36 protein-coding genes (2 of these 36 only partly in view) are annotated in these 57,671 nt (G+C 42.8%); 16 read left to right on the forward strand and 20 right to left on the reverse strand.

Going from position 1 to position 57,671, the window contains the following annotated elements:
• Nucleotides 1–589, forward strand: the 3' portion of a protein-coding gene (locus BUE31_RS11140; RefSeq protein ID WP_073403435.1) for an alpha/beta hydrolase fold domain-containing protein. The gene continues 317 nt to the left of window position 1, outside the view; 589 of the gene's 906 nt are visible here — the last part of the coding sequence; the start codon falls outside the window, past its left edge; the stop codon is at nucleotides 587–589.
• A 124-nt stretch (nucleotides 590–713) separates the two neighbouring features.
• Here BUE31_RS11140 and BUE31_RS31605 read toward each other — a convergent pair whose 3' ends face one another.
• The 3 genes from BUE31_RS31605 to BUE31_RS11155 all read right to left on the reverse strand — a co-directional run bounded on the left by BUE31_RS31605 (nucleotide 714) and on the right by BUE31_RS11155 (nucleotide 4,494).
• Complete coding sequence (locus BUE31_RS31605; protein ID WP_073403437.1) at nucleotides 714–2,651, reverse strand: sigma-54 dependent transcriptional regulator; 1,938 nt, start codon at nucleotides 2,649–2,651, stop codon at nucleotides 714–716.
• Nucleotides 2,652–2,714: 63 nt separating this feature from the next.
• Entirely contained in the window at nucleotides 2,715–3,134 is a 420-nt protein-coding gene (locus BUE31_RS11150) for an ester cyclase (RefSeq protein WP_073403439.1), read from the reverse strand.
• Nucleotides 3,135–3,495: 361 nt separating this feature from the next.
• A complete protein-coding gene (locus BUE31_RS11155) occupies nucleotides 3,496–4,494 on the reverse strand; it encodes a zinc-binding dehydrogenase (RefSeq protein ID WP_073403441.1) in 999 nt (332 codons plus the stop codon).
• A 75-nt stretch (nucleotides 4,495–4,569) separates the two neighbouring features.
• Here BUE31_RS11155 and BUE31_RS11160 point away from each other — a divergent pair, with 75 nt between their 5' ends.
• From BUE31_RS11160 to BUE31_RS11175, 4 genes are all read left to right on the forward strand, one after another.
• The gene (locus tag BUE31_RS11160; RefSeq protein ID WP_073403443.1) at nucleotides 4,570–4,923 is read left to right on the forward strand and encodes a winged helix-turn-helix transcriptional regulator; all 354 of its coding nucleotides are present in this window, start codon (nucleotides 4,570–4,572) and stop codon (nucleotides 4,921–4,923) included.
• Between the two features lie 429 nt (nucleotides 4,924–5,352).
• Nucleotides 5,353–6,075, forward strand: coding sequence for a pirin family protein (locus BUE31_RS11165; RefSeq protein ID WP_073403445.1), 723 nt, complete (start codon nucleotides 5,353–5,355; stop codon nucleotides 6,073–6,075).
• A 132-nt stretch (nucleotides 6,076–6,207) separates the two neighbouring features.
• The gene (locus BUE31_RS11170) at nucleotides 6,208–6,714 is read left to right on the forward strand and encodes an SRPBCC family protein (protein WP_073403447.1); all 507 of its coding nucleotides are present in this window, start codon (nucleotides 6,208–6,210) and stop codon (nucleotides 6,712–6,714) included.
• A 27-nt stretch (nucleotides 6,715–6,741) separates the two neighbouring features.
• Nucleotides 6,742–7,479, forward strand: a complete 738-nt coding sequence (locus BUE31_RS11175) for an SDR family oxidoreductase (RefSeq protein WP_073403449.1) — start codon at nucleotides 6,742–6,744, stop codon at nucleotides 7,477–7,479.
• Between the two features lie 113 nt (nucleotides 7,480–7,592).
• Here BUE31_RS11175 and BUE31_RS11180 read toward each other — a convergent pair whose 3' ends face one another.
• The 15 genes from BUE31_RS11180 to BUE31_RS11250 form a co-directional block, all read right to left on the reverse strand.
• Complete coding sequence (locus BUE31_RS11180) at nucleotides 7,593–9,518, reverse strand: glycoside hydrolase family 127 protein (RefSeq protein WP_083619700.1); 1,926 nt, start codon at nucleotides 9,516–9,518, stop codon at nucleotides 7,593–7,595.
• 130 nt (nucleotides 9,519–9,648) lie between these two features.
• The gene (locus BUE31_RS11185; protein WP_073403451.1) at nucleotides 9,649–9,858 is read right to left on the reverse strand and encodes a hypothetical protein; all 210 of its coding nucleotides are present in this window, start codon (nucleotides 9,856–9,858) and stop codon (nucleotides 9,649–9,651) included.
• Nucleotides 9,859–9,935: 77 nt separating this feature from the next.
• Nucleotides 9,936–11,888 (reverse strand): sialate O-acetylesterase, encoded by a 1,953-nt coding sequence (locus BUE31_RS11190; protein ID WP_073403453.1) that lies wholly within the window; start codon nucleotides 11,886–11,888, stop codon nucleotides 9,936–9,938.
• Nucleotides 11,885–13,153 carry a glycoside hydrolase family 27 protein gene (locus tag BUE31_RS11195; RefSeq protein WP_073404241.1) on the reverse strand — a complete coding sequence of 423 codons (1,269 nt, stop codon included), beginning with the start codon at nucleotides 13,151–13,153 and terminating at the stop codon, nucleotides 11,885–11,887. Before BUE31_RS11195 ends, BUE31_RS11190 begins: the two co-directional genes overlap by 4 nt.
• A 480-nt stretch (nucleotides 13,154–13,633) precedes the next feature.
• Nucleotides 13,634–15,670, reverse strand: a complete 2,037-nt coding sequence (locus BUE31_RS11200; protein ID WP_073403455.1) for an NPCBM/NEW2 domain-containing protein — start codon at nucleotides 15,668–15,670, stop codon at nucleotides 13,634–13,636.
• A gap of 2 nt (nucleotides 15,671–15,672) precedes the next feature.
• Nucleotides 15,673–15,798 (reverse strand): hypothetical protein, encoded by a 126-nt coding sequence (locus BUE31_RS31565; RefSeq protein ID WP_255376658.1) that lies wholly within the window; start codon nucleotides 15,796–15,798, stop codon nucleotides 15,673–15,675.
• Between the two features lie 229 nt (nucleotides 15,799–16,027).
• Nucleotides 16,028–17,602, reverse strand: coding sequence for a glycoside hydrolase family 43 protein (locus tag BUE31_RS11210; protein ID WP_073403459.1), 1,575 nt, complete (start codon nucleotides 17,600–17,602; stop codon nucleotides 16,028–16,030).
• A 44-nt stretch (nucleotides 17,603–17,646) separates the two neighbouring features.
• A complete protein-coding gene (locus BUE31_RS11215; RefSeq protein WP_073403461.1) occupies nucleotides 17,647–19,761 on the reverse strand; it encodes an alpha-L-arabinofuranosidase C-terminal domain-containing protein in 2,115 nt (704 codons plus the stop codon).
• Nucleotides 19,762–19,942: 181 nt separating this feature from the next.
• Entirely contained in the window at nucleotides 19,943–20,173 is a 231-nt protein-coding gene (locus BUE31_RS11220; protein ID WP_073403463.1) for a hypothetical protein, read from the reverse strand.
• Between the two features lie 271 nt (nucleotides 20,174–20,444).
• Nucleotides 20,445–22,262 carry a family 43 glycosylhydrolase gene (locus tag BUE31_RS11225; protein ID WP_200801909.1) on the reverse strand — a complete coding sequence of 606 codons (1,818 nt, stop codon included), beginning with the start codon at nucleotides 22,260–22,262 and terminating at the stop codon, nucleotides 20,445–20,447.
• Nucleotides 22,263–22,410: 148 nt separating this feature from the next.
• The gene (locus tag BUE31_RS11230; RefSeq protein WP_083619706.1) at nucleotides 22,411–23,886 is read right to left on the reverse strand and encodes a cellulase family glycosylhydrolase; all 1,476 of its coding nucleotides are present in this window, start codon (nucleotides 23,884–23,886) and stop codon (nucleotides 22,411–22,413) included.
• A 219-nt stretch (nucleotides 23,887–24,105) separates the two neighbouring features.
• Nucleotides 24,106–25,629: a glycan-binding surface protein gene (locus tag BUE31_RS11235; RefSeq protein WP_073403465.1), complete on the reverse strand. Its 1,524-nt coding sequence runs from the start codon at nucleotides 25,627–25,629 to the stop codon at nucleotides 24,106–24,108.
• Nucleotides 25,630–25,660: 31 nt separating this feature from the next.
• Nucleotides 25,661–27,277 carry a RagB/SusD family nutrient uptake outer membrane protein gene (locus BUE31_RS11240; protein ID WP_073404247.1) on the reverse strand — a complete coding sequence of 539 codons (1,617 nt, stop codon included), beginning with the start codon at nucleotides 27,275–27,277 and terminating at the stop codon, nucleotides 25,661–25,663.
• 31 nt (nucleotides 27,278–27,308) lie between these two features.
• Nucleotides 27,309–30,479, reverse strand: a complete 3,171-nt coding sequence (locus BUE31_RS11245) for a SusC/RagA family TonB-linked outer membrane protein (protein WP_234997792.1) — start codon at nucleotides 30,477–30,479, stop codon at nucleotides 27,309–27,311.
• A gap of 594 nt (nucleotides 30,480–31,073) precedes the next feature.
• Complete coding sequence (locus tag BUE31_RS11250; RefSeq protein ID WP_073403470.1) at nucleotides 31,074–35,195, reverse strand: hybrid sensor histidine kinase/response regulator transcription factor; 4,122 nt, start codon at nucleotides 35,193–35,195, stop codon at nucleotides 31,074–31,076.
• Nucleotides 35,196–35,544: 349 nt separating this feature from the next.
• Between BUE31_RS11250 and BUE31_RS11255 the strand changes: the two genes are divergently transcribed.
• The 6 genes from BUE31_RS11255 to BUE31_RS11280 all read left to right on the forward strand — a co-directional run bounded on the left by BUE31_RS11255 (nucleotide 35,545) and on the right by BUE31_RS11280 (nucleotide 44,069).
• Nucleotides 35,545–36,279 (forward strand): acetylxylan esterase, encoded by a 735-nt coding sequence (locus BUE31_RS11255; RefSeq protein WP_073403472.1) that lies wholly within the window; start codon nucleotides 35,545–35,547, stop codon nucleotides 36,277–36,279.
• A 52-nt stretch (nucleotides 36,280–36,331) separates the two neighbouring features.
• Nucleotides 36,332–37,777: a family 43 glycosylhydrolase gene (locus BUE31_RS11260; RefSeq protein WP_073403474.1), complete on the forward strand. Its 1,446-nt coding sequence runs from the start codon at nucleotides 36,332–36,334 to the stop codon at nucleotides 37,775–37,777.
• 37 nt (nucleotides 37,778–37,814) lie between these two features.
• Nucleotides 37,815–38,936 (forward strand): alpha/beta hydrolase-fold protein, encoded by a 1,122-nt coding sequence (locus BUE31_RS11265; protein ID WP_073404249.1) that lies wholly within the window; start codon nucleotides 37,815–37,817, stop codon nucleotides 38,934–38,936.
• Nucleotides 38,937–38,991: 55 nt separating this feature from the next.
• Nucleotides 38,992–40,992, forward strand: a complete 2,001-nt coding sequence (locus BUE31_RS11270; RefSeq protein ID WP_083619709.1) for an alpha-L-arabinofuranosidase C-terminal domain-containing protein — start codon at nucleotides 38,992–38,994, stop codon at nucleotides 40,990–40,992.
• Nucleotides 40,992–42,569: a glycoside hydrolase family 43 protein gene (locus tag BUE31_RS11275; RefSeq protein WP_083619712.1), complete on the forward strand. Its 1,578-nt coding sequence runs from the start codon at nucleotides 40,992–40,994 to the stop codon at nucleotides 42,567–42,569. The genes BUE31_RS11270 and BUE31_RS11275 overlap by 1 nt, the downstream gene beginning before the upstream one ends.
• A 159-nt stretch (nucleotides 42,570–42,728) precedes the next feature.
• A complete protein-coding gene (locus BUE31_RS11280) occupies nucleotides 42,729–44,069 on the forward strand; it encodes a family 43 glycosylhydrolase (RefSeq protein WP_073403478.1) in 1,341 nt (446 codons plus the stop codon).
• A 264-nt stretch (nucleotides 44,070–44,333) separates the two neighbouring features.
• Here BUE31_RS11280 and BUE31_RS11285 read toward each other — a convergent pair whose 3' ends face one another.
• Complete coding sequence (locus tag BUE31_RS11285; RefSeq protein WP_083619715.1) at nucleotides 44,334–48,470, reverse strand: hybrid sensor histidine kinase/response regulator transcription factor; 4,137 nt, start codon at nucleotides 48,468–48,470, stop codon at nucleotides 44,334–44,336.
• 459 nt (nucleotides 48,471–48,929) lie between these two features.
• Between BUE31_RS11285 and BUE31_RS11295 the strand changes: the two genes are divergently transcribed.
• From BUE31_RS11295 to BUE31_RS11315, 5 genes are read left to right on the forward strand one after another with little or no spacing between them, the layout of a single operon-like run.
• The gene (locus BUE31_RS11295) at nucleotides 48,930–50,210 is read left to right on the forward strand and encodes a glycosyl hydrolase family 8 (protein ID WP_083619718.1); all 1,281 of its coding nucleotides are present in this window, start codon (nucleotides 48,930–48,932) and stop codon (nucleotides 50,208–50,210) included.
• A gap of 29 nt (nucleotides 50,211–50,239) precedes the next feature.
• Complete coding sequence (locus BUE31_RS11300) at nucleotides 50,240–52,213, forward strand: alpha/beta hydrolase-fold protein (protein WP_073403484.1); 1,974 nt, start codon at nucleotides 50,240–50,242, stop codon at nucleotides 52,211–52,213.
• Between the two features lie 13 nt (nucleotides 52,214–52,226).
• Nucleotides 52,227–53,075, forward strand: coding sequence for a sialate O-acetylesterase (locus BUE31_RS11305; protein ID WP_073403485.1), 849 nt, complete (start codon nucleotides 52,227–52,229; stop codon nucleotides 53,073–53,075).
• 21 nt (nucleotides 53,076–53,096) lie between these two features.
• Nucleotides 53,097–54,308 (forward strand): endo-1,4-beta-xylanase, encoded by a 1,212-nt coding sequence (locus BUE31_RS11310; protein WP_234997793.1) that lies wholly within the window; start codon nucleotides 53,097–53,099, stop codon nucleotides 54,306–54,308.
• Nucleotides 54,309–54,328: 20 nt separating this feature from the next.
• Nucleotides 54,329–56,824, forward strand: coding sequence for a glycoside hydrolase family 95 protein (locus BUE31_RS11315; RefSeq protein WP_073403487.1), 2,496 nt, complete (start codon nucleotides 54,329–54,331; stop codon nucleotides 56,822–56,824).
• 96 nt (nucleotides 56,825–56,920) lie between these two features.
• On the opposite strand, the gene BUE31_RS11320 is transcribed toward BUE31_RS11315, so the two are convergent.
• Nucleotides 56,921–57,671 carry the 3' portion of a glycoside hydrolase family 43 protein gene (locus BUE31_RS11320; RefSeq protein ID WP_073403489.1) on the reverse strand. It continues 329 nt past the right edge of the window, so only the last 751 of its 1,080 coding nucleotides appear in the window; its start codon lies beyond the right edge, outside the window; the stop codon is at nucleotides 56,921–56,923.

Raw genomic sequence — 57,671 nt, forward strand, 5'->3', positions numbered from 1 at the left:
GGAATTGAACGCAGCTGTTCTGTATGTTGAATATTCATTAGCGCCGGAGAAACCTTTCCCTGCCGCAAACAATGAAATATTCAACGTTTACAAGGAACTAAAAAGTAAGTATCCCGGCTATAAATTCACCATCATCGGAGATAGTGCAGGAGGCGGTTTGGCTGTAACATTGGTGCATAACTGCATCGATGAAAATGTATCCTTGCCGAGCTCACTGGCTTTAATATCTCCGTGGATAGATCTGAAGACTCAAAATGGCTCTTATATAACTAAGCAGGCAGTTGACCCAATATTGAGCAAGAAAATGCTGCATGAGCATGCTGAATTATATGCACCCAACAGGTTAAAGGAAGCTGATCCAAGCGAATTAAAGTTCAAGAAATTTCCACCTGTATCCTTATTGGTTGGAACCGATGAGGTTCTGAACGATGATTCAAGAAACTTTTACGCGGTGATCAAACCGATCCAGAAAAACGCAAAATTTAAAGAATATCCAGGACAGAAGCACGTCTGGTTAGTTTCAGACATTCATTCAAAAGAATCAGTTGCTGCAATTAACGATATCAAAGAGTTTTTATCCGCTAATTAATTTTTTTCAATTCAGAAGTAATGGCTCACGGATGCGGCTGGTACCTTCGGCCATTACTATTATCGCCCCAAAATGTACCTCTTTATCCTATTAACATTCTCCGGAGAATCTCAGGAAAGCCATATTAACTATCGTAATTTGATGTTCTTTTTATTCCAAGCTTTTTCATTTTTGAGGTAAGCGTACTTGCCGGCAGGTCAAGAACCTCCGCGGCTCCACCTGGCCCGTTAATCTTCCCATTGCATTTTTTTAGCACAGATAAAATGTGTTCTGTCTCTATCTGTTGTAGTGTTTTCTTTGTGTCTGAAACAGATGATAATGTGAGATGACCGGAAGTGCAGCCCGGCAATTCAACAGTTCCGATTACCGGGTCTTTTGTTTTGATCAGCGTGCGTTCCATCAGGTGCTCCAGTTCACGTATATTTCCCGGCCAGGTGTGTTCGGAAAGCTGCTTTAATGCAGCGGCGCTCAGCTCAGGAATAGATGTCCGCCCCAGATTCGCAGCACTTTTTTCAATAAAGTATTTGGCGAGTATCAGAATATCCTCGCCGCGTTCCCTTAATGGTGGTAAAGTGATGGGGTAAACGTTCAAACGATAGAACAGATCGAGGCGGAACCGCCCTTCTCCGACTTCCTGCTCCAGGTTTCGGTTGGTGGCGGCTATAATCCTTACATCGACACTGATCGTCTTACTGCTTCCGATATGCTCCAGTTGTTTCTCTTGCAAAACCCTCAGCAGTTTAACCTGTGATTCGAGCGGTAACTCGCCGATCTCGTCAAGAAAGATCGTCCCGCCATTCGCCCCTTCAAATTTGCCAATACGTTTCGCGGTTGCTCCAGTAAAGGCTCCAACTTCATGACCGAACAACTCCGATTCCATCAGGTTTGCCGGCATCGCTGCGCAGTTGACAGTTACAAAGGGCTTCGATCTTCTTGACGATAAAAGATGAATATTTTTGGCGACCTTTTCTTTACCTGTACCGCTCTCTCCCAGCAAGAGGACTGTTACATTTGTAACAGCGACCATTTCCACATTGTCCAGCAGGTGAAGCAGCGCTGCACTGCGTCCGGCTATTCCTTCGAACTTATGTAAAGGGTTAATTGGCTGAACCCTTCTTGCTTGTCGTGGAATACTGCTATTGCCGGATGGAGGCGTCAGGGAAAGTTGCCGGAAGAGGCGAAATATTGACTTCTCAGAATTGATTAGAAGCCTTTTATGAGAATGTTCATAGACACCATCGCCTTTGTTAAAGAACCAGAGTTGAAGACAGCCAGCGTTGCTTTCACATTCAAATAGCAAAGCAGAACGCAGATCGCTTTTCAGCGACTGGCTTATTCCCCAAAGTTGCTGATCGATCAGGTCCGTAAAGGATACGCCGGAGAATACTTTAGCTTCGGGTCTTTTCCCTTGATCACCAGACTTTCCCCTGAAAATTGAAGTATTATTGGGTAAACGAAGATTTGATCCGGCCAAAGCCTGGTATTCATTAAAACCACTGCGAAGATATGCCCCGGACACAGGGTTATTTCCGGTCGCCGGCCAAAATTCATAGGTCATAAAATCGAAAGGTATCAGTGACTGAAATGCAACAGGTGTGTTTTCTAATTTGCTTTCGTAGGGCGTCTTATCATCTGTCAATGACCATAAACCCTGCTGAAGCAGTGCTTCACGTTGAGAAGAAAACTCTAAAATGCTTTCATGTTTACCGCGCGCGATTTCCAGCATAAGCAAAAGATCCTTTTCACGAAAAGGCTTGACCAGGAAACCGTAAGGATTTGTGGCGGTCGCCGCCTCCAATACGCTTTGATTGGTATTTGCAGAAATATAAATGAACCCAATACCTTTATCTTGAAGATAGGGCGCAAGCTCGGTTCCCATGGATCCGTCCTGAAGAAATATATCAAGCAAAACCCAGGTCGGTTGATATTGATCGACCGCTTTTTTAGCAGATTGTACCGTATCTGCAACTGCACAAACTTGGTAACCAGCCTTCGTAACCATATCGGATAGGTCACTTGCGACAATGAACTCGTCTTCAACGATCAAAATACTTGCATTCATCAACTTAAAGTAGCGATTACCTGGCAATTCTGAAAATCTGGTAGTGTCTCAGTTTGAATTTATTTAATTAGGTGGCGGCAGGGCTCCTATTTGCATCATTAGTCCCATTAAGTCGGGTTGCCCATATTCGGTTACGATTTTATCATCCGACAGATGGTAAATATTGATCGCCTTTACATTAATCGATTTACCAGTAGGTGGAACACCATAGAAAGCACCGTCATGCGTCCCTGTCATTGTGAACAAAGCCGCCACCTTATTTTCATCTATAACAAGGTCGTTTATTGTCCATTGAATATTCGAAAAGCCACTACGCATCATTCCTATAATCATCATATACCCTTCTAATCCCTTTAATGGTTCAGGCCGTCCAGGTACGTGAAAAATTGCATCAGGTGAGATAAGTTCCTCACCAAGATTTGCGTCAGCTGTGTTTATGAACTGGACAAATTTGTCCATAAATACTTTATTGTCTGTTGCCATGTGTTATGAGTTATATAAAAAAGCCACCTGTTAGGTGGCATAAATTTATGAATAAGTTTTTGGAATTAATCCGCTACCTTACTATTTCATCTATGCCCAATAGATATTTAGCTAATCCTGTCTCCATTGCAGGGCCTACCGTTAATATTTTGTGTGTTTTACCAAAATCTGTAGGGTAATTTTTTTTGACATAAATTAAGTTAACCATGAACAGTCAAGCAAAACAATATTTATTTTCAAACTGAGATACTACCCAAAGTCTATCTCAATATTGTTTGGAATACGCTGAGAACCATTATGCTTGTAACAAAAAGAGCAGTACTGAAATACTGCTCTTTCATAATATTCGCTGTTTGGAGGATCAACTTTCAATGGTTAATGCAGCTTTGCCAGCCGTTGATGCGACATAACCAAGCGCCTGGTCGATTTCATCGAAACTAAATCTTTTGCCGATATTGAACCTGAAATGAGGCAGATGTAACACTTTACTGATCTCCGCCAGTGCAACTGCTAATTGCGCATGATCTTGAACCGTTTCGGTCTTAAAATTACTAAATCCTTTAATGGTTATTCCCTTTACAAGGATCCCGGTATGGAAAGAAACAGGTGTGCCACCACCCAGGAAACCATAAGCATAAATAGTTGTACCCGCCTGGGCCAGCTCTAGTATCTCGCTAAGCAGCGCTCCGCCCACACCATCAAATACAGCTGTCGTTTTTAACTCAGCCGATAGTTCAGCGAATTGTTTTTTAAATTGTGGCGTTCCTTGAATCAGTACATGTTGAGCGCCAAGTTTTTCCAGATCCTGTTTGGCTTCTTCGTTTCTTACGATTGCAACTACAGGAAATCCTGCATCCAGGCAAAATCCCAGCATGGCTTTTCCGGTATCAGAATTGCCTGCGGTCACAACCATACCCTTATGTCCTTCCTTTATTGCCTGTTTGTAGGCCCCATAGGCTGTAATGATATTTACCAGCACCCCGGCATATTCGTCCGGATCGGCTTGATCAGGCAGGATGGCACATTGTAAATACGGCAAATGCGCATATTCACTCCAGGTACCAACTATCTCCTGACCGTTTGTTAATGAACGGTAAACCGTTACGTTTTTGTTTAAATATTTTTCCGGAACGCGTTCACCTATCGCGATCACCTTTCCAACGCCGGATACGCCGGCGATAGCATGCTGGCTCTCGGTAAACATGCCGGGCGGAAAATTCCCGCTGATAAAAAATTTATCGCCGGCATTAATACCCATAGATTTCATCTTGATGATTATATAGCCTGCTGCTGCCTTTTCAGGCTGAGCCACTTCGCTCAAAGCGACCCGCCCCTTACCGATAATTGTTATTGCTTTCATTTGATTTTTTTTATTTCAAAACAAAGTTATCTTTGTACACACTTTATATCAAGTACCTACTAAAAAGTGTGTATCATGGCAACAGTAAAAGAAAGTTCTACCAATCAGCTTAATAAAAGACTTGTCACCACTAAATGCCCGGTAACCTTTATTGCCAATAAGATGGGCAACCGGTGGAAGCCACTGGTGATCCGTGAGTTATTTTCAGGTACTAAACGTTATGGGGAATTAAAAAGAGCTATTCCGCCGATCAGCGAAAAAATGCTTATTCAAACTTTGAAGGAGCTGGAGGTCGATGGCATTATTAATCGGAAAGCGATGCCAGTTGTTCCCCCGCATGTGGAATATAGTTTAACCGACAGTGGTCAAGACCTGGAGGCTGTTATCACTGAAATGGTGAAATGGTCGTTAAAGTATAATATTCAGTAGCATACCAATATAGTATGATAAGCTTGAACCTCAGCAGCTAATGAGGAGGGATAATTGCCCTCATTATAATTCTTTTTGGCCAGGCTCGGATCGGATTGTGCGTTTGAGGTAGTTGTTAACCATACTTGAAAAAAAATTAACAGACTCAGGTATTTTTTTGGCCCACTAATAGTAGTCTATGGCTAGCAAACACAGAAATAATGATTTACTTTTTTTCTTAGCGCGTCCTTCGTTTTAATTCTATAACGACAGGTTGTAGTAAATTGTTTCTTTGGCCAGCTACGGTCAAATCTTAAATAGACTATCAAGCAGACCTTTACCCACCCATCTGTCGGATAGGGCTGATTTTAAGTCCTATAAGGATGTTTTTTTGTCGACTACATCTTGAAATTTGCTTTAGATAAATACCAACAATAACAAAAGTATATTATGAAAGCATTCAAACTTGCAGGCTCCGATAGGGGCTTGCTGAAAAACAATGAATTTACAGGATACACTCTCTTTAATCTTGGTCAAAAGGGAACTGTTCGGCCTGATAATTTTGGTCCGCTTTACGTCTTTAACGATGATACGCTACATCCTGGCAGCGGCTTAGGAATGCATCCACATGCCAATGTTGATATCGTGACCATTATGATCAGTGGCGAAGAATCACACAAAGACACATTAGGTATCCATGAAAATTACGCTGCTGGTGATGTACAGCTGATCAGCGCCGGTAGCGGTCTGCATCACTCAGGAGGCAATACTTCAAAAGACGCAGACGCGCGTCACCTTCAGATATGGATCGCCCCGACCAAAACGAATACTACGCCTTACGTAAGAGTCCTTAAATCATCAGAAAAATCTTCAAGGCACACCAATTATAAAACGATCGTGGCTAAGGAGTCCGCGGAGGGTGCATTAAAGATCGACCAGGATATCCGGATCTCGGAACTTAAGTTAAGCGTGAATGAAACTTATCGTGTCACTGCGCGAAATCCGAATAGCGGACTGTTAATATATGTGGTTTCAGGTTATGTCAATGCTGGCGAAAATAAACTGCAGCCCGGGGATACTTTGTTCGTGACCGAATGGGAAAGCCTGGACTTTAACGGAAAGGATGAGAACGTTTACCTGGTATTGATCGAGACGATCATTGATCCGGAATAATGTTTTTTAACCAGGCGGCTTACCAGCTACTCACCCTGATGGCGGCACGCCTGATAGAGCTGATTTTATGTCTTATCAGGATATTTTTCAGCTAAAGTTATCCGAACTTTTACATAAACAAATACACAACACATGAAAACTCAAGATTCAACAGAAAGAAGCAGGATCAATAACCCTACGGCCAGAGTACTGGCTACAGTTAACGCGCCAATCAAGGTTGCTTTCGATTACATTCAACCGGTTCCATTAAATATCATTTTCCCCGGCTATCATAACATCCCTGCTATCGTAAAAACAGATGAACAGAAACTTTGGATCACACCCGGTAAATCCCGCACGGTGACTTTTGCTGACGGTAATTCCGCATTTGAAAGCATGCTCCATGTCGACTATCCCAACTATTTTTCCTATAAACTGGAGAATTTTTCCTCTGAAAACCTCAACAGCCTGGTAGAGCGCGTAGATGGCGCCTGGGTTTTCATTGCGCTTGAAGATGACAAAGTTTTGATCGACTGGAAATATGTTTTTACGCCTAAAAGCGATGAAGCCAGAGCAATGATTGAACAACATCTTTTACCTGAGTTTCAGGGGATGCTTGAACAAGCGATGACGATCAGTAAGGGAAACCTGGAATCCTAATTTTACAAGAATAAAAAACATCGAAAAATGAAATTTGCATTAGTCACAGGAGCCAATAAAGGTATTGGTTTCGAAGTCGCAAGAATTCTTGCGCAAAAAGGGATCTTCGTCTATCTGGGCGCACGCAATTTGGAAAACGGCAAAGCCGCGGTTGAAAAGTTAAAAGGCGAGGGCCTTAATAATGTAGAAGCCGTTCAACTGGAGGTTTCGGATCAACAATCAGTTGCCGATGCGCGTCGCACAATTGGTGACAAAACGAAAGTGTTGGATATACTCGTAAATAACGCAGGCATTGGCGGTGGCTTTCCGCAATCGGCGCTGAATGCAACGATCGATCAGTTCAGGAACGTGTTTGAAACCAACGTATTCGGTGTCGCCATTGTCACGCAAACGTTTATCGACTTATTAAGGGGATCGGATGAGCCCAGGATCGTCAACGTGACTTCTTCTATGGGCTCACTGACCTTGGCTGCAGACCCATCAAGCCCGGGCTATGATTTTAAACTGGCTGTCTACCAGGCGAGCAAATCGGCTTTAAATATGTATACCATTAATTTAGCTTATGAACTGCGGGACACAGCGTTCAAAGTCAACGCGGTATGTCCAGGCTGGACAAAAACCGATTTTACCGGTGGCCAAGGCACCAGCACGCCGGAAGAAGCAGGTAACCGCATTGCCAAATTCGCGCTTACCGGACAGGAGGGCCCTACCGGGAAGTTCATCAGTGAAGAATATTTCCCTGAACCGTTAAATATTCCATGGTAATATTACAAAACTTACTTTCGCACTGATTATCAATAATTTATAAGTTTTGCTTTCTGTTTGGCATTTCAGGCGAATGTAAAGTGGGAGATCGGCATTTCATAATAGTAGTTCGGTCATTTCAAATTCCAATAGATTACGTAACGCTGTTTATCAATCTGGTAATAAGGAATCAGAGGAATGGGCCTGGCCGCCACGTCTTTCGTTTCGAATGTAAGCTGCTTCCCCGCCAATGGTGTTAGCCACTCAGTCAATTTCCGTTTTTTTACAGTTAGCGAACTGATAACATCTTCAGGGATATTATATTTTACAAATTCCAGCTGGTCCCTGGCAAAAGGTGCAGGTGGGTTTATTCCGCTGGTACCCATATCCCCCGCCAGCAACAATGGGCCGTAAGCGATTGTGGCCACCTTTGCGTCATCGTTTGCAGGGATCAATCGTAATGACATGGGAAAACTAACAGCCACTTCATCACCGGTTTTCCATACTCTTTTTAACTCAATATAACTGCCGGGTTTTTCTGATATTTTAACCACTTTACCATTTATTGTAATCTTCGCACCAGACGTTGCCCAATGTGGATATCGGATATATAACGAAAACGGGATACGCGACGGCGCTTCCTTTACGGTAAGACTAGTTACACTTTCTTCGGGATAGCGGGTTTGTTGAACAATTTTAAAGCCTTTCTCGCCCCAGTTCAATTCCGATGGGATAAACAGGTTGACATAAATGCCATTATCCGTATGGTAATAAATACTTTCAGCATATTTAGCATGATTTTCAAAACTTGTGCCAACACAACACCAAAAGGAGTCGTCGTGTGAACTATAGGTCTTGAACAAACCAGGCTTTAATGATTGTAAATATGTTACCATACCAGTCTCCGCTTCCTGCGATGGCAATATATGGTTATATAAAGCGCGCTCGTAATAATCTGCATACTTTACGTCTGCTGTCCAGGTAAACAAGTGACGTGTCAGTTTTAGCATATTGTAGGTGTTGCAGGTTTCAGTGGTGGTGGCTGTAATATGTTTCGAGATTTGATCAGGCGTAAAGAAAAACTCTTCATCGCTGTTACCGCCGGTGGCAAAAGTATGGTGATCAATAACTGTTTGCCAAAAAAATTGCGCGATCGTTTTTAGTGTGTCGTTGTTTGTAAGCTCATAGCCGCGTGCTGCACCTATTATTTTAGGGATCTGCGTATTAGCGTGGAACCCTGCCAATTTATCTTCCTTATTTGCTAAAGGGTCCATGATAGCGTGATGATAAAAAAGCTCCGCTAACCGTTTATCGTTCTTGTTTCCTGTTATGGCATACAAATTATAGGCAACTTCACTCATTCCGCCAAACTCCGTTTTCTCCATAGTAGCCAATTGTTGCGGCGTTAAAGGTTCCAATTTGCGAAAGGCCCATCCGTCCATTTTTTCCGCAATATCCAAAGCCTGCTTGTTGCCTGTATACAGGTACATATCGGTCAGCCCTGCCATCACTTTGTGGATCGTATACCAGGGTGCCCACACCCACTCACCCTTAATTGCCCGATTAATAAATTGTTTTGGGAAAGCACTTAGGTAACCACCTTCATCCAAAACTTGCTGGCATTCGGCAAGTGCTGTCACCAACGAATCGGCTTTTTGCTTGTAAACTATATCGCCTGTTGAAGCATACATCAACGCCAGCCCCGAAAGTATATGACCCATAATATGTCCGCGTAACTCACAATTTGGTGATTCCCATCCACCCAGGGGTTTGGCATTAGATGCGATACCGGCATTTAACCGCCAAGTATGCAACAAGCTTGCGTTACTAATGCTCAACATCCATTTGGCATCGCGTTCCATGTTTTGTTTGAACCGGCTGTCTAATAACCTTACATCCTGCAAATTAAAGCTTTGTGCCTTTGCGGTGATTTCAGACCGGTTGGTCAGTTCTTTTTGATACTGGCCGATATATTGTGAAAAAGCAGGCTTGCAAGTGAGCATAACGGCAATAAAATGGCCGGCGATTACGATAGTTTTAAGTATTGTTGTTTTTTTCATATTGCAAATTTAGTAACAGGTATTATACCGATAATAAATATACCAGATGGCTAGTTTAGATGTAACCCATCAGCGACATTTTTCAATCGCCTCAAATTCGCCTGCATCCAGCATAGCTTACAGGCCGCTTTTATCCGCCCCGTTGATAATTATACTGATCGCTGCCTTCCTCGTACATCCCTCTACCGCCCCTTAAAATACTTGGATCCGGATAATCTCCCTTAAAGATGAGATTGGTAAAATAACTATCCCCTTTTTTACCGCGGGTAGTTTGTACAGATGCCAGAAAACTCAACATTATAAATGGCATTACTGCCATGAAATTCATTATTTTGTTCATTTACGCATTTTTACTGTTATGTTATTGAATGCTTTGCTGTTTTCCTCAACCCGCCATTTTGGGGTTAGTAAACCAAATCACTTTTGGGTAATTCCCTTCCATTCATCTGTTCTGAAGGGCGCGGCCGGCAGCCCTTCTTTGTTAACAAGGTTACAAACGGGGTTGTCGGCCCATGCGTAACGTACGGCTACGGGTATATCTACCTTATCCGAACTCACAATTACCTTATCACCTTCGATCCGGGCTGATGCCCAAAAGAATTTTTTATCATCTCCGGCTATTGCGAATCCCTTTAGTGAAGCTATATCGCGGGTTGCAAGTCCCGAACCGGTCTCGGTAAACCTTATAATTATATTTTTCCCTTTGATAACGAAGTTTTTATACATAGGCCCCGAGGCGATAACATTTTTCCCATATACTTTTTTTTCCGCTATCAGCGCCAGCCTGCGTCCGACCTCCTGTTTATTTATCGGATGAATACTGTTTGCATCGCCAATATCTATTATACAAGCCATGCCTGCGTTGGGTTGTGACAGGGTTAGTGTTTGGGCTTCTCTCAATTCAGCCCATTCGCTTTCAGCTGGAAGCGGATCTTCTTTTTTGAAGTTTGCCAACTGAACATATAAAAAAGGAAGATTACCCTGATGCCAGTGTTGTCGCCAGTCGTTGATCAGCATAGGGAATAATTCCCTATAGCGGTAAGCTTCAATATCGTTTGCCTCGCCCTGGTACCAGATAAATCCTTTGACCCCAAAAGGAATTAGCGGATTAATCATAGCATTAAACAGCACTGCGGGGTAATTTTGATAATTATGGATTTTAGGCATGGCTGGCTCAACATTTGTTTTATACAACCATTTTCCTGCTAAAGAGATCTTAGAATAACCATCAGTAATATAAATATTTTCGGCCGGAGGGTTCAATCCACCGCCACCCCACAGCATAGCCATTCTTATAGCAATGGTATTTTCCCCGTTTTTAACCAGACCGGCCGGAATGGTATAAGATTGTTTTTGATTGCTATTCCAAATCGTTTTGCATATTTCGGCACCATTAAAATAAAGGGAGTAATTCATTTCAGGGTGACCAATATTCAGCACTAACTCTTTTCCTGCAAAAGATATGGGTAGCACAATTTTTTTTCGTAGCCACATCATCCCTTCATATTTTCCAATCCCAAAATCCTTAACCAGGCGAGGCATCTCAACCGCGGCCCAGCCAGAATCACCATATTCCGGTAAGGGAATGGTCTTGTCAGTATTACCCTGGGGATGATAAACGATGTCCCAAAACCGTATCATATTTAAGCTGTCTTTTACAACATCATTTTGAGTCAGCGTATCGCCAGCAAGCATTTTTGCTCTGGTAGCAGGTGATGTAAGCTGCATTTCCCGGCTTGTCCATGTTTGTACCGGCGTTCCTCCCCAGCTACTTTGAATGATCCCGATTGGTACGTTTTGCTCTTTATGTATTTTACGGGCAAAATAATAGGCTACAGCTGAGAGCTGCTTCACACTATTAGTGTCGCATAGTTTCCACTTACCCGCTAAAAAATCAGATTGAGGGCTAAACTTAATATCATGTTCTATCAAAAGAAAGCGAATTTGCGGGAAATCAGCTTTGGCAATTTCGTTTGGAGCATTCTGCGCCTGCTGTACCTGCCATTCCATATTGGATTGACCCGAAGCCAGCCAAACATCTCCGATAAGGATTCCTTTTAGTTTGATCGCAGATTCCGGCTTTCCTGATTCAGAAATTTTGAGCTCATAAGGGCCGCCTGCCTTAAACTTCGGAAAGTGCAACATCCATTTGCCGTCTTTGCCAGTTTTTGCATCTGTACTTACCTTGCCAAGCGTTGCAACAATCAAAGAACCAGGAGTTGCTTTTCCCCAAACAGGAATAGCTATACCTCTTTGCAAAACCATATTGTCGCCAAACACTTTTGGCAAAGTTACCTGGGCATAACCGGATGTTTGAAAAAAGTGGAACAGTGTAAAAAACACTAATAATATCCATTTGTTTATTTTCATTGTTTTAGTAACGATAGTTTTAACAAAGCGGCCCCGTGCGTATTTATTGTTTTTTTATATCCTTTTTTAAAGGCGCCTACATCTTCTTTTTCCCAAAGGTCCCGAACGGCTACCTTTCCTTCCAGGCCAAGTTGGGCAAAGTTTACATCCACATCCTGCGGCTTTGCCGCCAGGTTGAATAAAGCAACATAAATATCCTTGCTATCGGGCACGTGCGAATACCAAACCATAGCATCATTAGTTTTGTATAACTGGCGCGGTTCGGTCCCATGTTGGTTAACGGCTATCACCTCATCGTTTGTAAACAGTTTCAATTCCTGCTCCCTGTTTTCGGGCAGGTTGCCGCCCAAAATTAACGGGGAGCGGAAGATGGTCCAAAATGTCATATGCGAATACTCCTCGTCTTTTGTAAAACGGCTATAACGCTCGTCACCTACAGGGCCCCGTTTTGACAACTTGCCTATTTGTATCATATCACAATCGGGCCAATGGCCGGGCCCGCCAACGCCTTCCCATTGTTTGCCATAATTAAACATTTGCAATACTGCGTTCCACTCGTCCCAAAAGTCATTGGCCACCCGCCACATATTGGCATTTTGTTTTACGTTATCAGCTTTATCAACAGGCGTAGCCCCCGGTGACGTACTGAACACGATGGCCCTGCCGCAATTATCAATTGCCTTCCTGTAGCCCTCAACCTCCGCAGTGCTATAAGGAGCCGATAAGTCATCAACCTTAATAAAATCAACGCCCCAACCTGCATATAATTTCAATATTGAATTCAGGTATGCCTGCGCACCGGGTTTAACCATATTTAGGCCAAACATGTGGTTGTTCCAGGCGCATTTTGAATTAGTATCGGCTATCATATCAGCAGTTATGCCATTAGTGCCCATTACGGGTGATTTTGCCCATACTGCCTGGCGTGGGATGCCACGCATTATATGAATACCAAATTTCAACCCCAGCGAATGGACATAGTCAGCCAATGGCTTAAACCCCTTACCTCCAGATTCCGAGGGAAACTTAATTGTATCAGGTGTTAGACGCCCCCATTGGTCCATTGCCAGCCAGGGGCTATATGAGCCATCTTTAAGTCTTTTTTGAAACGGGTCGCCACTTCGGCTATCAAAGGACCATAAAAAATCTACCACTATATATTGCCAGCCATGCGCCTTCAGGTTTTGCGCAACGTAATCAGCATTTGCTTTTACCTCATCCTCATGAACCGTCATACCGTAACAATTGTAACTGTTCCATCCCATAGGGGGGGTTAGCGCAACATTCCTTTTTTGCGCCTTTATTGATGTACAAAAACTAAATACTATTAAAAAAGTTAAAATTTTCCAGGTTGTGGTCATCGATATGAGATTTCTATTGTAAATAATACGTAACTGGTTGCGTCGAACGACTTATTAGTGTTTGTAATAACTGGTTTTACGCTTAAATCAGCAATTTCTTGCTTACTGCATCTTGTTAATGTCAGGATGCCTAATAAATAATTTAGAGTTTTTTTCATAAAACAGGTTTGGACCGATTTATTTGTTTAACTGGTTAAATTTCATTTCTCGCTGGGCAAAAAAAGGTAGTTAATAAAAACAAGTGCGCTTTTTTTTTAATTTTTCAGTTCGCTATTTAATATTAATAGGCTTTATTTTTCCGGGGAAATGGAATCTGTTATATGAAAAAAGTCAAAGTCAGCCGCATAGTTATAAATCGAGCTCAGTTTAATAGATATTATCCTGCTATTTAACCGGCGTAAATTTGTACAGGGCCACTCCATGCACCGGAACCTTCACCGAAAGAGCCTCTTTGTCCGCATGGATTGTTGTAATATCTTTCTGACGCCAAAGATCACGCACCTTTTGCTTTCCTGAAATACCAAGCTTTTTCAGATCCTTGTAAGAGATATCCACTTTCTCCAGACCGAAGTTGCAAAAGCCTGCTACACGACTGCCATCCTCAAGCTCTTTTACATAAATGCGCAGATCTCCGATAGTCTGAACACAGGTAGCCTGTTTGCCAAGAGCATCCTGATCGACAGCAATCACTTCATCGTTTGTCAATAAATTCAAGGTAAAGGCATCCAGCTTTTCCATATCGCAACCAATTAGCAGAGGCGCAGAGAAAAGGCACCAAAGACTGAAGTGAAGATACTGCTCATCTGGTTTAAGCATGGTGGGATGCGGGCTACCCCAGCCTACTGTTCCTACAACCAACATGTCCGGATCGTTCCAGTTACCGGGCTTAGCCCAGGCTGCAGCCTGATCCTGAGCTAATGCTATGCTTTTAACGTTGGACCAGTTGTCTGTTATATCATTCGTTGTACGCCAGGTGTTTCCACCTACCGAACCGCCCCATTTCCAAACTTCCGACATTCCGTACTGACACAAGCTAAAAACAATGTCGCGGGGTTGCTGACGGATATAATCTCCCATTATTTTGTATGGTTTTACGGCGGTAGACAATTGATAACCTCCATTGTAAGATATGGAGACTACTTTGTTTGGGTTGTTATCAGGTATTCCATTTAGCACTCCTCCATAGCTGCACCAATCGTATTTCAGGTAATCGAAACCCCATTTGGCATAACTTTCGGCATCTTGCTTTTCATGTCCATAACTACCGGCACCGCCATCACAGGTCCAGGGACCAGGACTGGAATAAATGCCGATCTTTAAACCTAAGCCATGCACATAGTCTGTCAGGGATTTCATATCTCCAAACCTTTTATTAGGAACTATATTACCAGCTTCGTCCCGGAACTTACCTTGCTGGGAAGGATCTTTCGAATCGCGGTTATTTTGCCAGTAGTCGTCAATATTTACGTAATTCCATCCGTAATTTACAAGTCCGGTTTTCACCATTACTTCCGCAGCGCGCTTGACTTTCTCAGCAGAAACCTCTCCGGCGAAACAATTCCAGCTATTCCAACCCATTGGCGGGGTAAGTGCAATTTTATCACCACAGATAATGCGTAAACTTTTTTCGGCTATACCTTTCGCATTCTTTGCCTTCAATTGAATAACGTAAGTGCCGGCTGTTACAAGCTTACCGGTGATAAGTCCTGTTTTTTGATCCAGCTTTAGTCCCTGAGGCAAGTCGGTAACCATAAAGGTCATTGGCCGGTCTCCGGTGGCAGGTATCCTGAACTGAAACGGCGAGCCCGGGCGGACACCGAAAACGCTTGCGCTATTGATCTTCGGTTTTGCCGATGGCTTAGGGGTAAGAATGTAGGGCTCACTTGGGACAGGATAATAAGTAGTGAAACTTGCCACACCGGGCGCCTCAAATTTTGCATCTGCCCAGTCGGCATGATCGCTGCTGTTACCGTTTCCTCCGTCTGTTACCAGCAGATAAAGTTTTTTCACACCCAAAAGTTTCACATTACATAGCCGGGCAGTATCACCATCATGCATTACACCGCTCGACCAAAGCTTTGCGCCATCGCCGAATACAATAAACTCTACGGCGGGCTGACGCCCTTTCACCTCATCATCAATGCCAACCTGCGCGGTAAACGAACTTGCCTTACCATCAAGCTGAATAAAAAGAGAGCTTTCTGCATGTGTGCCGAAGCCACGCTCAAAAGTTTTGCCTGCGATAGTCATGATGTTGTCATCAACTGTCCTGTTTTTTTTAGGTATGCCCCAGCCCTGTGTAGTTGCGCTGAGATCCAGCTGATCTAACCAAACAGTTTGTGCGGAAAGAGTACTTATACTTACTAGGCTGACGATAATCGCGAAGACAAGAGTAATTATGCTTTTACTTGCTGTATTCATTTTTAATTTATAAGTGATAGGATGCCTGGATCGGCTATATTAATGGTTTGTATAATCGGGTTTTGAGCCTGCGCCCCCGCGGCAGCAAAAAGAGCTGTTGCCTGCAATACTTTCTTTCTGATATTCATTGTTGTCCTAAATTTATGTGTGTATATTATATATAATGGACCGGTCGAAGTTTTGGAATGTTTCATATTATGGAACAATTGGATCCCGTTTTCGGTAAAGGCTTCATCCTCGCTACAGAAACATATATTTTTCATTCTCCCATCTATGAAAATAACGGGAGAATGAAATTGGGTTATAAACATGTTATTGAGCCCTAAGAATAAATCAGGTCCATTTATCGCCAATTTTTTATTTTTTAGGAGAAATGGAATCTGTTATATGAAAAAAGTCAAAGTCAGCCGATCCCCCTATATTTTTTGTAGCATAATTAAACAAAGCAAAACGATAGCCCATGAAATGCGGGAAGGTATAGGCCATTTTTAATTGTGTGCCCAATGGTCTCCATGTCTTCCCGTCCAGGCTATAAAAAAAATTTGCCACGTCTTTTCTGTTTGTAAAATCGCATTCCATCTTAAAGTACACTACCTTTTGGTTTAACGGGATTTTTTGTACTTCCACAGGTTTTCCGGTGCTTGCATTGACCATGACGACAGCTTTGCTATCCCCGGCTATTTTGACGCCAGCTAACCCGTAATTCTTTTGCAAAAGACCCAAACCCGCAAAATCACCATCTTTCATATTAGAAACGTCGAGCGAAACTGTCCCGGAGCATACCGGGCCGATAGTGCGTTGTGTCAATGAATTTCGTGCCATCACGAAATCGGTGTCAATCCTGCCTGTGGTGAGTCGTAAATACCCTTTCCGCGCGGTAACAGACCACAAGCTATTATCCGGGTTATGGTTCCATTGCCAAACCAGTGGTAATGCACGTTCACCTTTTTTACGGGTAAACTCGTCCGAAGCCACAATGCCCGGGATCAAACCTTTACTGGCCGGAAGGTCTAGTGTATCCAGCACTTTGCCGTTGGTGCCCAAAACGGGCCATCCATCCACCCACTTTACAGGGACCAGATAGGGAATGCGCCCCACCGAGCCATAATCACGGAACAAATAAGAATACCAGGCCCCATTTGGCGCTTCAACCAATCCACCTTGCGCCACACCTAAATCCTGGAGGCCAATTCGTCCTTCGTACGGGCCGGTGATTTTATCTGCCCGGTGGATTATAACAGTGCGTACGTGGCCCGGTGGCCATGTAATATTGAAAAGATAATATTTGCTGTTTATCTTAAACAGCTGAGAGCCCTCCGGACCGAGACCAATGCCACCCGAGGGCACGTTTGCTTTTTTAATGATAACCTGGTCAGTTCCGCCAGGCTTTATGCCGGAAAGGTCCTTATTTAATTCAACTAACCTTAAATCTCCGCTTCCGCTGATCATGTAAACCTTTCCGTCATCATCAAAAAACAAGGAGTGATCACCCAGGTCGGGGGCAAATGACCTGGCTTTCCACGGACCTTTTTCGATATTTTTAGTACTGTAAATGTGCGTTTTGCCGGTATTTGCAGAAAATGTGCTTACATAATAGGTTCCATTATGGAAACGAATAGAACTTGCCCACGAACCCTCCCCATATGCGTTTTTGCCATTTGTGAGATTTAATGCATCAACGTTTCCTAAAGTATCATATGCATAACCCACCGTCTTCCAGGTCACCAGGTCGTTCGACTTCATAATCGGTACACCGGGACTCATGTGCATAGTTGTGCTGCTCATGTAATAGCTATTGCCTACATGCTCTATTGATATGTCTGGTACATCTGCATAAATAATAGGATTAGTTGCTTTTTGTGCATATAAACACGGCGCTATAAGCGTGATAATTAAGGCCGTCATCCATAACCTGTAAATCGCATTTCTCATATTGAAATTTGTTTTTTTATCCTGGTATTCTTACCTGATTTTAATTACTTAGTTAACGTATTTATTTGAAGCATGCTTACTGAATATGGATCGAAAGTCCTTGTAAATTCAGCGCCGGCCACTTTTATTTTAGAGGTAACCGGAACTATTTTTACCGGATCGCCGACTGTGTTCGTATCTTCGGGTTTATCACCTTTTATGACTACAATGATACCCTCGGGAGAAAGCTTTCCAGCTCCCTTTAAATCGATATCAACCTGCTGCGGCTTTCCTGTTGTATTTACTATTTTAAGAAACAGTTTTCCCGTTTTGGTGTCCTGGGTAGCTACATAAAACATGGCTGGTATGGGTTCGGGCATTTTGTTCGTCGCACTATCCTGCTTGGTGGCAGACCTGGTTTGGGTAGGGATATTGATGCCCAATATAGGCACCACTTTATTGCCGATATAGCTGTTAAACATTGCTTGTACATAATACGAGGGCGAGCCAAAACTTGTCAATGCATCATAACCTATCAGGTTTGAATCCCATTGCCATGCTTTCGGCGCGGTTGCGGTAGCCTTATTTACATTTGCAAATAAAGGCGCGTAGCATGAGCGGATAACGAGGTCTGAGTTACGTTCCATACCTGTCATCCACGCGGCATCACCGAGGGCAGCATTCAAATTGGTGGTGGGCGTGCCTTCCGTTGTTGCCCATTCACCTACAAACACTTTATATCCATTGCGGTCGTAGTTATCATAATGTGCCGCATCCTCTTCCATTCCCCAGGCATTACGGTAATAATGTTCATCTACAATTTCGGGCTTGCGAATTGTTAATTTACCCCTTCCTCCAAGCCAATCCTTACCGCCGATGGTTGCAATACAGTGAAGGTTAGGGTATTTGGATTTAATGCCATCATAAAACTGGGCAAAACGTCCATCGTAACTGCCAGAGTCGTCAAACCCGTCTTCGTTACCAATTTCCACATAACTGAGTTTAAAAGGCGCCGGGTGCCCATCCGCCGCACGCTTAGCGCCCCAATATGTGTGTACGTCGCCCGTAACATATTCAATTTCATTAAGCGCATCCTCTACATATGGTTTTAAAAGCGGGCCTGAATCCACATGGTCGCCGTCGAGCGAATAGCCGGCATAAACGGCAAGCAGCGGTTCCATTTTAAGGTCTTCGCACCATTCTAAAAATTCAAGTAACCCCATTCCGTCAGTGGGGCGGTAGCCCCATGAGCCGGTATGGCCTGGCCGCCCCTCAAGCGGCCCCAAAGTAGTCTTCCACGGAAATGCATCGTTCAATTTCGGGCCTTCGAGGAAATTACCGCCGGGGAAACGTAAAAAGCGGGGTTTCATATCGGCCAATAACTTCATTATATCTATTCGGTTCCCATTCGGACGGTTATGATAAGTTGGCGGAAATAAAGAGACGAGGTTAAAATAATAAACCCCGGTACGGTTTGTTGAAATAACAAAACGGGCGGCAGATGTTGGTTTAACATCAGCGCCTGTTATTAATTTAAGTTCATATTTTTTCCAAAAGGTGCTTTTTACTAAATTAATAGTACCCGTAGCATATACCGTTTTACCATCATTGCTTTCTATACTTACGGTTATACGCCCGGCAGTGTTATCAGCAATTACCGGGACAGCAACTGTGGGCTTGGGAGCCCATTGCTCGTTGGGCAATGGCTTGATTTCCGTACCCTTAATATAAAAAGAGGCGTTATAAGTTGTATTAGGTAAAACAGGTATGCCCCAATAACCTTCATTTGCAATACCGGCCCTACCACCACCGGTATCCACCAATAATCTTAAACAAGTAGTTAACGCGCCATTAATTGCATAGCGCCGCTGATCTGCCGGTACATAGTCGGGGTTTGCGGCAACTAATTGAATTGTGGCCTTCGCACTACCTTCCTTGATCACGCTCCATGCTTCCGGTGTATTTGGGTTGTCCTTAAATATCCTGTTTTTGATCAGCTCGGCATACAAACCACCATCGTACGAATGGTTAATCTCTTCGGTCATCAACCCATACAGTTGCGGACTAACGTTCGCGCCGGGTTTAGTTAAATCAAGCGTAAGCTTAGGGCTTTGCGCTTTTAAGCTTGTTGCAGTGAACAGGAACAGGCACAAACTTGAAATGGATAATAACTTTTTCATTGTGAAATTTAATATTATTTATTGTGTTTTTTACACTTATTTTATAAGGCCAACGGGGCATTTCCATTGGAAATCACACTTACCTTCAGACAGGTCATAACTGTCTAAGACCAGGTGGCGCATGCTGACAGCCTTAAATCCGGCGGACCTCTTCAACATGATATTTTTTTATTTTTTAATCTTATTTTGAAAGGTAACTCATCCCATAATGTTCTAAACATTTTTGAGTGAACTTCTTGATAAGAACCAAGCCCTCGTTACACATTTTTTTCGATTCAGGCGTTAAGATAGGGTTACTGAAGATAGTAGGGTGCCCCTTAAGCAAAATACCGATCGTATCAAAATTCTCTATCAAAACTTTAATTTCACTTTCATCTAATTTTGGCCCTTTTGAAATAATTTGACCTTCCATATTCTTTTTTTTTAATACTATTTAGCGCTAATTGAATATATTATATCAGTTTGAACTTGCGGAAAACTGCCGGTATCACGAATAAACTCTTATTTGTGATACTGGCAGTTTTAAGTGTCATTGTCTTAAATAATTCGCGGGTTGCTGAATCAACGTTTATTTGCCTCCGGCTCCCAAAAGAAAGGCTTAACGGTTTCACCGAATCGGCAGTAACAGCCCGTTTTGATCGGACATCTACTTATAAATAGCATCAATAAACCAGCAACCGGACTTAATAAAATTTCCATTCATCAAACAAAAAACCCTCTCCATAAAATACAAAATAGATATTACCCACTCCTTTAGGTATGTTCAGTTCTATTTGCTTTGAGAGCGTAGTCCAGTCCTTCGCATCGCATTTAAGGGAAACAAGAGCCGGGCCTTTAAGATTATTTACATAAACATCAATTTGACCTGTTCCTTTCACCAGGGCTTCGAATTTGGAAGGAATCTGATTGCTAAAATCGGCTCCCCGGACCATGAGAACTTGTTTATCTATTTGTCCTTTGGCAACCATATTACCCACAATACCAGCAGTATCGAACTTGACGTGCCCCGAAGTGCCTGCAGTGGTTTCTGCTTGCTGCACAACGAATGGATTTAATAGCTGAGTTTGTGAAGGACCTTTATAAGTTGCGCTGACCATGGGGATGTTCACGCCATTCCCTGTATTCACCGCTGCTTCTTCGATACCCACATTACGAAAACCACCCGTAGTGTTAAAATAATCCTGTAAATACATGGCATGGTAAGCAAAATACCATTTCCCTTGAAACGTGAACAAGTGGGAGTGATTGTTGCACAAAGGCCCCACGTTATCACCCACGTTTTCGCCAGAATTCCTAAAGTAATTATCGCCATACTGCCAACTATTCGGATCTAAGGGTGTTTTACTCGTCATATAAGATATGTTGGCTGCGGTTGGTTTAGCAATATTGCTATAAGGCCATACAGTGCGTGGATCCCAATTCGTACAATAGCTATAAACCCAGGTTCCATTGATAAAGTTAAGGTCACTGGCCTCATTAAAATAAGGAGCTGGTATCTTAGAAATACTGCTGGCCAAACTGATCATATCTGCTCCTAATTTGACTATTCTGGCATTATCCGGCATATAGGCTGTTTTAGGCGTTCCGGCTCCAAAAACCAGCCAGCCAGTACCTTGGCCGTCAATCACAACTCCGGGATCGAATGGAACATCGACATCCACACCGGGGACAGAGTGGTCGACTATGTTCTTTCCTAATGGGTCTTTCCAAGGGCCAACGGGCGAGGTAGAAGTAAGCACGGCTGAGCCAGCACCGCTATTTGAATAATACATATAGAAATGCGTTTTACCATCCGCTTCCATTCTGGATTCAATGGAAGGCGCCCAGGACGTATAAGTCCATGGCGCCAGCTTTGCTGTATTTATGAGTCCATGATAAGTCCAGTTGACCATATCAGCGGAAGACATCATGACCAGTGTACGGATATACTGGTAACTGTTTTTCCCACCCTTTCCTACCGTGTCATACTGTTGGTGATCATTTGTGGTGTACACATAAACTCTTCCATTGTATTCTATAGCTGTTGGGTCGGCTGTAAACATAAAATCTAATAAAGGATTCCCATTATTGGTGAGAAGTTTCGGCGAAACTTTTGCGAATTTTGCTTCCAGATCTTGATTATCTGGTTGTGAAACTTGAATTTGCCTGGTATCGCCATTCGAAGCTTTGATAGTCACTATCGCCTCGCGGCCAGCCCCCGTGTTGTTAGCGTCCGCAATTAATTTAAGCGTAACATTGCCCTGGCCTCCCGATAACTGACTTATCGTGAACCATATAGTTGAGCTATTGGCTGTCGCTGTCCAATTACCATTGCTGGTGATAGAAACATTAGAACTACTTCCTTCCGACTCAAAAACAACTTGCGCGGAAGAAACAGTGAATTGAGTTTGAGGTTGAGGCACAACCTGTTTCTTCTTACAGGAAAAACAAAGCAATGTGAAAAAGAGTTGTAAGGCTAAAAATATACCAAGACCCTTTCTCATATTTATTATATTGTTCATTTTTGTTAGTTTAATTTATTTTTTCACAATCAATACCAATCATATACGTCAAGCTAAATTTTTTAAAGTTTAGCTCACCGGAAAACGGTACTGTGTAATCTGTTCACAGTACCGCTATTCCAGAAAAAGCTTTAATCCAACATTAATTTTACTTATATCCAAGCACAAGGGCATTATACGTACGCTGGTCTATTATCACATTATTAGCCCTGTCTAACATATTCCCTACTTCCCAATAAAATGGCAGTATACCATCCGTTTTAGCCGTTTTGGTCATAAAAGTGTTCCAGTAATCCACAGACCTGTTGCTCACCAACGTATCCAAAGGCATAGGATTATTGGGATTATTTCTCCTCGGAGCTGCATATTCGCCCAGAATCACAGGGATACCTTTGTCAACAAAATTCTGTTTTATCCCTTGTAACTCAGTAGTGATCGCACTCTCGTCTCCATTTCCAGGGGTGGCGTTGCGCGATGGCTCAATAGTAGAAACATTCCCAGCCCCCCAGTAGTAAATCATTTTGCCCCAGCTTGCATCTCCATCCGTTAGTATCGTAAATCCAGCAGGTGTGTAGTCGTGCACCTCGAGCATCAACTTGTTAGGCACCGGGTCGTGAGGCATAGTAGTCATCAAAGTAGCAGTTGTAGTAGGATCAGCGTGAGCCCCCTGCACAACCAGCACCCGGTAACTGTTCCTGCCTCCGGTAGAGCGAACTGCATTGATGAATGTTTCGTGATAACCATTGAGTATGGCCATCTGCCCGGCATTATCGGCCTTAGGTTCATTCGTGCTGGCAAATAAAAGGTGCTCATCAAAATCACGCAAGGTTGTAGCAATCTGCTCCCAAATCGCCTTTTGCATTGCATTAACGGAATCTTTCTTTATGTCATTGACATTATCTTCCAGCCAGCCAAGATCCGCGTGAGCATTTACTATCACATACACACCATTGTTCACACAATATCCAACCACTTGTTTCACCCGCGCAAGCCATACAGGGTCAATTGTTGCCTTTTTCCGATCGCTTAAATGGGTCCAAACCCAGTTCATGGGAATCCGTACAGCACTGAAACCTAATTGTTTTACAAATTTCACCTGCGCGTCGGTAATTTTACCAGACACCCAATCACCGTCGTTTGGTGAGTCCATAGTATTGCCAAAATTCATTCCCATTCCTGTTCCCATTTTTGCAGCCAGTTGCACGGCTGTGCTGGTCATACCAGTCATGTCTGGCGCTATAGACGATGTATTATAACTTGGGTAAATGGTGGGGGCCTGGGTAACCGTCAACCTTCTTGCCTGCCCGTTTGACGAACTTATGTATAAAATTGCAGACTGGCTTGCACCTGTACCATTTGGCGATGTCACTGTTGCATGAATAACGGTACTGCCGCTTTTGCCGGAAGTTGCGCTTAATTGCAGCCATGAAAAAGCAGGGTTGCTTATGCTCCAGTCAGCATTGCTGGTAATGGTAATGTCCTGACTTCCTCCATCAGGCGCAAACATCATGGTCGACATGCTAACCGTAAGTTCCGGTGCCGGAGTTTTCGCCTTTTTGCATGCGAAAAGTGTAATGATCGCAGTAAAAAATACTACAGATTTAAAAAAATACTTTGTTTTCATTTTGTTCTATCATTTAAATTTTATGAAAATCGCATAAACATCCCCTGCACTAAAAAATATCAGCATCATATCTCTTTGCCGCCCGCTATGACAGAGGCTCAATTGTACGTTGATCTTTTACTGTTAATTTCGTGGCTCTAAAATCCTGCTCCGTTTAGCGAATCCAATGCTTTCGATTGGTAAAAAGCCCCACAGCAACTGATGCTGTGAGGCTGTAGGCTATTTGATTTTCACACACCTAATATTGTCAATAGCGGCATAAAAGCCAGTTACAATTGACGAAGTACCGAAATTTTCAAGGTACATATCATAAGGACCCGCACCAGTAGGCCCTAATAAATCGCTTATTTGAGTAATTGATACACCATCCCCTAATTGATTAACTGTTGATTTGAAGGCAGATAAAGGAATAGTTACGGTTTCCCAACCTCTCGTTTCAAAACCAACTTTACTATTTTTCCATGGCTCGTAACGCGCAACATAAGTGTCACCTGCAAATCTAGTTTTAATAAGAAGGGTACCTCCTTTCCATGGTTTAGCCACACTTATGTCAAATTGAAAAGCCCAGTTTGAAGGAGGATCTGTAAGATTTGCCACAGGCAACCAGTGATTACCCGTATTAGAATTACCCAATGTGATGTCCTGCTTAGCACCGGCAGCTAAAACAGGATTATCTCTAGGACAATCAATAACCATCATCTGACTATGATCTTTTCCCATCGAGCCATTAAATTGGGGATATTCCCACTCCCCAGTTAAACGTTCAAATTGGGCCCAGCCAAAACCAAAATTATCACCCCACTCCATATCTCCTAAAAGACCTACTTTATCGTTATTTTGAGTATTTACTTTATTAACAGTAGAAGCCGTTCCATAACTGGTAACAATGGTCACTGGTCCACTTGAGTAGCTGTTCTCATCAGGAGCCACAAATTTCACATAAGCGCCACGTGGACCTTCTGTAAAATTAGTAATAGTAGCACCGCCAAAAGAAATTGACTTGATAGTCTTAAGGTAAGTACCATAAACATAAACCGAATCACCAAGTTTGGGATTAACGTAGGAAATGCCGGTTATGCCCGGCTTCGCATTTATGGTATCCAAGGCAGTACCAGATTTAGTGGTTACCGAAATTAGTTTGGTAGGAGTTAATGCAGGCATCAAAAAGCCAAGGGAGTCCCCATGAAGGTTCGTGCTAAATTTGGGGATATTGGTTCCCCCATATACCAGGTGTTGAACCAACACTAAATTTGCACCAAAAAGATAAACCGAATCGCCCGGGTTGGCAAATACATCCGAAATGCCCCAAACAACAGGTGCTGCCGGACCCAGTTTAAAAGAAAATGTTGTTGAGCCACCAGGTGTTGTAACCTTTAAGGTATAAAGCTTGCTGGTGTCAATAGTTGAAAACGTTATCTGGGGAATTCTCACAATAGCGCTATTGTCCGCAAAGAATATAGGATCGAAACTTGCGGGCACACCGTCAAATTCTATCCGGGTTGTACTTTTTAAATGCTGCCCGATGATCACCACATATTGTCCTGTTCCTCCAGACCAGGTAGGATCAGTTTTAGCATTGCCCGTGCTCATAAGCGTATCCTTAGGCGACGCATGATACATTCTTACGCTTGTAATTACCGGTGGGTTAGAAGAACCCTCATTATTTTTTTTACAAGCCGGCAATAAAGCCACCATCAGGAATAGCGGCAATAAATACAAGCGGATGTCTAATTTTTTTTTCATTTTAATATATTTTAATTGTTAAAAAATTAAATTAATAATAAGGTACCGGTGGATCCAGCAATTTAGGGTCGCTGGTTAACTCGGATGATGGAATTGGCAGCGTAAATGAACTTATAGTTGCCGGAAGCGTACTTGGCGGCGTATTCTGAGCATCTATTTTAACAGTTCTCGTTAGCGTGTCATAAGTAAACGAACTACGGCCATGATTGACATCCTGATTATTAAGGAGCTGCACGGCATTAGCCGGATCGTAATAAGAATACCTAACAAGGTCTATCCAATATTGTCCTTCAAATGCAAGTTCAATTCTTCTCTCCGTACGCAGCGTAGCAGCGTCCAGCGAAAGAACAGGATCTACGCCTGCCCTTGTGCGCACCAGGTTGAAAAATTTAAGAGCATCCCCATCGGATGTAGAACCATTATTCCCGAGAATCGCCTCTGCATACACCAGGTACACATCGGCCAACCTAAGCATTGTATTGTGTTCAATTGATGCCCAGACATCCATTGATGGCGAATTGTTATCTTTTTCGTTGCCAATAATGTGTTTCTTCAAGCCCGGCCGGGTTGCATTATAACCACCATCGGCTTGATCTAATTCCGGATAACGATCCCCGGTGAGCATAATAGTAGCTTTGCGGCGTATTGTATCTTTAGCCGAATACATCTGGTAGAAATCGAGTGTTGGATACAGGGGCATCCATCCGCCTTGCTTTTGAACAGTAAGGATTGAATTTGGCGCAAAAAAGAGTTCTAGGGCGTTGCCATTTCCATAACCCGTGCCCCCAACCCATTGGAAAGAAAATAATGATTCAGGGTTATCGTTGTTTTGCGGCCTGAAATAGTCATAATAACCTTGATGGTTCGGATCAAGCTGCCCAAAAAGCTGTAACCCGCTATTTTTACACACGTTGCCTGCATACTTTTTGGCACTGTCAAGCAATTTCTGGTCGCGCTGCCCGCCACTTTGGCCTAAACCTGCCATTGTTAAATACACCTTGCCCAGCATTCCCTGCGCCGACCAGCTAGTTACCCGGCCTTTGTCATCCGTTTTTGGAAGATTATTTGCTGCATAAGTCAGGTCGCTGGCGACGAATTTATAGACATCCGAAACAATATTGCGGTTAAGCAGCGGATTTTTTATCAGTTTGCTGTTATCTTCGACAATTGGCACCGCACCCCAATAAACCGCCAGGTGATAATAAGCTACGGCACGCATAAACCTTGCCTCGGCTATAGCCGCATTTTTGTCTTTTGCCGAAATGGACGAAGACGCCTGCTCCTGTATAGCCTTAATAACCCCATTACATTGCGCTATACAATTGTACAAGCCAACCCAGGCAAAGGTCACTTGATTATTTTGGCCGGTAAGGGTACGTGTAAAAAGCTGTACCAATTGGGGGTCATACAAAAAACTGGCGTTACCAGCCAATACGTCGCCAAGTTGTATCGAGCCCTCATTGCTAAATTGCCACCAGGTTTGACCGCCGTACAGGCTTGCCGTAGCCAGCCGTAAATCGCCCGTGGATTTGTAAAAATTTGTAGAACTGATCTGCGAGTTGGACGGACGATCCAAAAAACTCTTTTTACATCCGGCTATTGCGGCTGCTAATAGCAGGATGATGATAATTTTGTGAATTGATTTCATAAACATATATTTTAAATCGATAATTGTTTTATTATTTTACGGTTATGTTTGCACCAATGGTAACCACCCTCGGCTGCGGATAATAACCGCCGTCCCATCCTGCCTGAAGAGGGTTCCACGAGCCTATCTCAGGATCCATGCCCTTATATTTTGTAATTACAAATGCATTAGCCATAGTAGCGAACACCCTAACAGAATGCACGTCTATTTTTGACAAAAGCTTGTCCGAAAACTTGTAACCTAAGGTGATATTTTTGCAACGCAGGAATGAAGCGTCCTCGATCATCAGACTATTAGGACGGTTATTACCGTTGGTGTTATCATTTCTCACGCCTACAATAGTCGTATTCGGGTTGGTAACATATACATTGTTAACATCGGATGCAGAGCCGTTGGGGTCTACCAGACCCAATTTCGCATAGTTTAATACCGATGTAAAAAAAGTACCATGATTTCCCGGATCGGTTTCCGGTATAGCCATTTGATTGAACACCTTGTTGCCATAGCTGCCGCTGAAGAAAATATTCAAATCGAAATTTTTGTAGGTAAATGTATTGTTGATACCGTACTGGAATTTTGGGAGTGGGGAGCCCAAAAACGTTTGGTCCCTTGAGTCGATAATGCCATCGCCATTCAAGTCTTTAAACATACGGTCGCCGTACCAGATACCCCCGCCTGCGGCAGAAATCGGATAGGGGTTACCGTTCGCGTCAGCAGGCCGGGCATGCGTTAGGAAATCACTTGGCTTTGAAAAAATTCCATCAAATACATAGCCGTAAAATTCGCCGATGGGCTGGCCGACCACTGTTTTTTCGATTATATCATTAATTACATACGATTTCTGGCTTAAGTTTGCCTGGTCTCCACCGGCACCTAAATAAATTACTTTATTAATATTACGCGATAGGGTAAAACCGGTTTTCCAACTAAAATTTTTAGAACTAATATTGGTAGAGTTGATCTGGAAGTCGAACCCTTTGTTGCTTAGCGAGCCGACATTGGCATAAGGCGCTTGCATGGACCCCGGCCCCCAACCCGCTACAGTACCAGAGTATTCCGGAAGCGGCACCTGTAATAAAAGGCCGTGTACTTCGCGGTCATAAACATCAAGTGTAAAACTTAACCGCCCATTAAAAAATGTTCCGTCAATTCCTGCATTATAATAATCTGTTTTTTCCCACTTCACGTCTGGATTTGCCAAATTGTTTTGAAACTGTGCTGTACCTGATAAGCTACTTGAAACCGTTCCAAGTTGGGTTACAAAGGTATTGCCCGGTATGCCCTGGTTGTTAGTTACCCCATAACCAAGCCTTAGTTTCAATTCATTTATACTCTTCACATCTTTCAAAAATGCCTCGTTATTAATTTTCCAGGCAAATCCACCCGAATAGGTAGTAACCCAACGATTGTTGGTTGGAAAATTTGAAGAACCATCATTCCGTATGTTGCCTGTTAGCAGGTATCTGTCATCCCAGGAAACATTGACACGGCCGAACCAGGATTCCTGTGCAGAGCCGCCGGTAGGGTTCGATTGTGAATTATCGCCGGAGTTTGTGGCAGTGATATAATCACCGGCATTAAGCGCCTGTACATTGTTTGAAGCAAAATTCCTTCGCGCACCGCTAACATTTTCGAAAGTGCTCTCCTGTGATTCGTGCCCTGCTAAAGCATCGACATGCAATTTGTTGAAATTATGATAGTAATTTAAAAAGTTGCGTATTACTGTATAAAAATTTTGGCCGGAATAAGCGGAACCAAAGTTTTGGCTGAAGTTACCTTTACCAAAAGAATAACTTGGTGAAAACCTATCTTCTGTATTAAAATCGAAGTTACCGGATAGCTCACTACGTAGCGACAGTTCTTTAGCCAACTGTATTTCGGCATATACATTGCCGAATATTTGATTCCTCTTTCTTTGGTCTTTCATAATTTTTGCTAATGCCACCGGGTTGGGAAAAGGTGCTACCCAACCGGCGGGGTCGGTAACACCACCATAGGAGCCGTCAGGGTTGACTACCGGAATATCAGGGGTAATGCTTAGCGCGGTATTGATTACACTACTACCGGTCGCAGCTACATTTTCATCAACGTGCGACAACTGAAGGCTCGTCCCTATTTTTAGCCATTTAGTTGTTTTATTGTCCAGGTTCAACCGTACCGAAGACCTTTTAAAATCAGAGCCAAGGGCTATCCCTACCTGGTCAAAATACGAGGCTGACAGTAAATATTGGGTTTTGTCGTCTCCACCGCTTACAGTAATTGTGTGGTTCATCTCAGGCGCTCTCCGAAATAATGCATTTTGCCAGTCGGTACCAGGGCCTAAATATTGAGGATTGGCAAATTGGGGCCTGAAATCAAAGCCCCAGGCAACAGACCGGTCGTTAATGATAGTGGCAAACTGCGGCAAATTCACCGCAGGCATCCGCTTCGATATTTCCTGGTAACCGGCATAGAAATCATACGATATCTGCGGCGCCCCGGCTTTACCCCTTTTTGTAGTAATAATAATTACGCCGTTGGTTGCCTGCGAACCGTATATGGCTGTTGCCGAAGCATCTTTCAATACATCTATTGATTCAATTTCGGCAGGATTGATAGCATTTAATGGATTAGAACCACTACCGGGATCACCTACCGGTGGAATAATAACCCCGTCTATTACGTACAGCGGCGAATTAGAACCGCTTATTGACGACACACCGCGTATTTGAATAGATACGCCGCCACCCGGCTGGCCCGAGATCTGTTGAACCACAACCCCTGCAACTTTACCCTGCAAAGCCTGGTCAAACGTAGTTGGTTGGGTTTGGCGAAGATCGGTCCCCTTTATGGAACTGATAGAACCCGTACCGTCTTTTCTGGGTATCGGTTTGCCATAACCAATAACAATCACTTCGTTTAAGTTACTGGATGTTGAACTCAACTTAACATCTATTTTGTCGGATTTTCCAACTGTTACTTGCTGAGGTGTATAACCTAAATAACTAAAGACGAGTATATCACCCTGCTTTGCTGTTATCACATAACTGCCGTCAATGGCAGAAAGGGCCCCTGTTGAAGTCCCTTTAACGTGAATGCTAACCCCTGTCATCGGATCAGCGTTGTCGGCACTTGTTATCTTTCCTGAGATACGAAGATTTTGCGCATAGCCTGATAGACATAGCAACATGCTTGCTATGAATAAGGAAATACAGCGTTTCATTCTTCTTTGTAAATTTTTATCCATCTTATAAAGGAGTTTTAATGTTTTTTAATAATTGGTTCATTTTTTTGGTGTTTGTTAGGTTTTTAATCTCGGTTTTTCTTCATAATCTAATAGGGTTATCATTATTGGTTTGAAATTTATTGTTCAATATTATTTAATGCATCAATCAGGTATGCCGCCAAAAAGTTAGGCGGTCCAATTATCCGCTCATATCAAAAAGGCTTTATATTGAGGTTACCCTAAAAGCGGGAACTCTCCAATAAAAAGATCCCTGTAGGGCGAATAAATCAAAAAAACGATAAACGTTTAAATGGCGCTTTTTAGGCATAATCTAAATTATTGGTTTATAAATCTTGGTTTACATATAATAAGTTGGGACGTATTATATTGGGGCAATATACCCTGGATGCCCAGATCGCTGAGTGTGCTAATGTGAGTGATTGGTATGAAAAATGTCAATCCACTTAAAAATCAAATCATTGATAATCAGTAAATTAACACAATTAACAGGTGAAAAAATGGTTAGGCTGGCCCTTTGGAAAAGGCGGTTTCTTCGCAACTATAAAACTATTTGAATCGGTGGGACCGGCGTTAGAAAGATCGATCTATACTGTCCAGGTACTCGGAAGGTGTCATTGAAAATTCTTCTTTAAATACTTTAGAAAAATATTTGGCATCATTGAAACCTACCTCATAGGCAGTTTCGGCTATGGTGAATTGTTTTGTGAGTAGGAATTGTGCTGCTCTTTTTAGCCTTACCGACCTAATAAACTCAAGCGGAGTTTTGCCGGATAGATTAAATACTTTATTATATAATGTTGTGCGGCTCATATTCATCTGACTGCTTAGCAATTCAACTGAAAAGTTGGCATTTGGAATATTCTCTTCAATGACCGTCAATAACTTTTTCATAAATTTCGTATCGGGGGTTTCGATTTCCAGATCACCCGGTTTAGCTTCAATTTGCCTTTGATACGTTTCTTTTACTACCAGTTGATTCTTAAGCAAATTATGAACCTTAAAACGTAATATGTCAAAATTAAAGGGCTTGGAAAGATAGTCGTTCGCCCCGGTCTCCAAACCGGCCAGTTGCTTTTCATCGCCGGTAAAAGCTGTAATTAATATAAATGGTATATGTTCTGTGCGTTTATCGCTACGGATTTTTTTGCAAAAATCAATACCATCGACTTCGGCCATGTTAATATCGCTGATGATCAGATCGGGATGTAAAGCCAGCGCCTTCTGCCAGCCTTCTTTACCATTTACAGCTTCGGCAATAGTATATAAATGCTTAAGATCATCTTTTAGACAGGCCCTGAAATCGGGGTTATCCTCCACAATTAAAATGGTAATATTTTTATTGCGTTTTTCCTGACTTGGCCTATCGGGTTTTGGAGCTTCCACTTCTTCGGGTGTATTTTCAAAACTGGTAAAATTATTTTTTGAGGATATCGTTAATGGCACCCGCACAATAAAACAACTCCCTTTCCCAAGTTCACTTTCAACAGAAATGACGCCACCCATCAGATCAACAAACTCTTTAGTAATCGACAAGCCAATACCACTTCCCTGGTTAATTAACGAAGCGGGCATGTCATTCTGAAAAAACCGCTCAAATATTTTATTGTGTTTTTCAGCCGGAATACCGACACCTGAATCTATTACCTTAATTTCAAGTAAGGTCATTTCCACGCTATTGGATTCCAACAACTTTGCTTCAACTGCTACATTACCGGAGTCAGGGGTAAACTTAAATGCATTTGAAAGCAGGTTAAAAAGTATTCTTTCAATTTTATCCTGATCAAAAAAAGCAAATCCCGAATCAGTATCACACATAAATGAAAAACTGATATGTTTTTTATCCGCCAGGTCGGTAAATAAGTCGCATGCTTCTTTAATAATTTTAACGATATCGGCTTCACGCAGATCAAGTTGAAGTTTTTTTACTGTCATTTTACTAAAGTCCAGTAGCTGGTTAATCATATTAAGCAGCCGCTTAGAATTTTCGTGGATCAATTGAAGCTTTCGCCGGCTATAATTATCATCAGCCTGTTTTAACAACTTTTCAACTGGCGCCATAATCAGGGCGATAGGCGTTCTGAATTCGTGACTAACGTTGGTAAAAAAATCTATTTTCATCACATCCAGCTCGTGCTTATCCTGTGCTTCCTTTCGCTCACGCTCGATCTCAAACCGGTTTTCGATCTTTTTAATGCCTTGTTTGCGGATGTAATATAATATCGCTATGATGGAGAAAACATACATAACATACGCGATTGGCGATTTCCAGAATGGGGGCAATACTTTAATTTTTAATTTTATATAGCTGGGTTTCCATTTTCCCTCCTGGCCAATAGCCCGTACCTTAAAAATATAATTGCCTCCATCAAGGTTGGTGTAGGTAGCCTTCCTGGTAGCATAGTCTGCGGTAAGCCACCCTTTATCGAAACCTTCCATCATATATTGATGCGTTATTTTATTGGGGTTAAAGAAATTTAAGGCGGCAAATTCAATGGTAAACACATTTTCGCTGTGTTTCAGCGTTATCTCCTGTGTGGCCGAAATCGCTTTAGACAATACGACATGGCCGTCAACTACTTCATTGGCTGCTATACTTTTGTTGAATAGCTGAAAATCGGTAAAAATTAATTTAGGCTCATCGATATTCGGATGTATACTTAGTGGGTCGAAAATATTGAAGCCGTGCGAGCCGCCAAATACCAATTCCCCTTTATTGGTTTTTAAGGCTGCATTTAAACTGAACTCTTTGCCCTGCAGGCCATCTATTTCATCAAAGTTTTCAAATTGAAACTTATAGGTGCCATTGCCGGGTGTCAACGTTATCCGGCCCAGCCCGTTTGATGTACTTAGCCACATGGCCCTCCCGTTATCTTCCAATACATTCAAAACCTGATTTTCGGGCAATCCGTCCTTTTTCGTCAGCGAGATAAAACGATTAGTTTCGGGGTTCAATATGCTTAGTCCGTCCCTTGTCGCTATCCACATCAGGCCGCGGCTGTCCTGCGTGATACTATGGATGTCATCACTGATCAAACCATTAGGGTCATTTTTCTTTTTATTATAATGTATAACGCGACGTCCATTTTTTAATATTTTATCTATCCCAAAGTATCCTCCTACCCAAAGGTTACCTTTGGTGTCCTCGAAGAGTGCGGATATTAAAGGCGACCTGATATCCGTTTGTTTAATGGGAGGGGAAAATATTTTTTTGTCTCTGTCAAATATTTGCAAACCCGCCGCAAACGTGCCTATCCATAACCGGTTCGATGAATCTTCCAGGATATTCCACACACGGTCATCAGCAATGCTCGTCGGCACCTTGTCATTATGTTTGTAGTGAATAAATTTTCTTCCGTCAAAATGATCCAGCCCTCCAAAATACGTACCTATCCATAGTTGCTGATCATGGTCGAGACATAGGCTTACGATAATATCATTGCTGAGGCTGTTCGTGTTTCCCCGATCGTGTTTGTACTGGGTAAACTTGCCTGTTTTGCGATCAAAATAAATTAAACCGCCTCCATTGGTCCCAATCCATAAGTTACCGTTTTTATCTTCAACAAATTTATTGACATCTTCAAACCTAACACTCGAGGGATCTGAAGCAACGTGCCTGTACAACGGGAACCTGATTATATTCTTATGATAATAACTTACCCCCTCTTTAAGCGTACGGGCCCACATAATGCCTGTGTTGTCTTTGTAAAGCGTTACAGTGTTTTGTCCCAATGATTTTGGGTCATCTTCCCTATTTAGTAAATAAGTAATTTTCCCGCTTTTTTTATCCAATAAATTTATGCCGCCATGATCAGTAGAGATCCACATGAGGCCGTCGTCGGCCTGAATAATACTAGTGATGATGTTCGATGTAAGCGGTGTTTCTGACGATTCTTTTGTGATGTACCTAAACCGTCCCGTTCGGCGGCTGTAATAATACACGCCGGAATCCATGTTGGGGGTAAACACCCAGAGGTCGCCGTCACTGTCAATAGTTATCGAGTAGTCCCTACCCTTATTATTAGCAGCTTTTTTAAAAATGTCTGTATGGTACGTAATTGCATTGCGTTTTACATCAAATAGCTCTATTACGCCGTCGTCATAAGCAAGCCATATATTGCCAGTTGTATCCTGCACAATGTCTGTAACAAAACTTGAATATAAAGATGGATTGGAATTATGGCTATGATAATAACGCGTGGCTGTTTTTTTCAGCTCATTATACCTGCAAAGGCCAGACCCAGAACATAAAAACCAAAAGTCGCCTTTGCCGTTGTGAAGTATCTTGGAAGCGAACGGATACCCGGGAAGTTTGAAAGAATCGATCGCTGATGATACATCATTATTAAACTGCTCTGTTTCAGGATCATAAAAGGAATATCCACTCGGGGTTGTTATCCATAATTTTTTGTCAGGCCCTTCAAAAATATTATTTATAAAGTCATCATTAATGGAGTTTTTGTTATTTACGTCGTGCTTGAATACTTTAAAAGTATAACCGTCATAACGGTTAAGTCCCGAAGGTGTGCCGAACCACATGAAGCCCTCAGAATCCTTAAAAATGCAGGTGACTTGGTTGTGCGACAGCCCGTTACTTATATTGAGCCGTGAAAACTGGTATTGGCTGTTTTGCGCAAAAGTGTTCGTGTAAGCAAAAAACAACGCTGAAACGACAATATAAAGTTTTACGCGCATTAAAATTTAGTTGAGATCTTCGAAATCAGGAACCTGGCCCTTAGCAAGCCAGTACACTTAGATAACATAAAAGTAAGATAAATTCGTAATTAACGAGATAAAAGTGGTAATTCCTTATCTAATCACCAGAAGGTAAATAACCGGCCTCTGAAGCAAACGAGTTGCCGATGCTTCAACAAATGGTGGAAAAGTCTTTCTTAAGACTTGTTTTTATGTAGCAGTATGAACAAAAGTTGACTTTTATTGCTGAATAGTGTCATAAAGTACTTTTCTGAAGGTATAGTTTTGGCCTGATGGTTTTTCGCAAACGGTTTTTCCATTAAAACTGATTTAAGCTAAAGTATTTACTATGTATATTAAACGCAATGCATTATTGTTAGCGGCCGGCTGTGTAATTTTTGCAGCATTGAGGTCGCAGGCTCAGTCTGCTATTTCGGGAGGCAGGGTTGATAAAATAACAGACAACGATACCCTACGGACTATCACACCGTTCTTTATCCCCGCAACTACATCAAAAAAGAACCCAAATTCAGAAGGGTTTATTCAGCGGTGGTTACTTTTAGAGCCGATTAATAAATCAATACGGAGTAACCTTGTTTTTACCAATAGCTACCTCAAAACACAATTTGACACTGCTTATTTTCCAAACCAGTTTACTGTTATCCCTAAAGATCGGGACAAAGTAAAGGTTGGAGAGCAGGAATTGGCATGGCATGCATTGGAAAGTCCAACTTTCAACGTCAAATTATTTCGCCTTGCGTACGGGTTAAAGAAACATACCTATGCCGTACTGTTTTGGGCGGTAACTGTAGTCAACAGTCCACGGGAAATAAGAAATGTAAGATTGGCAGTGGGGTCAAACGGAGGATCGACGTGGTGGCTAAATGGAAAAGAAACAGTGATCCTTGACGGGGATAGGCGCATGGTGATGGATGATTGTGTCTCGACCCGATTGATGCTTAATAAAGGAAAAAATATAATCCGGGGAGCATTAATCAATGGCCCCGGGCTTAGTGATTTTTGTGTTCGCCTGCTGAATGAAAAGGGAGAGCCGATAAAAGATCTCACTGTCAGTCTACAATAAATTTGTTAATCATCCCCATCTAACGTCGAATTCGCATAGCAACTGAATTATTATGAAATTAATAGTTAAAATAAGCACGATAACCCTATTTTCAATCTGGTTAGCTGGAACGGCGATAGCACAAGTTGGCAAACCATTTATACATGACCCTTCCACGATTGTAGAATCTGACGGCAAGTATTTCACATTTGGAACAGGCGGAAGCGGGTTAATGTCCGAAGACGGTTGGACATGGAATGGGGGCGCAGTACGACCGGGCGGAGGCGCCGCTCCTGATGTATTAAAAATTGGCGATCGCTACCTTGTTGTTTATGGCGCAACCGGCGGCGGCCTGGCGGGAGGACATAATGGGAAAATATTGGCCATGTGGAATAAAACGCTCGATCCAAAATCGCCGGATTTTAAATATTCGGAGGCTGTTGTGGTTGCCTCATCTGATGGTATTGAGGACAATGATTCTATAGATCCTGGGCTTCTTCTGGACCCCACCGACGGACGGCTATGGTTGTCCTACGGCACTTATTGGGGTTATATACGCCTTGTGGAACTCAATCCTAAAACAGGTAAACGTGTGGAAGGTAACAAACCATTAAATATAGCCATAGATTGCGAGGCGACGGATTTAATATATCGGGATGGATGGTACTATCTGCTTGGAACACATGGCACATGCTGCGACGGCCCAAACTCAACCTACAATATTGTTGTTGGGCGCTCCAGAAAGGTAACCGGCCCTTACTTTGATAACATTGGACGAGAGATGTTGAAAGGCGGCGGAAAATTGGTAGTTGCTGCCGGCGACAGGCTTATTGGGCCAGGACATTTTGGACGTACAGTACTTGAGGATGGCGTTGAAAAAATGTCGTGCCATTACGAGGCCGATTTAGATCAAAGTGCCCGTAGTGTATTAGGCATCCACCCATTGCTATGGAAGAATGGATGGCCTGTTGCAGGCGATAACTTAAAAGAAGGAACTTATGAGATTGAATCTGAGCGGCGGGGATATGCTTTACAATTAGGCGTTGATTTTACAAGAATGCCGGGTGGGATGCGATTTAATCGTAATAATGATGAACCGGTAAAACCGGTACCATCGCAAGCATTAGCAGATGTGGTGAAAACCTGGCCTACCGGAAATATCGGCGTTAATCTAAGTGATTACATGTTTCGTCCTCATCAAAAATGGACAATTTCGCCAGTTGCCGGTGCAGGGGGATATTTGGGCGGACCTTATTATAAAATAGTAATTACCGGCACCGGCCGCGCCTTAGCGGCAACCCAAGACGCCGAACCGATAACCGTACCAACGTTTACAGGCGCGCCAGAGCAGTTATGGCGAATTGATCAATTGACGGATGGAACCTACCGGATTATGCCAAAGGAAGTTCCAAACTCGAAAGAGCATTTAGCTTTAGTGTCATCTGGAGACAGCACACCAACACTCGCCACGTTTGATATGAATAGTGACAACTCCAAGTGGAATTTAAGGGTTCACTAACTTATTTAATGACTATATCACACTAATTATGAATAAAATGAACTTAAAATGCTTAACCATTGTGTTAGCGGCAGCCTTCGCCAGTAGTCTTTGCATGGCTCAAACAAATCCCGCAGAGATAAAGGAGGATTTTCAAGCTTCAAGCCTCAACCAGCCCGGACAGGATTATCCCCAGGTAAATTCACAAGGCTATGTACGTTTTCACGTAAAAGCGCCTAAAGCTGACAGTGTACGGGTTACTTTAGGCCTGGGTGGTAGAGGTGGTACTAAACTTACCAAAGGCGCCGATGGATATTTCACGGGCACAACCGAGGGCCCGATGGACGAAGGTTTCCATTATTATCATTTAATAGTTGATGGAGGGATATTTAATGACCCGGGTACACTGAATTATTACGGTTCAACCCGCTGGGAAAGCGGTATTGAGATACCAGCCCATGACCAGAACTTTTATGCACTAAAAGATATTCCCCATGGAAATGTTCAGCAAATTCTTTTTCCTTCAAAGAGCACAAATACCCAGCGAAGAGCTTTCGTTTACACCCCCCCGGGTTACGAAAAAGTTAAATCTAAAAAGTATCCTGTGTTGTACCTGCAACACGGCTGGGGCGAAGATGAAACTGCATGGAGCAACCAGGGGCACGCCAATTTAATAATGGATAATCTAATTGCAGAAGGAAAGATAAAACCGTTCATCATTGTGATGACCTATGGCATGACCAATGACATAAAACCAGGCGGCTTAAGGAATTTCAAGATTGATGCTTTTGAAACCGTATTGACGGATGAATTAATGCCTTATGTAGATGCTAACTTTCGCACAATTGCCGATAGGGAACACCGCGCAATGGCAGGCCTTTCCATGGGGGGCATGGAAACCCATTTAATTACGCTTGCAAAGCCTGAGGAATTTGCCTATTATGGTTTGCTGAGCGGCGGGACTTATACACCTGCCGAATTACAAGATAAACCTAAAGCTAAACTTATATTTATGAGTTGCGGCAGTAAGGAAAACCCTACCGGTGTAAATAACGCTACGGCTGCATTAAAAGATGCAGGCTACAACGCTGTGTCCTTTATTTCCAGTAATACCGCCCACGAATTTCTGACCTGGCGCCGGAGCCTAAAAGAGCTTGCACCATTGTTGTTTAACAATTAAAAAGCCGTGCGGTACAGTTATTAATCACACTTTATTGGATTTAATTAAACCTAAAATGCTAAAATCATCAAGAAACTGCCTATATGCTATTTTAGTATGTTGCATGTTTTTAGGAATGCACTCTTCGGCGCAACAACCAACAAAATTAACGCTTCGCCTGGACCAACCTGGGGTTACTTTGAGCCCGGTATTGTATGGGCTCATGACGGAAGAAATCAATTACTCCTACGATGGCGGAATTTACGCCGAGCTAATTAGGAACCGTAGTTTTAAAGATAACATTAAGAACCCTGATCATTGGAGTTTAATAAAGGATGTTGCTGATTCATCTGCTATTGTATTGGATAATAAGCATCCTGTAAATCAGGATTTAACGGAGTGCTTAAGATTTAATTTGGCAACGGTTGGCAAAAATACGGGATTGGCAAATGATGGCTTTTGGGGAATACCTGTTTTTGCATCTACCAACTATCAAGGCAGCTTTTATGCCATGACTGACGACAATAGCGCGGGGCCAATCACAATTAGTATCGAATCGACAGACGGAAAGAGCACCTTCGCGACAGCGAGCATTACAGGTGTTAGCAGGACTTGGAAAAAATTAACCTTTAACCTTATTACTGCTGCATCTGTTACGCCAACTGCCGATACCCGTTTCGTTATCCGGCCATCGGCTAAAGGAGCCTATTGGTTTACGCTCGTGTCTTTGTTTCCGCCCACCTATCAAAATACAGTTAATGGCAACAGGCGCGATATTATGCAGCTTCTCGCTTCAATGAATCCTAAATTTTTGCGGTTGCCGGGTGGCAATTATTTGGAAGGGAACATGTTTTCGACCAGGTACAATTGGAAAAAAACATTAGGTCCAATTGATGAAAGGCCTGGCCATCAGGGCACATGGGGATACCGATCGTCTGACGGAATGGGCTTACTGGAATATTTGGAATGGTGCGAAGATTTAAAAATGGAGCCATTGCTGGCGGTTTTTGCTGGCTACACCTTAAACCGCGATTATCTGGAAGCAGGGCCGTTCCTACAACCTTATGTTGACGAAGCTCTGGAAGAAATAGAATATGTTACCGGCGACACAACTACAAAATATGGAAAACAACGCGCCCGCGACGGACATCCTACTCCTTTCCCCCTGCATTACGTTGAAGTTGGGAATGAGGACGGCTTTGATATGTCGGGCAGTTATGAAGGCAGGTTCACCCAATTTTATGATGCAATACGTAGCAAATATCCAACGCTGCGCATTATTTCAACCACTGGCGGTAAGGACTTTTTGGGACAGCGATTTCCGCTTACCAAACGTATTCCCGACGTTGTGGATGAGCATTATTATAGAAACGCCTTCGATATGGAAAGTGACGCCGATCATTACGATAACTACGACAGAAACGGACCAAAGATATTTGTTGGCGAATGGGCCACCCGCGAAGGTAAGCCAACACCAAATTTCAACTCCGCACTCGGTGATGCCGCCTGGATGACGGGCATGGAACGAAATTCAGATATCGTTGTTATGTCGTGTTCAGCGCCGTTGTTTGTAAATGTAAACCCGGGCGGAATGCAATGGGAGTCGGATTTAATAGGCTATAATACACTAACCAGCTATGGGTCGCCATCATATTACGCACAACAAATGTTTAGCAACTACCATGGCAATAATGTCGTGAATACGATTGGTGAAGGTATCCCTGTTCAGGTGCAAAAATTGAATCATAAGGATAGTTTAAATAAAGTTACCCCAAAAACTTATCCTTCGCTATTTTACGTAGCCACCCGCGATACAAAAACCGGCAGGTTGTATATTAAAGTTGTTAACGCTGGCGATGCCGTCAAGGAGGTATCATTAGACATAAAGGGTGTATCATCAGTAAAAAATATCGGTAAAATAGTTGTCATGAAAGCCGAAAAACCAGAGGATACCAATACAATATCCGAACCGGAAAAAATTACACCTGCGGTGTTAGCATATAAAGGATTTAAGAAAACATTTACCTATAGCTTCCCCAAATATTCAATAACCGTGCTTCAAATCTATACCCAATAATGACCAAATTTTTAAACAGATTTATTGGGGGGATGGCCTTTTTATTGTTTTCCAAACCCGGTGTGCATGCACAAATCGCTCATAATCCAATTATTTATGCCGATGTGCCGGATATGTCAATAATAAGGGTAGGCGACACTTACTATATGAGCAGTACAACTATGCACATGAGCCCTGGTGTGCCAATAATGAAATCGAAAGATATGGTTAATTGGAGCATTGTGAGCTACGCTTACGATATTTTAGACGATACCGATGACCTGAACTTAAATAATGGCCTGAATAGCTATGGGAAAGGCTCATGGGCAAGCAGCCTGCGTTACCATAACGGTATTTACTATGTGTCTACCTTTGCTGGCAATACGGGCAAAACTTATATTTATAGTACGCATGATATTGAAAAAGGACCGTGGAAAGCTTTATCTTTTAAGCCAAGCCTGCACGATCATTCACTGTTTTTTGATGACAACGGTAAAGTTTATATGGTTTATGGCAGCGGGCGGATAATGTTAGCTCGCTTAAAAGATGATCTTTCTGGGTTAGAGCCAGGTGCAAAGCCACAGGTATTAATAGAGGACGCCAGTTTGGTTGCAGGACCCAATTTGGGTTTGCCGGCAGAAGGATCGCAAATGTTCAAAATCCATGGGAAGTATTATCTTTTCAATATCTGCTGGCCACGCGGCGGGATGCGAACTGTACTGATCCATCGGGCTGATAATATCATTGGCCCTTACGAAGGGCGGTTGGCGCTGCAGGACAAAGGTGTGGCTCAGGGTGGTTTAGTAGACACGCCAGATGGCCGATGGTTTGCCTATCTTTTCCGCGATTTTGGTGCTGTGGGGCGTGTGCCCTACCTGGTTCCGGTGCAATGGGAAGATGGTTGGCCTGTATTGGGCATAAAACACCAAGCCCCCGATACAGTACAATTACCGGCAAACAAACCATTGATACCGGGAATTATTTCATCGGATGAATTCAACCGCAAACCCGGTGAGCGTAATTTGCCGCTGGTTTGGCAATGGAACCATAACCCGGTAAATCAACTATGGTCGGTAAAACAACGTAAAGGATATCTTAGACTCACCACCGGCAGGGTCGACACAACGATACTAACAGCCCGAAATACGCTTACCCAACGCACCTTCGGACCCGAATGTTCAGGTATTACAGCTATTGATGTTTCGGGGCTTAAAGATGGCGACCGGGCCGGGTTTGTACTACTGCAAAAAAAATTTGGTTGGGTAGGGGTGAAAGTTGAGGGCGGCAATAAGTTTATTGTTATGATAAATGGACAAAGTGGCTCTTCTAACGAGTCGGCAAATATTCCGTTAGCCCAAAGCCGGATATATTTAAAGGCATCATGTGATTTTAACAACCGGACAGATAAAGCGGATTTTTATTATAGCCTTGACGGCAGCAACTGGATATCAATAGGTTCTACGCTCCAAATGGCCTATACTCTGCCCCACTTTATGGGCTACCGATTTGGCCTTTTTGCCTATGCCACAAAAGCTACGGGCGGCTATGCTGATTTCGATTTTTTTCGCATAAGCAATAAGATATCACACCAACATTAAAAATTTCTTTATTTCATTATAAACACAAGTGTTAAAATTGGATGAATCAGTGTCATTGTAAAATAGGTAATCACTATATATTGCACAGCTATCAGTTTCAAAAAGTAGGTAATAACTAGCCAATTTTTCCTGATGAAAAGCCTAAGAATAACTAGAAAGATGAAATATTTTAAGCAATGCCTGATATTAATGAGCCTGGTTTTAAACGTTAAGTATTCTACGGCGCAAAACCCGTTAATAATGAACCAGTTTACTGCCGACCCTTCGGCGCGTGTTTTCAACGGAAAGGTATATTTGTACCCTTCGCATGATATTTTGGCTACACCCGGTCATGGCAGAGTTGGTTGGTTTTGTATGCAGGATTACCATGTTTTTTCATCACCAAACCTTACCGACTGGACCGATTATGGCGTAATTGTAAGCCAAAACAAAGTGCCTTGGGCCGACTCAACAGCCTATAGCATGTGGGCACCCGATTGTATTGAGCGCGCCGGAAAATATTATTTCTATTTTCCGGCCCCGGCAAAGCCAGGTGGTGCAAGGGGCTTTTCGGTGGGTGTTGCGATAGCAGATGACCCTGCTGGTCCGTTTATTTCCCAACCGTTGCCCATTGCCGGCATTCATGGTATAGATCCTAATGTGCAAATTGATAAAGATGGGCAGGCATATATCTACTGGGCCCAGGGAAACTTGTATGGAGCAAAACTTAAGTCAAACATGCTCGAACTGGACTCTGAACCGGTAAAATTGGAGGGCTTTCCTGATAAAGGCTTAAAGGAAGGCCCGTACCTATTCGAACGCAAGGGCGTTTATTATATGACGTATCCACATGTGGCCGACAAAATTGAGCGGCTTGAATATGCAATGTCGGACAGTCTTTTGGGACCTTTTAAATATGCCGGTGTACTTATGGACGAATCCACATCGGGCTGCTGGACAAACCATCAATCTGTCATCGAGTTCAAAAACCAGTGGTATTTATTTTACCATAACGACGACTTATCGCCAAACTTTGATAAAAACCGGTCAGTAAGGGCTGATAGTTTGTTTTTTAATGAAGATGGAACTATCCGTAAGGTTATCCCAACCTTACGTGGGGTTGGTATATCCAACGCAACAAAAAAATTAAAGATCGATCGGTTCAGTGCAAAAAGTGCAGATGGTATAGACCTAGCTTTTCTCGACACTATAAACAAATTCAAGGGGTGGAAAACTACTTTTAATAAAACCGGTTCATGGATACAATACAATAGTGTGCTTTTCACCAAAAACCAAATAAAGCATGTCAAGGTAAATGCCCGCTCTGCAACAGGTGGAATTTTATTGATAAGCACCAAAGACGCGTCAGAAAAAACAATAGCGAAGATGAATATACCGAAGGGCTATAATTGGAGTGTCGTTACAAACGATATTTTATTTATGCCCACCGGTGTCAAAAATCTTCTTGTTCAATTAAAAGGCTGTGGTAATGTGGAAGTTGATTGGATAAGTTTCGAGTAGTCCGGGCGCATGGTATCTGTTGAAGCTTCCTTGGAGCGGGGCAGTAAAATCTTCGAATTTTGCAAAACGACTTTTTGGGTGAGAGTTGGTATCCTGAAATGAATGTTGGATATTTATTCGCACCATATTTTCATCTGTGTGCGAATAAATACTCAAATTTAATATAGTGGATGTAGCGGTTAAACCCACTGTTAATCCGGGCTCCCGCACGCATTCACACAATGAAGTTATACGTTACCCGATAAATACAAACCTACGCATGTTTTATGCTACCACACTGTTTTTTTCCGCTCTCCTGTATTCGGTCGGAAGCATATTAAATTTATCTTTAAATGAACGGGAAAAGTAATGAGGTGTGGCAAAACCAGCTTCATAAGCTATTTGTGAAACAGTGAGATCACTTTTCACAAGAAGTATTGCTGCCCGGTCCAGCTTGTATGACCTGATAAACTCAACGGGGGGAAGCCCGGTAAGCTCAAATATTTTCGTGTAAAGCGCTCCCCGGCTCATCGCCAAATGCTGGCTCAAATCTACAACTGAAAATTTAGGATTGTTTAAATTATTATCTATGTAGTTTATCACTTTACTTAAAAATTTTTCTTTGCTCGACTCGACTTCCATGCCAGTATGGACAACTTTTAATTGCTTTGTATAGGTGTTCTTAAGCGAAGTGTTGAGTTGTAATAAGTTTTTGATTTTCACATTTAAAATCTCGAAATTAAAGGGTTTTGTCAGATAATCGTTTGCGCCCGATTCCAGCCCTCTTAGCTGCTCATCTTCGCCAGTGCGGGCTGTAAGCATTATAAATGGAATGTGGTTTGTACGTTTATCAGCCTTAATTTTTCTACTCAGTGCGATACCGTTCATATACGGCATGGTTATATCGCTAATGATCAGGTCGGGATGGCACGAGAGCGCTTTATCCCACCCTTCTTCACCATTTGATGCCTCAATAATTTTATATTGGGTTTTTAAATGATCCTTAATGTAATAACGGAACTCATCATTGTCTTCCACAATTAGAAGTCGCGGCACTTCCGTAATAGGCAGGTTATTATTCATTTTTGAACGGATATCTTTTTCATCAACAATCGTCTTAACCGGCGAACAGGCGTTTGCAGAACTCACCGCAAAAATCTCTAGTGGAAGTAACACGCTGAAAACCGAACCTTTCCCAATTTCACTTTCAACAGATATGCCGCCATCGTGCATTTCAACAAACTCTTTGGTGATTGAAAGACCGATTCCGCTTCCCGGGTTTATGTTGCCTATACTGGTACCCCCAACCTGATAAAATCGTTTAAATATTAACTGTTTCGTGTCCGGGTCGATACCGATGCCGTTATCTCTTATCTTAAATTCCAAAACGGTTTTATCAGGCTGTGATGTTGGATGTTGTGCGACATCGACAGAAACAGTTCCACCGGGCAATGTAAATTTAAAGGCATTGGAAATAAGATTAAATAAAATGCGCTCTACCTTGTCATGATCAAAACGTACGAATAACTTTTCGTGCGGGGGATTAAATAAAAGCGCAATGCCACGAGTTTCGGACAAATCATGAAATGAATCTACAACGTCGCTTATGAACGAAATTATCTCACCTTCGCCCAGGCTAAGCTTTAATTCATGTTCTTCTAATTTTCGGAAATCTAAAAGTTGGTTTACCAAATTCAACAGCCGCCGGGCATTCCGTCGTATCACTGCTAACTGTCCGGTGGTTTGATCGTCTTTATGCTCTGCTAATAGTTTATCAGCGGGAGCCATGATGAGCGAAATGGGTGTGCGGAATTCATGACTCAGGTTAGTAAGAAACTTAATTTTCAACAGGTCGAGTTCATGCACCCTTTCTGCTTCCCTTCTTTCCTGCTCAATGGCAAGCTTGGCTTTCAATTTATTAATACCTCTATGACGGATCAGCAACAGAGCGCCTGTTGCTATTAACGTATAGAGCAGGTAGGCGTACCAGGTCATCCATATCGGCGGATGAATTATGATTCGGATTTGTGCGCCGGTATTGTTCCACATCCCATCGTTGTTGCAAGCGCGTACCATAAACAGGTATTCGCCAGGATCTAAATTGGTATAATAGGCTGTTGTAGCCGATCCTACATAATTCCAATTTTTATTAAACGACTTTAGGAAATAGGCGTATTTGTTTTGCTGGGGAAGTGTAAAATTGATCGCAGAATAACTGATTGAAAAATTTTGCTTATAATCTAGATCAATTTGTTTTGCTACCGAAATGTCTTGTTTAAGAGGTGAATGGTCGCCTGCCAGTACAACGCTATTGTCTACTTTAAGGGCGGTGAAAAAAACGGGCGGAACGTTAATGTTGCGGTTTACTTCTTGTTGGGGATCAATATAATTAAAACCCTCTGCTCCACCAAAGAAAAGCAGGCCCTTACTTGTCCGGATACCCGATCCATCTATAAATGCGTCGTTCTGCAGGCCATTATAACCGGAATATCTGGTAAATTTTTTTAACGCCGTATTAAATTTGCATATTCCTTTACCGGTGCTGACCCAAATGTTGCCGCTTTGATCTTCCAGCAATTTGTGCACCACTGCATCTGGCAGATCTTCTGGCGCCGAGTAGCTAACTAAGTGTTTACTGCTGGAATCAAAGCGAAATAACCCATCTCCGGCAGTACCAATCCACATGTTGCCGTTGTGGTCTTCCAAAAGTGAAAAAGCACGATCAATTGACAGTCCGGTATTCTTATTATTGTACGCCTGAAACTTTTGGTTGGTTCGGTTTAGCACGGCAATTCCACTACCATACGTTCCAATCCAGATGTTCCCTTCATGATCTTCTTCGATAGCCCTGATGTAACCGTTCACCGGCAATTGCCGTTCATCGGCAGAAACAGGGTTCGGTACGTATTTTAGGAAAGTCTTACTATTAGGATCAAATACATTTACACCGCCGCCATTTGTTCCAATCCAAATTTTCCCCTTGCTGTCTTCTTTAAAACAAAAAATTTCGTTATTGTTAATTTGTGCAATACCTTTTCCAGTAGTTAATTGCTGGTATAGACCTGTTTTTGTGTTGTAAATAAATACCCCGTCCTGGAAAGTACCAATCCAAAGTTGTTGATTACGATCAAGTATCATACTCAAGATTGGAAGACCCGCCGAATTATTCTTTTCTTTAGCTTTGATAGCAATATGGCTGAACAAACCGGTCTTTGTATGGAAAAGGTTCACCCCGCCTCCGTCGGTACCAACAAATATATCCCCATCTTTATTCTCGGCGAACGAGGAAACAAATGGAGAATTTAGCCCGGCAGGGTCGTAGGCGTTATTTTGTCTTGAGTTAAATAAGGTAAGGTTTTTGTCGTACTTATCCACGCCTCCCTGATAAGTACCGATCCAATAAATGCCCTGGGGGTCATTATAAATACAACGGATAGACTTACTGCTTAAACTGAATTTATCCCGGTCATCGTGGTTATAGCGCTTTGTTTTTCCCGAAACCGTATTTACAATATTCAATCCACCCTCCGCGCCTACCCAAATGTCGCTACCGCTTGCGGCAATACTATAAATAAGGTTGCCGCTCAGTGTACTGTCGTCGGCGGCGTTATACTTAAAACTCCGGAAGGTCTTTAAATCGGGCGATAGGCAGCTAAGCCCATCATTTGTGCCTATCCATAACTTGTGTTGGCATTCGGCTATAGCATTGATACCGTCATTAGGAATGCTTGTGGGATTGTTGTTTTCATGCCGGAAAGAGATAAAACTATTTGAAACCTCGTTATAGAGGTACAACCCCCTCCCGGTTCCAATCCACATGCGCTGCTGACTATCCCGGAAAATAGATAATATGACACCCGAATGAAGCTGTCCGGGTTTGTTTTCGTCGGGCTTGAAAAATATCTCACTTTTGGTTTTAGGGTCAAGAATACACAAGCCTCCCAGCGTCCCAATCCAAAGCCGGCCGTTTTTATCGCTGTACATTGCCTTAATATAACTTTCCGTATCTTCTTTGTATTTGGAAAGTTGTTTGTATGGTTGAAATTTATCGTACGAACGGTCAAAAAAATACAGTCCGCCACCCATCGTACCCACCCAAAGCTTCCCTCCGGCGTCTTCATACATACATGTAACTTCCTTGGAGCGGTAGCCAGATTTGTCTGCCGGGTCAAAGCGGTAAGCCTTATGTTCCATACCATCAAATCTGTCAAGACCGTCCGCAGTTGCGAACCATAAAAATCCGCAATGGTCCTTCATAATGGCATTAACTGTATTCGAGAGCAAACCGTCGTGAGAAGTCAATACGGTAAATCGTATAGATTGCCCTAAGCATGGCAAGGTGATGCTAAGTAACGCTGTTAATGTTATCAAAAACGTCCGTGTAACTGTGGCTCGTTCAATTTTTGGTGGGAAATTATGCATAATAATGGTATTACATTTTCTAAAAATCGCACAGTCAATCCCTTTTTATTGGAAAAGATCTATACCGATCATTAAGGTTTCGAGAACAAGGGTTTATAAAAGGTACTACCCCCCGGCTATAGGTTTAGTGGAAGGGAACAAGGTAAATTTAAACTATATATTCCATTTCAGCAATCGATTGCAGAAAAAAAATATTAGTGTATTAGGCCCGATATTTTGCGCAATGCTGATCGGCTCACCGATGTTGACTTTTTGAGATTTATGGCTTGTTCGAGCGATATATGCAACCTAAATGAGCACATTTCAACCAAAGTGTTGATTTAATCAACATTTGTGGCACATCAAGTTCTATTTTCAAAATACTTTTGATCGAAAATTGATTGAACAATCGTTGACCGTTTGTTCTCCTTTTGAGTCAGCTCCTAAATAGTATAACAAAAACCCCAATTTAGTTACGACATGAGTATAAAAAAATTAATGTTATTGTATGTAATGGTTGCTTTGCTGCCTTTTTTGGCAAACAGTCAAAACCGGAAGCTTTCAAAAAAAACGACTGGAAAAGGGGCATTTGCCTTCGGCGTTTATCCTGATCTTTTTCATGACGCGGGATATAGCAATGCAGATATCGACAGTAAGTTAGCAAAGGCTTATCACGATGTGTTTGAAGGCCCGAACAAGGTATATTTTGAAGTAGGCGATTCCATGGCCTACGTGTCAGACGTAAAAAATCACGATGCCAGGACAGAAGGCCTTTCATACGGGATGATGATTGCTGTGCAGCTTAACAAAAAAGATGTTTTTGATCGTATATGGCGATGGTCAAAAAAATATCTTCAACACCAGGACGGGCCGAGGGAAGGATATTTTGCCTGGAGCATAAATCCCCAAACAATGAAGCGTAACTCGGAGGGTTCCGCGTCCGACGGGGAGTTATATTTTGTGACCGATTTGCTTTTTGCATCAAACAGGTGGGGGAATAATACAGGCATTAACTACTATGGCGAGGCCAGGAGGATACTGGATGCCATGTGGAAGAAAGACGGTGCAGGCAATATCCATCCTTTAATAAACATGGAAGCAAAGCAAATTTCCTTTGTACCCGAGGGTAAAGGGTATGAATGGACTGACCCTTCCTATCATTTGCCTGCATTTTACGAGGTATGGGCGCTTTACGCGAAAGATGGCCACGAACAATTTTACCGGGATTGTGCAGATACAGCCAGAATGTTTTTACACCGGGCTTGCGACCCCGTAACCGGCCTTAATCCGGATAACACTTATTTCACCGGCAAGCCATTTGGATGGGGGCGGATGCAACCTGCTTTTCGATTCGATTCCTGGCGGGTTCCGATGAATATAGCGATGGATTATGTTTGGTTCGGCAAGGATAAAACCTGGCAGCAAGCATACGCGAAACGTATTCAAAATTTTTTGCGCTCAAAAGGTATCAACGATTTCGACGATCAGTTTAACACCGATGGCACCACGCCTGAATTTGTCTTACCGGCAGGCGGTGTAAAAAAACTGCGGCATTCCCTGGGATTAGTGGCTACCTCTGCCGCAGCCTCTCTCATGATCACCGACAATACAAAATTCGATTTCCTGCGCCCGCTTTGGAACGCGAAGCTGGAACCTTATTCAGATAATTATTTCGATCCGTATTATGATGGCTTATTATACGTATTCAGCCTAATGCATCTCAGCGGCAAATACCAGTTGATAAAACCGCAAACCAATTGAAATTCTATTAAACGACAAACACTATAACGATGAACATATCTCAACAAACCAGGCTGTTGCTTTTTGCGGCATCTACTCTTGTTTTTTTTAGCGTAACAACTTACGCTCAAGGCATAGTTACTCAGGCGAGGGTAGGTTTTGATGAATTTCGTGCTGAGATTCCGCACGGAAAAATAGATACGATCACTTATGAATCAAAGACTGTGGGCAATACCCGCCGCGCCCTTATATACACTCCGCCAGGATATTCTAAAAGTAAAAAATACCCGGTGCTGTATCTGTTGCATGGCATTGGTGGTGATGAAAAGGAATGGTATAACGGTGGCAGCCCTCAGGTGATATTGGACAACCTGTATGCACAGGATAAAATTGTCCCCATGATAGTAGTGTTGCCTAACGGCAGGGCTATAAAGGACGACCGGGCGACAGGAAATGTAATGGCCCCCGAAAAAGTACAAGGTTTTGCCGCTTTTGAAAAAGATCTGTTGAACGACCTGATACCATTTATTGCCCGTAAATACCATGTTTATACTGATAAGGATCACAGGGCAATTGCCGGCCTCTCAATGGGGGGCGGGCAATCATTAAATTTTGGTTTGGGAAATCTTAACGTATTTTCATGGGTGGGCAGTTTTTCTGCAGCCCCCAACACCAAAAAGCCTGAGGAATTGTTTCCCAACCCCGATGCAGCAAAAAGTAAGCTAAAATTACTTTGGATATCATGCGGCTCAAGTGACGGGTTAATTACCTTCAGCAAACGCACCCACGACTACCTGGTAGAGAAAAGTGTGCCGCATATATATTATATCGAGCCGGGTGTCCACAACTTTAAGGTATGGAAGAATGGTTTGTATATGTTTTCACAATTGATTTTTAAGCCGGTAGATGTTTCCACGTTCCCTCAATACGCATATAACGAGATAGGAGTACCAGCACCCACCAATATTCCGGGCGTAAAATACCCGCAGATATTTCCAGACAACACCGTGTTTTTTCGTGTAAAGGCACCAGATGCAAAAAGTGTTCAAATTGACCTGTTAAAAAAATATCCGATGACCAAAGATACGGGCGGCTATTGGACGGTAACTACAGATCCGATTGTATTAGGGTTCCATTATTATTCGTTAATAGTTGACGGTGTTGCTGTTGTTGACCCGGCTACCCAAACTTTTTACGGCATGGGAAGAATGGCAAGCGGGATTGATATTCCAGATCCGGACGGTGATTATTATACCATAAAGGATGTTCCTCACGGTGAAATACGTTCGGTAAACTACTACTCAAACATAACAAAGGCATGGAGGCGGGCAAACGTATACACGCCTCCCGGTTATGATATACAAACCGACAAAAGATACCCGGTACTTTACTTACAACATGGTTCGGGCGAAGACGAAACCGGATGGCCAACACAAGGCAAAATGAATTTTATATTGGATAACCTGATTGCCGCTAAACAGGCAACCCCGATGATAGTCGTGATGGACAGGGGGTACGCCACCGATCCAACGCAACCCCCAGCTACCAATACCCGTGGCATGAGCATGGCGGGCAATGTTTTTCCGGATGTGCTCGTGAAGGAAATTATTCCGATGGCGGATGCAAAATTCAGGACAATTGCCGACCGCGATCACCGCGCTATGGCAGGGCTTTCGATGGGAGGATTCCAAACTTTCCAAACTACCATGACCAACCTCGACAAATTTGCTTATGTAGGAGGTTTTAGCGGTGCAGGTTTTATGCAGCCAGGCACCGATATAACCAAAATGTATAACGGTGTATTTGCCGATGCAAATGCTTTTAACGAAAAGGTCAAAGTGCTTTATTTAAGCGTAGGTACTGCCGAGCCGGAAAGAATGCAAACTATGGTAAAGGGATTTCACGAGGCACTTGAAAAGGCTGGCATTAAACAGATATTTTACGAATCGCCAGGTACCGCACACGAGTGGCAATCATGGAGGCGATCTTTAAACCAGTTTGCAAGCCTGATATTCAAGAATTAAAATTACCTGCAAAATGAAACTTAAAATCATAGCTGCGGCTTGCCTTATTTTGTTGGCCTTGAGAGGCTTTTCGCAGGACAAGAAGTTTTACATATTTATTTGCTTTGGGCAATCGAACATGGAGGGCAATGCAAGGATACAGGCACAGGACTCGATTGGTATTGACAGCAGGTTTCAGGTACTGCAAGCTGTTGACTGCGGGGACAAAGGCTGGCTTAAAGACAATTGGCACACGGCCATACCGCCATTGGCACGTTGCACAACTGGCCTAACCCCGGCCGATTATTTTGGCAGGACGCTGGTAGCCAACCTGCCGGAAAAAATACGGATTGGCATCATTAACGTTTCCGTTGCCGGCGCCAAAATAGAGATTTTTGAAAAAGATAGCTATCAATCATACCTGGCAACAGCTCCTGGATGGATGAAGAACATAGTTGCCGAATATGGAGGTAATCCGTATGACAGATTAGTAGCACTTGCCAAATTAGCGCAAAAGTCGGGTGTGATTAAGGGGATATTGTTACACCAGGGTGAATCCAACACCAACGATACGCTATGGACCAAAAAAGTAAAAGGCGTTTACGATAATTTGATGAAGGATTTAAAGCTAAAGCCCAAAAAGGTGCCTTTACTTGCAGGAGAAGTGGTAAATGCCGATCAAAACGGTATTTGCGCAAGCATGAATAAAATTATAACCACGCTGCCCCAAACTGTTCCTAACTCATATGTTATTTCTTCGGCAGGCTGCGTTTGCTCCCCCGATCACCTGCATTTTACAGCCGGGGGATGCAGGTTGTTGGGAACGCGATATGGCGAGACAATGCTCTCGTTATTAGGTTATAAGGTCAAAGAAAATCAATAAGCAAATAAACCATTAACAAATATGGAATTTTCTACTACAGTAAAAAAAGCAAGTCGGGGTATGCTGGCTCTTGCAATTTCACTTATGGTTTTATCATTTGTTCGGTGTGCTTTCAAACATCCGGTAACATCATCTGCTACGGCGGGTATCAATCCCGATAAAGGTTTAAAGAATTATTATAAAAACTACTTTCCAATTGGTGTTGCAGTTAGTTCGGCTTCCCTGCACGGCCCTGATTCTGCATTAATTGTGAAAGAGTTTAACAGCGTAACGCCAGAGAATGATATGAAGATGGGGCCGATACACCCATCCGAAAACGTTTATAACTGGAAAAATGCCGATGCTATTGTTGATTTTGCTGTGAGCCATCATATTAGGATCCGTGGCCATAATTTATGCTGGCATAACCAAGAAGCTGCATGGATGTTTAAGGGGCCGAATGGTGAACCGGTAACTAAAGAGTTGCTTTTGCAGCGTTTAAAAGACCATATTTTTGCTGTAGCGGGAAGATATAAAGACAAAATTTACGCTTGGGATGTGGTTAATGAGGCGGTTGACGATAGCGACGATACCACACAGGTTTATCGCAAAAGCAATTGGTACAAGATATGCAATGGCCCCGATTTTATAGAGGCGGCCTTTAAATTTGCGCACGAAGCTGACCCAAATGCGAAGTTATATTACAATGATTATAATAGCGAACACCCGGTAAAAAGAGAGAAAATATATAAATTGTTAAAAAAATTGATTGCCGACCACATCCCGATTGATGGCGTGGGCATGCAAGCGCATTGGAAATTGAATGATCCCTCGCCTGACGAATTACGTAAAGCTTTGGACGAGGTAACCTCATTGGGTTTAAAGGTACAATTCACAGAGCTGGATATTACCATACGCTTACCGCAGCCAAGGCCAGCGCCTGGAACAACGCCAGCACCTGCAGGGGCTACGCCAACTCCCGACCCGGGTTATACTCCCGAGGTGGAGGCCAAACAAATTGCACAATACAAAATGGCCTTCGATATTTTCAGGGAGTATAAGCAATTTATAACAAACGTTACATTCTGGAATGTGTCTGACCGCTCAAGCTGGCTTGACGGGAGAGGCGGAGGGCTTATGGGAGGGGCTGCAGCCGGCGCGAATACGCCCCGCGTGGTCAGAAAAGCCTACCCTCTATTATTTGATGAAAACAGGCAACGTAAAAATGCCTACTGGTCCGTTGTGAATTTTTAAGCGTTACAAACCCCCGATATATGAAAGGAGTATTTTACAAGAAGGTGAACATTTTTGTTGCGGCATTATTGATGTTTTCGTCCATACAGGCGCAACAAAAACATGCGGAAAGAAAGCCAACTGTAACCAACCAGGGGCGGTACAAACTATGGTATAACAAACCGGCAAAGAATTGGAACGAGGCCTTGCCAATTGGGAATGGCTTTATAGGCGCGATGGTATTTGGCAATGTACAGAACGAACGCATCCAGCTAAATGAATCAACGATATGGGGAGGTGGGCCGAATAACACCATCGATTCAAATGCAAGGCCTTACATCAGCCAGGTAAGGGCGTTGCTTGCCGGGAAAAAATATGCCGAAGCGCAAGAATTAGCCAACAACAAACTTGGGCCAAAAGGCAACAGTGGCATGCCGTACCAACTTGCCGGTAATTTATACATTAAGTTTCCCGGAGCAGATAGCGTTACTAACTATTATCGTGATTTGGATATAGCGAATGCTACTGCTGTTGTAAAATACACTTTAAACGGTGTTAACTATAAGCGGGAATATTTTACAGCTTTTGGCAACAATGTGTTAATGGTCAGGTTAACGGCCAATAAGCCCGGCATGATTAGTTGCAAGGTAAAACTTCAAAGCCCATTAAAATCTTCGGTTGGCGTAAACGGAAAAGAAACGCTGGTTTTATCGGGCCAGGGCAGCGATCACGAAGGCCAAAAAGGACAGATTAAATATACTGTGCTCACAAGAGTTAAAAACTTCCGGGGAACTTGTGTTACGGATACTTCGGGCATAACTATCGCAAATGCCGATACGGCGGTAATATATCTTTCGATAGCCACCAATTTTGTTAATTACCGTGATGTTTCGGCAAATTCAATGAACCGGGCCGAAGATATTCTGCATAAGGCATATCGGTATGATTTTAATGTTTTGATAAACAACCATATCAGATTTTATCGTTCATATTTCGATAGGGTGAAACTCAATCTGCATATTGATAGTTCAGCAAGCCACCCTACAGACATCCGCATTAAAAATTTCGCTAATAATAATGACACCCAGTTGGCAGAATTATATTTTCAATACGGGCGTTATCTGTTAATTTCTTCGTCTCAACCAGGCTCGCAACCAGCCAATTTACAAGGTATTTGGAATGGCGAGGTAAAAGGCCCCTGGGACAGCAAGTACACCATTAACATCAACACCGAAATGAATTATTGGCCGAGCGAAGTAACGCAGTTGCCAGAATTAAGCACGCCACTTTTTCAGATGATAAAGGATTTGTCGGTTACTGGCGCCCCAACTGCGAAAATAATGTATGGAACACGCGGGTGGATGCTGCATCATAACACCGACATCTGGCGCATAACAGGTATAGTAGATGGTGCCTTTTGGGGATTGTGGCCAACATCGAACGCATGGCTAAGCCAACATATTTGGGAACATTATTTGTATTCGGGCGATAAGACATTCCTGAAAGAATATTATCCAATTATGAAGGGGGCTGCTGAATATTACATTGATGCTCTACAAAAAGAACCCGAACATGGTTGGTTAGTGGTATCACCCTCGATATCGCCTGAACACGAATATATCGATGGCAAAAACCAGGTATCTGTAACTGCAGGAGCTACCATGGATAACCAATTAGTTTTTGGTTTGTTTACAGATGTGATCAGGGCCGCTGCAGAACTGCATGTGGATAAAGTTTTCGCAGACAGCCTGGCTGCTTACCGAAGCCAATTGCCTCCTATGCAAATTGGCAAACATGGCCAGTTACAAGAGTGGCTGGAAGATTTTGACCGCACCGACGATCATCATCGGCATGTTTCCCACCTATACGGCTTGTTTCCAGGTAACCAAATATCTCCTTTCACGCAACCACAACTTTTCGCCGCTGTAAAAAACTCACTTATTTATCGTGGTGATGTCTCAACCGGTTGGTCAATGGCATGGAAAATCAATTTATGGGCGCGGTTATTGGACGGTAACCATGCCCACAAGCTTATTAAAGATCAAATAAAACCTGTAACCGGAAATTCCGGTGGCACTTATCCCAATTTATTTGATGCCCATCCACCCTTTCAAATCGATGGTAATTTTGGCTGCACTTCAGGAATAGCAGAAATGCTCTTACAAAGTCACGACGGCGCAATTTACTTGCTGCCGGCATTGCCCGATGATTGGAAGGATGGCAGCGCCTCGGGGTTGATGGCCAGAGGGGGCTTTAAAATTGATATGAAGTGGGCCAACCACAAAATTATAAAGCTGGTTATACATTCCTCGCTTGGCGGGAACTGCCGGCTGCGTTTTAATCAGCAAATGAATAACAAATTGTTAGCGGTAGCAAATGGAAGTAACAAGAACCGTTTTTACCAGGTGATGGATTTAAAAACGCCGATAGTAAAACCCAGTAATGAAAGCATTACCCCCAGCCTCATTAAAACATGGGTTTACGATATGCCAACAACGCCTGGTAAAACTTATGTTATAGAAAAGCTGATAAATTAAAACAGCTGAAGAGCTAATCCCTTAGTTGATCGAAAATTAAACGTGCAGCGGCCGTAAACTTTTTATGCGACTGCTGCATGTTTGTTTTTAACCTGATTATTTGCCCGCGTTTGTATAAGTATTGATCATTTCTATCTTACCATTATCAAGGTGATGCAACTCAGTAACCTTAACATTCCTCAAATTTGTTTTGCCCGAGAGTTCAGTATCGTGATAGAATATATACCACTTATTATTAAACTTAATAATAGAGTGATGCGTTGTCCACCCTTGCACGGGTTGCATAAAGTGACCGGCGTAAACAAAAGGCCCCATAGGGCTCGTGCCGATAGCATAAGCCAGAAAATGCGTATCGCCGGTAGAGTAGGTTAGGTAATATTTCCCCTTATATTTATGCATCCATGAACCTTCAAAAAAACGGCGGTCATGGTCGCTACCCAACAACTCATGCCCGGCGCTATCAACTATGAGGGCATTGTGTATTTTTCCATCAAATTCCATCATGCTTTTATCAAGCTTAGCTACGCGGCAACTTATGGCGGCTGCCTTGTCGTTATGAAGATCAGTTTTTGAACCGTTGGCTTCGTATTTTCCTGTCTGCCAGCGTTGAAGCTGACCGCCCCAAATACCTCCAAAATACATATAGGCGCTTCCGTCATCATCAACAAATACAGCAGGATCAATACTGTAACTACCCTTGATAGGATATGGATTCGCTTTAAATGGCCCTTCAGGTTTATTAGATGTTGCGCATCCTATTTGAAAAACGCCTTCTTTATTTTTTGCCGGAAAATACAGGAAGTAGGTGCCATTTTTGAAGGCAGCATCAGGCGCCCATAACTGTTTG

Origin of the sequence: Mucilaginibacter sp. OK098 (assembly GCF_900142915.1) — a bacterium.
Taxonomy (GTDB): domain Bacteria; phylum Bacteroidota; class Bacteroidia; order Sphingobacteriales; family Sphingobacteriaceae; genus Mucilaginibacter.

Excerpts from the sequence above, each read along its gene's own strand:
- BUE31_RS11200 (WP_073403455.1), bottom strand. The coding sequence starts at position 15,670 with ATGAATACAGCAAGTAAAAGCATAATTACTCTTGTCTTCGCGATTATC.
- BUE31_RS11315 (WP_073403487.1), top strand. The coding sequence starts at position 54,329 with ATGAAAGGAGTATTTTACAAGAAGGTGAACATTTTTGTTGCGGCATTA.
- BUE31_RS11175 (WP_073403449.1), top strand. The coding sequence starts at position 6,742 with ATGAAATTTGCATTAGTCACAGGAGCCAATAAAGGTATTGGTTTCGAA.
- BUE31_RS11310 (WP_234997793.1), top strand. The coding sequence starts at position 53,097 with ATGGAATTTTCTACTACAGTAAAAAAAGCAAGTCGGGGTATGCTGGCT.
- BUE31_RS11305 (WP_073403485.1), top strand. The coding sequence starts at position 52,227 with ATGAAACTTAAAATCATAGCTGCGGCTTGCCTTATTTTGTTGGCCTTG.
- BUE31_RS11155 (WP_073403441.1), bottom strand. The coding sequence starts at position 4,494 with ATGAAAGCAATAACAATTATCGGTAAGGGGCGGGTCGCTTTGAGCGAA.
- BUE31_RS11240 (WP_073404247.1), bottom strand. The coding sequence starts at position 27,277 with ATGAAATCAATTCACAAAATTATCATCATCCTGCTATTAGCAGCCGCA.
- BUE31_RS11185 (WP_073403451.1), bottom strand. The coding sequence starts at position 9,858 with ATGAACAAAATAATGAATTTCATGGCAGTAATGCCATTTATAATGTTG.
- BUE31_RS11180 (WP_083619700.1), bottom strand. The coding sequence starts at position 9,518 with ATGAAAAAAACAACAATACTTAAAACTATCGTAATCGCCGGCCATTTT.
- BUE31_RS11295 (WP_083619718.1), top strand. The coding sequence starts at position 48,930 with ATGAGTATAAAAAAATTAATGTTATTGTATGTAATGGTTGCTTTGCTG.
- BUE31_RS11280 (WP_073403478.1), top strand. The coding sequence starts at position 42,729 with ATGAAATATTTTAAGCAATGCCTGATATTAATGAGCCTGGTTTTAAAC.
- BUE31_RS11160 (WP_073403443.1), top strand. The coding sequence starts at position 4,570 with ATGGCAACAGTAAAAGAAAGTTCTACCAATCAGCTTAATAAAAGACTT.
- BUE31_RS11210 (WP_073403459.1), bottom strand. The coding sequence starts at position 17,602 with ATGAGAAATGCGATTTACAGGTTATGGATGACGGCCTTAATTATCACG.
- BUE31_RS11245 (WP_234997792.1), bottom strand. The coding sequence starts at position 30,479 with ATGAAACGCTGTATTTCCTTATTCATAGCAAGCATGTTGCTATGTCTA.
- BUE31_RS11220 (WP_073403463.1), bottom strand. The coding sequence starts at position 20,173 with ATGGAAGGTCAAATTATTTCAAAAGGGCCAAAATTAGATGAAAGTGAA.
- BUE31_RS11265 (WP_073404249.1), top strand. The coding sequence starts at position 37,815 with ATGAACTTAAAATGCTTAACCATTGTGTTAGCGGCAGCCTTCGCCAGT.
- BUE31_RS11165 (WP_073403445.1), top strand. The coding sequence starts at position 5,353 with ATGAAAGCATTCAAACTTGCAGGCTCCGATAGGGGCTTGCTGAAAAAC.
- BUE31_RS11150 (WP_073403439.1), bottom strand. The coding sequence starts at position 3,134 with ATGGCAACAGACAATAAAGTATTTATGGACAAATTTGTCCAGTTCATA.
- BUE31_RS11170 (WP_073403447.1), top strand. The coding sequence starts at position 6,208 with ATGAAAACTCAAGATTCAACAGAAAGAAGCAGGATCAATAACCCTACG.
- BUE31_RS11270 (WP_083619709.1), top strand. The coding sequence starts at position 38,992 with ATGCTAAAATCATCAAGAAACTGCCTATATGCTATTTTAGTATGTTGC.
- BUE31_RS31565 (WP_255376658.1), bottom strand. The coding sequence starts at position 15,798 with ATGAATATCAGAAAGAAAGTATTGCAGGCAACAGCTCTTTTTGCTGCC.
- BUE31_RS11285 (WP_083619715.1), bottom strand. The coding sequence starts at position 48,470 with ATGCATAATTTCCCACCAAAAATTGAACGAGCCACAGTTACACGGACG.
- BUE31_RS11190 (WP_073403453.1), bottom strand. The coding sequence starts at position 11,888 with ATGAAAATAAACAAATGGATATTATTAGTGTTTTTTACACTGTTCCAC.
- BUE31_RS11215 (WP_073403461.1), bottom strand. The coding sequence starts at position 19,761 with ATGAAAAAGTTATTATCCATTTCAAGTTTGTGCCTGTTCCTGTTCACT.
- BUE31_RS11255 (WP_073403472.1), top strand. The coding sequence starts at position 35,545 with ATGTATATTAAACGCAATGCATTATTGTTAGCGGCCGGCTGTGTAATT.
- BUE31_RS11250 (WP_073403470.1), bottom strand. The coding sequence starts at position 35,195 with ATGCGCGTAAAACTTTATATTGTCGTTTCAGCGTTGTTTTTTGCTTAC.
- BUE31_RS11235 (WP_073403465.1), bottom strand. The coding sequence starts at position 25,629 with ATGAAAAAAAAATTAGACATCCGCTTGTATTTATTGCCGCTATTCCTG.
- BUE31_RS11225 (WP_200801909.1), bottom strand. The coding sequence starts at position 22,262 with ATGAACAATATAATAAATATGAGAAAGGGTCTTGGTATATTTTTAGCC.
- BUE31_RS31605 (WP_073403437.1), bottom strand. The coding sequence starts at position 2,651 with ATGAATGCAAGTATTTTGATCGTTGAAGACGAGTTCATTGTCGCAAGT.
- BUE31_RS11300 (WP_073403484.1), top strand. The coding sequence starts at position 50,240 with ATGAACATATCTCAACAAACCAGGCTGTTGCTTTTTGCGGCATCTACT.
- BUE31_RS11195 (WP_073404241.1), bottom strand. The coding sequence starts at position 13,153 with ATGGGATGGAACAGTTACAATTGTTACGGTATGACGGTTCATGAGGAT.
- BUE31_RS11260 (WP_073403474.1), top strand. The coding sequence starts at position 36,332 with ATGAAATTAATAGTTAAAATAAGCACGATAACCCTATTTTCAATCTGG.
- BUE31_RS11230 (WP_083619706.1), bottom strand. The coding sequence starts at position 23,886 with ATGAAAACAAAGTATTTTTTTAAATCTGTAGTATTTTTTACTGCGATC.
- BUE31_RS11275 (WP_083619712.1), top strand. The coding sequence starts at position 40,992 with ATGACCAAATTTTTAAACAGATTTATTGGGGGGATGGCCTTTTTATTG.